Below are 57,671 nucleotides of genomic sequence, written 5' to 3'. Positions count from 1 at the left end.
CAGCCTCGTCAGCGCAGTCGTAGGCATTGCCTGCAATGTGGCTACGACGCTCCAGAACGGCAACGCGATAGCCGATAGTCTCGGCAAGACGGCGGGCACAAACGGCACCAGCGTACCCGGCACCGACAACGATCATGTCGTACGCACCGGCATTAAAGCCTTCAGGCAGGCCTGAGGTAATCTGCATCGATACTCCTTGTCAAAAGCCACACGCTTTTTAACTGGGCTTTTTCTCGAACATACGTCGAGACATATTTATCAGAGCGATTATAGCGCTAATGCGTCCTATAATGAGCTTGCCACACAAGGAAAGCTCAAGCACCGCGGCGTACATAATTGAAAGGTAAACCCGCTAGCAGCGGGTTTATTCGTGTACAGCCGAGGGCCTGGAGCTTAGCGGAACGCTTGTAAGGAGTAACATGAGCGATTTCCTAAACCGTATGAAGTCTGCCGCCAAGGCCGACCTTAAGACCATCGTCCTGCCCGAGGGCGAGGACCCGCGCACCATCGTCGCGGCGAACAAGATCATCGAGGAGGGCCTGGCCAACATCGTCATCCTGGGCAATCCCGATGACATCAACGTTCCCGGCGCCACCGTCATCGACCCGCGCAACGCCGAGAAGCACGAGGAGTACGCGCAGAAGTTTGCCGAGCTCCGCGCCAAGAAGGGCGTCACCATCGAGCAGGCTCGCGCCCAGGTGATGGACGCCACCTACTTTGGCACCATGATGGTCAAGATGGGCGATGCCGACGGCCTGGTCTCCGGCGCCTGCCACTCCACCGCCGACACCCTGCGCCCCGCGTTGCAGATCCTCAAGACCGCCCCGGGAACCAAGCTGGTCTCGGCCTTCTTCGTGATGTGCACCGACACCCCGCAGTTTGGCACCGACGGCACGCTGATCTTTGCCGACTGCGGCCTCAACATCAACCCGTCCTCTGACGAGCTCTCCGAGATCGCCATCGCCTCCGCGCACTCCTGGTCCACCTTTATGGGCAATGTTGAGCCGCACGTGGCCATGCTCTCCTACTCCACCATGGGCTCCGCCGGTGGCGAGGTCGCCAAGAAGGTCCAGGAGGCCGTGAAGTTCTGCAAGGAGAAGGCTCCCGAGCTCGCCATCGATGGCGACCTGCAGCTCGACGCCGCCATCGTCCCCACCGTCGCCCAGCTCAAGGCTCCCGGCTCCTCCGTCGCCGGTAAGGCCAACGTGCTCGTGTTCCCCGACCTCGAGGCCGGCAACATCGGCTACAAGCTGGTCCAGCGCTTCGCCGGTGCCGACGCCTACGGCCCCATCCTGCAGGGCATCGCCAAGCCGGTCAACGACCTTTCGCGCGGCTGCTCTGCCGACGACATCGTGGGTGTCGTGGCCATCACCGCCGTCCAGGCTCAGATGGCTGAGTAGCGGACATATCCCCTCGGGGCCCTACAGGGTAAACCTCTGAAAACGTCCTCGGACATGTCGGAAGCCCCCGCTGCGCACTACGTGCGGCGGGGGCTTCCTCCGTCCTGCGGAAAGTTTTCAGAGCTTTACCCTGTAGGGTCCCTGCCGCCACGTAGCAATCAGGGCATCTGGAGTGGACGGCGGCTTGGCTACGAGCTGGAGCTGAAGACCTGGATGGCTGGGTGCCTTTGTCGCTAGCGCAGGCGTTGCGGATATGGTCACTTTGGATCTGCGAGGCATGGTGCGGATCGGCGGCTGTTCAGGCGGAAAGCGTATCCCAGTTTAAAGGCGAATTGTGGGATGCAGTTTCCCCTTGGGGCCTGTTTGGGAAACTACGGGACGGAATTTTGCTTTATTGTGGGTCGCACTTTCCGCAACGTGCCTCAACCGGAAAGCGTGTCCCAGAATTTGCGCTCGAAATGGGATGAGGTTTCCGCCGTCCGCCTGCTAGTAAAAAGGCCTCCGGAGCTGTTGCTCTGGAGGCCTTTTTGTCAATTACAGACGAATACGTTAGTTGTTCTTGGTCAGACGCTCGACGTCGTGGGCGATCATGTATTCCTCGTCGGTAGGGATGACCATGACCGTGACGGCGGAGCCGGCGGCGCTGATGACCTGCGGGCCGTTGCCCACGGCCTCGCGGTTCTTGTTGTTGTCGATGCGCACGCCCAGCCACTCAAAGCAGTCGCAGAAGGCCTTGCGGATCGACCAGTCGTTCTCGCCGATGCCGGCAGTGAAGGTAATGGTATCCACGCCCGCCATGGAAGCGATCATGGAACCGGCCTGCTGCATGGCCTTGTAGGCGAACATGTCGAAGGCGAGCAGGCAGCGCTCGTCGCCCTCGGAGGCGCGCGTGCGAATGTCGCGGGCGTCGTTGGAGATGCCCGAGATGGCAAGCAGACCGGACTGCTTGTTCATCATGTCGTCGACTTCCTGATAGCTATAGCCGCCCTCGCGTTGCAGGTAGCACACGGTGGCCGGGTCGATGGAACCGCAACGGGTGCCCATCATCAGGCCGTCGAGCGGCGTGAGGCCCATCGTGGTATCGCGGCATACGCCGTCCTCGATGGCGGCGAGCGAGGCGCCGTTGCCCAGGTGGCACGACAGCAGACGGTGGCAGCGCGTACCCAAGATCTCCTTGGCCATCATCCACTCGTAACGGTGGCTCGTGCCGTGGGCGCCGTACTTGCGCACGTGATACTTGTCGCACACGTCCTTGGGCAGTGCATAGGTGTAGGCGACCTCGGGCATGGTCATATGGAACGACGTATCGAAGACGGCCACGTTGGGCAGCTCCGGATACTTCTCGCGGCAATACTCAATCGCTGCGGCCTCGCCGTAGTTGTGCAGCGGCGCGAGCGGCGCCACCTCGAGAATCTTAGCCATGACCTCATCGTCGACGACCGCGGAATCATCGAAGTACCAGCCGCCCTGAACGATGCGGTGGCCGATGCCATCGATCGTAAAGTCGGTCTTCTCGAGCTCCTCGAGCACGCGCGCAATGGCCGAGCGGTGGTCGGGGAAAGGAATCTCCTCGGTCTGCTTGGCGCCACCGTTCTCGGAATGGCCAAAGATGCCCATCTCCGAGCCGATACGCTCGCAGTTACCCTTGGCGAAGACCTCGCGGGTATCGGTATTCAAAAGCTGATATTTAAGGCTCGAGCTGCCGGCGTTGACAACAAGTACGTTCATGAGACTCCTTCGTGATTACAGTACGGTCGGCAAACCCATAAGGCGGCCGTATCCTTAATAAGAAGTTATCAGAATTCAATAAATATCTATTAAACTCTTCGCCCAAAGCGCATAAAAGGGGGCTGAACGGCACAAGGCCATCCAGTCCCCTCCCCTTGCATCAATTACTTGCCGTTGACGATGCGCTCGACGTCGGAAGCGATCATGAACTCCTCGTCCGTAGGGATGACGAAGATCTTGACCTTGGAATCCTTAGCGGACAGGCACCAGGCGCCATCGCCACGCAGAGCGTTGCGAGCGTGATCCATCTTGACGCCCATAAAGGCCAGACGGTCAGCCACACCGGCGCGAACTGCCGGAGCGTGCTCGCCGATGCCGGCGGTAAAGACGAGCGTGTCCATGCCGCACATGGAGGTTGCCATCTCGGCAGCCTTGGCGGCAATCTTGTAGACAAACATATCGAAGGCGAGCTGAGCCTCGGGGTCGCCAGCAGCGGCGAGCTCCTCGACGTTACGGCAGTCGTTGGTCTTGCCGCCGGTCACAGCCATGAGGCCGGACTTCTTGTTCATCATCTCGTCAACCTCGTCGAAGGTGTAGCCGCCCTCGCGCTGCAGGTAGCACACGGTAGCCGGGTCAATGGAACCGCAGCGGGTGCCCATCATGACGCCGTCGAGCGGGGTGAGGCCCATGGTGGTGTCCATGCACTTGCCGTCCTCGATGGCGCACAAGGAAGCGCCGGAACCGATGTGGCACACGACAACCTTGCGGGCCTCGCCGTTGGTCATCTCGGCGACCTTCTTGGAGATGTAGCGGTAGCTGGTACCGTGGGCGCCGTACTTACGAATGTGAAGCTTGTCGCAAACGTCCTTGGGCAGGGCGTAGGTCTTGGCGACCTCGGGCATGTTGAAGTGGAAGGCGGTGTCGTAGACCGTGACGTTAGGCAGGTCGGGATACTGCTCCAGGCAGAACTCGATAACGTTGGCCTCGGGGTTGTTGTGCAGCGGAGCGAGCGGGGCAACCTCGCGAATCTTGGCGAGAACGTCCTCGTCGACGAGGGAGGAATCGCCAAAATACCAACCGCCCTGAACGATGCGGTGGCCGATGCCCTCGATCTTGACGCCGTTGGCCTCGAGGTCCTTCAGGACGACCTCGATGGCGACCTTGTGGTCGGGGAACTCGATGTTCTCGGTCACCTTTTTGGAACCGTTGGCAGCGTGGGTAAAGGTACCGCCGGTAAAGCAGACGCGCTCGCAGGAGCCCTTTGCGGACACCTTGTGGGACTTGGTATCGATGACCTGATACTTAAGGGTCGAAGATCCTGCGTTGACGACCAGAACGTTCATGTGTCTCCCTACTAACAGGCGGTGTGGCGCCGCCAGGTTACATACGCTTCAATAATAAACCCAAACGCCCTCGCGCTCGGGTTTATTGCGTTGATATATAAGTTATCGATGCCTGGTCGCTCATGACCTTTGACTTGTAAGGCGAAATAGCGCGGGGACATACGCCAGAGAAGAAATCCCAAGCGCAACAAGCAGCACAACCCGAATACCCACAACGCTACTCAACACAGCATTGAGCAGATAGAAAAGAACGGCGCCCACCGCCACCATCTGGCTTTGAACCGAAATCAGTGAACAGCGCATCGATGAATCGGCAGCATTTTGAAAAACCGAGTATTTGATCGGAGCAAATAACGAGTAAGCAACCGTCTGCAGCACATAGAACACGGGCAATAAATAGGCTGGAGTAAAGGGGATCAAAAACAAAGCAGTCAAGAAAAGACGAACGATGCCGCAAATACGCGCAAAACTGCCCTTGTCGACATGAGCAATCACACTGGGCACGATAAACCCTATGGAGGCGGAGACAAGGAGCTGGACCGCAATGGTCACACCCGAAGCAACGGCGTTCATTCCGCGGTCTGCAAGCAGCAGCGAGAAAAAGTCTTCCAAAGCGACGAAAGCAAAAGCCTGAGAGCAGTCCATAACAAACGCTGAGCGAAGAATACTGTTGCTCGTAATAGCCGCCCCAATCATCCTTGGGCTAATTCCACGCTCGAACGTCGTCATAGTGCCTTCTCTTCGCTCCTCAGGGATACAGGCAACGACAGCCAGTGTCAGCACCATGGCGAAGATATCTGCCGAAAGACCGACGTAATACGCACCAACGGACGAGATGAAACCGCCTACACAAGCAGAAAGGGCATAAGACGCATAGAAGACGAATCGCTCAACCACATTAAGTCTCACGAGCTGGTCCTGAGAGACACTGTCGATGTAAATCGCTTCGATGGATCCGCTCACGCATGCGACGGCAAAACCTTTGAGAGCAAACGCGCCGATTAAAAGCAGAGGAGACCGGGCGAGAAGCAGAACGGCGTAGTACACAAGCATTCCCATGATGCCAACGAGGCCGCTCGCCTTTCGTCCAAACCTGTCTGCAATATAGCCAGTAGGAACCTCAAGAATAAACTTGCTCACTTGGTATGCAATCATCATGCCAGAAATCGCCACCATCGAGAATCCGACAAACTCAAGGTAAACCGTCAGAAAATACAAGATGGTGCTGAAGTTCGATAGGAAAACGAACGCCATATAAAGCAAAACCATACGGTTTTTCATGCTTCGCCCTCCAAGAGTCAATAATCCAAACCAAAATCTTGGAAAAGTATGAAAGCGAAGCCGTCAACCATGCGTTACGAAGCGTCAATATTCACTTGACGACGCGATGTCAAATAGTCTCACGAAGCGAGATGGCGCAATAGGTGAAGGAAAACCGTCTGGTGTCGATCAGTCCAGGAATTTTGCCGATAGCAAAAGTAGATAGGCAGAGTTACGTCACGCGATCCTTCAATGGAACACTCGCTCACTTCTGATCCATCCGATGCGAGAGGGGACCCAGACAAACTCAATATCAATCCCCCGGCTTGAAGAAACTCAACCTGAGCCCTGCTTCCGTATTCGACATCACGGAAACGGAAATTAACGAGCTGGGCTTCGGGACATTGGTTGATTGCATTGAGACAGGGTGACAAATTAATTGGAACAGCAAGCCTGCCGCCCAGTAGCTCACGAATGGTCATAGCTTCCACAGATTGATGGCCCGCCGGGCACGAAAGAACCTTGAGCTCCTTTTCGCCCAAGCATTTCGAAGAAAGGGCGCTGTCCCGTGGTTCCTCAAATGAGATGGCTGCATCCGAAATACCAAGCATGAGCGACTCAAAGCATGTGGCCGTTGGTTGATGCCACACATCGAGGTGGATCTGGGGGTGCAAGCTTTCAAACGAGTCGTACCAGTATTCGGAAAAAAGGAGCCCCCGTCCGTGAAGGCAGGGGGCATAGAGACGAAAATGGCCGTCGGGCGAAACGCCGTCGCCCATCGATTGAGCGTACTTTTTGAGATCATCGACTTGTGTCAAGACCATGCGTGCACGACGCGCAAACTCCCGGCCCGCAGGAGACAAAGCAGCCTCCCCCGTCGATCGGTCGAGCAAAGCAATCTGATACTCAGATTCCAACTTCTTAATTGCCGACGAAACGGCCTGTGGACTCACATGAACGGCGCGAGCAGCTTTACGCACGCCACCATGGTTCGCTACTGCTTGAAGGTATTCGAGTTGAGAAAGCTGCATAGATTACTCCAAAGGCAGCCAAGGCGACGGACTGCGCGCCCTCAGATGAGGTTCTCGCCCAGGTTCTTGCCGCCGAGGACGTGCATGTGGAAGTGCATGACGGTCTGGCCGGCGTTGACGCCCTTGTTGGAGATGACACGGAAACCGTCCTCCAGACCCTTGGCCTTGGCGACCTCCTGGATGGCGTGAGCCATGGCACCCATGGTCTCGGCAGGCACGTTGTCGGCGATGTCACTGTAGTGTTTCTTGGGAATCACGAGCGTATGGACCGGCGCCTGGGGATTAAGGTCGTCGAACGCGATGACCTGGTCGTCCTCATAGATAACGGTTGAGGGAATCTCGTGGTTGGCGATTTTGCAGAAGATGCAATCACACATGGTTGGTTCCTTTCTCGCAGACCAAGGTAATTATATTTGGTCGGGATGGTTAGAACGAGAGGTTGTCGTCGGTGTTGGCGGCTTCGCCGTCGGCGAGCACGTCGTTGCCGTCGACATCCTTAAGAAGCACCGAGACCTTCTGCTCGGCATCGGCCAGGCGGGTACGCAGGCTCTTGAGAAGCTCGACGCCGCGGGTGTAGCTCTCGAGCGACTCCTCGAGCTCCATGTCGCCCGACTCCAGGCTGCGGATAATGAGTTCCAGCTCCTGCGAGGCCTGCTTGTACGTAAGCTGCTCGACCGGGGTCTTCTCTGCCATATCTGTTTCCTTTCCTAAAGGTCTATCACTGTGAAACGCGGTCTATTCGACCGTATTGACGGTTGCCGACACGTTGCCGTCCGCCATGCGCACGCGGATGGCATCGCCGGGCTTAAAGGTCTGGGCGCTTGTAGCCACACCGTCTTCGCTATACGCGATGGAATAGCCGCGGGCAAGCACCTTGAGCGGCGACAGGGCGTCGAGCGAGGCTGCCGCACGGCCCAAGTCGGACGCGGGCTTGTTCAACATCGTGCGCCCCTGATGCTCCAGGCGGGAGCTCGCGAGCGTGAGTGCATGGCGCTTGCCATCGAGCCCCGAGGTGCTTGCAATCAAGCGCTCGGGCAGACGCTCGAAGTTGGAGCGGAAAGCCCCGACCGAACGCGCAATGGCGCCCGACAGGCGATCGGCCGTCAAGGCGAGCTCCGACTCGCGACGCTCGACCATAAACGTTGGATCGTTGAGGCACGGACGGCACGCGGCTGCATCGAGCGCATCGCCCAAGCGTGCCGTATAGGTATCCCAGGCACGCCGACCACGCTGGTCGAGCATCTCCAGATCGACCAGATCCGAACCGATCATCGATGCCATCGCAGCGCCCAGACGCTGATGACGCGCCTCGAGTACATCAGCCAGCTCCGTCATGGCCGGTGCCACCGATTCTGCAGCCGCCGTTGGCGTGGAGGCGCGACGGTCGCTCACCATGTCGCAGATCGAGGTATCGGGCTCATGGCCAATACCTGTCACTACAGGCACAGGACAGGCCGCCACCGCGCGGGCAAGTTCCTCGTCGTTGAAGGTCATGAGGTCCTCGAAGGAACCGCCGCCACGCACGAGCAAAATGCAATCCGGCGTAGGCGTAATCGCAGCGGCGCGATGCAAGCCGTCGATAAGCTCGGCAGACGCTCCCTCGCCCTGCACCTTGGCGCCCACGCAAACGAGCTCGACAAGTGGGTTGCGACGGCGCAGCGTACGCTTGACGTCGTCGATCACGGCGCCGGAAAGCGAGGTGACGACCGCCACACGTGAGCAAAACACCGGGATGCGACGTTTGCGGGACTCGTCCATCAAGCCCTCGCGGCGTAGCTTTTCGGCCAGTTGTGCCACCTGTTGACGCAGCAGGCCCTCCCCCGCCAGCGAGAACGAGCGAGCGACAAAGCTCATACGGCCCGTGGGCTTGTAGAGGTTAAAGCTGCCCTTAAAGCTCACCTGCATACCATCGCGCAAATCGAAGGTGCGCTTGAGATAGGCGCCCTTCCAGATAATGCAATCGACGACGGCCGAGTCGTCCTTGATCTGGAAGTAGCAGTGGCCGCTTCGGGCATTGGGGCCACGAAAGCCGGTGACCTCGCCCAGGACGCTCAGCTGCGGAATCGCATCGAGCGCACCAGCGGCGATCTCGACCGCCTGGCTCACGCTGAGCTCTTTGCGCTCCTGCTCGTCCGACCCGTCGAACTCGGCGGAAACGCTGTTGCCGGTTAGATTCCAGCCTGCCACGCAGCCTCCTTTCGTCATCGCGCACCAGGGCTCCGGCCCTGTGCAAATTCAAGTCCCACACATAGTACAGCGCCGCGGGGACACAAATCCCCGCGGCGCCCGTCAGCCCCATTTGTTATCGGTTGGAGTTTCTGTTGTAGCGAGCCATGAGGTAGAGCAGTTGAATGATCGAGGTGAGCGCCGCTGCAACATAGGTAAGCGCAGCCGCCGTCAGCACCTTCTTGGCACCGTTGACCTGCTTGGAGCTCATACCCGACTGCTCAATGTATGCCACGGCGCGGCGGCTGGCATCGATCTCGACCGGCAGCGTAACTAGCTGGAACAGAACGCTAAACGAAAAGAAGATCAACGCGAGGGTCGTGAGCCCAGCAATGTTCATGAACAGGCCCATAAGCAGCACGATCGTCCAGGTGTTCTGGGTAAAGTTGACAACCGGCACGAGGGCGCTGCGCACCTTCATCATGGCATAGCCGCTTTGGCGCTGGGCGGCATGGCCCGCCTCGTGGCAGGCGACGGCAACGCTTGCCACCGAGCCGCCCGAGCGGTTGGCGTCCGACAGATACAGGTTGTTGTCCTGCGGGTTGTAATGGTCGGTGAGCTCGCCGGCAACGCCCTTGATACCCACGGCGTTGCAACCGTTGGCGTCGAGCATGCGGCGAGCAACCGCAGCGCCCGTGTCGCCGTCCGAGCGTACCTTGGACCACGTCTTGTACGTCGAGTTGATATAGCTCTGCGCGGCAAGACCAAGCACCGTACAGACAAGAACAACCAGCAGGTACAGCGGGTCGATACCAAAGCCGTATCCATAGTAATAGGGCATGCGAATTCCTCCGAATCGAGTTACACGTTGGAGGCATTCTACCCATTCGCCCAACCAAAGAGACAGCATCAATGTTTTGGCATTGCCGCTCTCGAACGTTTGCAGTGCCTGTCAAAACCGCGTAACTATAAAAGCTCTATCTTTCCGTCCTTCACGGTGAGTCCCATATTGCCCGAAAGCAGATCGTCCAGGCGCGAGCCCACGAGCTCAAAGCGCCAGCCTTCGCGCAGGGGGCTCTGCTCGGGATGCTCAATGTAGTCGGCCAAGTCATCGCGCGAGGCAATGACCGAGGTCGCCACGCCCGAGCGCTCGGCAACCAGGCGAATGAGCGCATACATCAGATCCGTCACGCTCTCCAGCTCCGGCGAGATCTGGCGGTGTCCGCGCACCATGAGCGGCAGGCGATCGTGCGGGCAACTCGCGCCGCGCTTGATGGCCATGAGCGCGCCGTCCACGTCGCGCTCCCCCAGCTGATCGGTACCGCGGATACTGCGGAACTCCTCGACGCGCATGGGATTGCGCTTGACGAGCGCCAGCAGCGTATCGTCGGACATGACCCACTTGCGCGGGATGTTGCGGCGCTCGGCGCGGTCCTCGCGCCAGGCGGCGAGCTCGCGCGCGATGCCCAGTTGATGGCGGCTGCAGGAGTTGATGCGCTTGACCTTACGGAATGCCTCGTGACGATCAGCGCGATAGTGCGACTCGTCGGCCAGTGGGCGTAGCTCGTCGAGCACCCAGTCCACGCGGCCCAGCTCGCGCAGGCGGCTCATCATCTCGGTATAGGCGACGATCAGGTACTTGACGTCATCGATCGCGTACTCGATCTGCTTGTCGGTCAGCGGACGGCGCGACCAGTCGGTCAGTGACTCGGTCTTGGGCAGAGAGACGCCACAAAACGTCTGCACGAGCGCGCCGTACGAAATCTGCTGGCGTTCGCCCAAAAAGGCGGCAGCCACCTGCGTGTCAAAAATCGGACGCGGCAACACTCCTACGGTATGGAGCATGACCTCCATATCCTGCGAGCAGGCATGAAATACCTTGACCACGCCCTCGTCGGCCATAAGCTCGGCGAGCGGCGACAGGTCGTCGATCACCAACGGATCGACCACGACGCTCTCGGCAGGGGTGGCAATCTGGACCAGGCACAGACGAGGATGGAACGTGCGCTCGCGCAAAAACTCGGTATCGACGGCAATCGCGTCGAACTCGCTGGCGCGCTGGCAAAAGTCGAGTAGAGCCTGATGTGTGGAAATGTACATATCAACCCATCGAATAAGGTTAGGCCCGAAAAACACGGGTAGGATATCGGCATTGTCTTACAACTATACTCGGTTAGTCACAGAACGGGAACGTAAGTATGCGCTGCCTTATCATCCACAACCCGGCATCGGGCCCCAGCTCAGATGAAATCTTCGCATTCACGCACGCCCTGGCGCAGGGCGGCGACGAGGTCGTGATGCGCTTTATCGGCGATGGCATGGAGCCCGAGGACGCCGTGGCGGACGTGCGCGAGTTCGATCGCGTGGTAGTCTCGGGTGGCGACGGCACCGTCTCCAACGTGCTCGACCAGATGCGCGGATGCGGCGTCCCCACACTCGTCTTCCCCTCTGGCACGGCATGCCTGTTCTTCAACAACATAGGCAATGCCCCCGAGGCGGCGGCACTCGCCAAGGCCTGCCGCGCCGGCCGCACGGTCAAGGTCGACATGGGTGAGCTCTTTTGGCTCGACGAGGACGGCAACGAAAAGCGCCATGGTTTTATCATCATCGCCGGCTCGGGCTTCGACGCCGAGATCATGATGAAGGCAGCCCCCACCAAAAACGACATTGGCGAGATCGCCTACTTCCTGTCGGCGCTTGCTACGCCCAATCCCACAGTGGCGCACTTTACGATTGAGCATGACGGCATTGTCGAGGAGCTAGACGGCATCTGCTGCATGGCAGGCAACACCTCGGTCATCCAAAACGACATCAACCTGTTCCCAGACTGCCGCATGAACGACGGCATGGTCGACATCGCGGTCATCGAGCCCGTAAAAACCGTGCAGTTGCTGCCCACCGTGATCACCGCTGCGCTCGACCCCGCCGGCAAGGTGCTCGGTCGCCCGCAGTTCAAGATCATCCAGACCAAGGAAGCTAAGATTACCTGTACACCGTCGCTGGGCATGCAGTTCGATGGCGAGATTATCTCCAGCAACTCCGGCGTCTTTGGCGCCCGCGCGCTTCCGCAATGTCTCGACCTCATCGTCGACGAATTCTCCCCGCTCGGAAAATAGGAGGAACCCATGAACGACAATCCCCTGCTCGGTTTTATCGTCATCGTCCTGGCCATGCTCGTCGGCTATGCGATTAACGTGATCCACCGCCGGAAGAAGTAATTCCACATTGGTATGATATTCATCCGATTATCATCTCCCCCGCTGTTTATGCATTTGCCAAACAGCGGGGGATTTTTCATTTCGGTATTTCCAGACGCTTTATCCAGATGCAGTAATTGCAGGGCGTCTTTATTTGGCTAAAGCTACAGACTGAGTATAATTAACCGCTCATCGTATATTTCATTACGCTTATCGAGTAAGTATTTTTCATAGATGAATATTGTTTCCGATTCGTTACGCTAAGGGAGTGTCTTTATTGGCTGAAGCCCTCTGGCGACAGAGGGCTTTCGCACGCTGGGAGGGATTATGAGGAAAACTCACCCCGTCAACGCGCTCAAAAAGCTGGGCATAGGCCTCGCCTTTGGAGCTGCAACCATCATGTCCATGCCGACCTCTGCGCTCGCCTGCACGCAGATGTACATGGGCAAAGATCTAACGGCCGACGGCAACACGTACTATGGCCGTGCCGAGGACTTTGGCAAGCGCTATCTCAAGCACTATGGCATCGAACCCGCCCACGAAGCCGGCTTTACGTACAGCTCGAATGAGTCTGCTTTCGAATACACTTCGAATAAGCCTACATATCGCTACAGCTACGTACGTGACCATCCCTCCAATTGGGAGGGCCACACCGACGCCTACTCCGAAGCCGGTATCAACGAGAAGGGTGTCTCTTGCTCCGCTACGCTGAGCACCTCCTATAACGAGGATGCCAAAGCAGCAGACCCAATCGATGAGGCTACCGGCATCGGCGAGTACAGCTACGGCAGCGTCATCCTGGGCCAGAGCGCCAATGCCCGCGAGGGCGTCGAGCTCCTCGGCAGCCTGATCGACGAGCAGGGCACTTGCACTAACGACCAGATCATTATCGCCGACAACAACGAGACCTGGCTGTTCGCCACGCTTTCTGCCCATCAATGGATTGCCATGAAGCTGGCCGACGACGTCGCCTCACTCAACCCCAACATCGGCAGCCTCAACTACGATGTCGACCTGAACGATACTGAGAACTGCCTGCACTCCAAGGACATCGAGTCCATGCCCGTGGAGAAGGGTTTCGCCAAATACTCCGCTGACGGTAAATTCGATGTCGCCCAAACGTATGGCGAAAGCCTCGCCGATTCTGGCGTTAACCAATGGTCCCGCTATGTGCAAGGCCGCCATTATTTTGCTAGTCAGCTGACCGAAGGCACGGATTACGAAATTAAAACTATCACCGATAAGGATGGAAAACCCGTCCAAAAGGGAGCTATGGTCAGCGAAATCCAGCCTCTGTTCTTCAAGCCTGGCAAGTCTGGTTGGAGCACCTTTGAGCTGATTCGTGCCTTCGGCAACCGCGGAGAGAACGTCCCTGGTCTCAACGCGAACACTGATGGCGTTTATTGCATCGGCAGCGAGCGCAACACCGAGATCAATCTCTTCCAGATTCGTCGCGGGTATGATCCCGAAGTCGCTACCATCCAGTGGGAAATGCTCTCCCGTGCCGCGTACTCTGTCGCCATCCCGCTGTACTCCGCTCTGATAACTGAAGTTAGCCCCTACTTCAGCGATCAGACCGTCTCCTTCGACCACTGCAATGCGAAAGACGTCGTGTACAACGAGGAGCCCGAGAACTCCATTAACTACGTCCTCATGGACATCAGCTCGCTCTGCTTTGAGAACCCTGACACCCTTGGTACCAGTGTCCGCACCTACCTCGACGCGCTCCAGAACGAGCTCATCGAGCAGAACAAGGAAGTTGACGCCGCTATGCTGGCCGAGACGACCACCGAGGGTCGCACCGCTCTGGCCAACAAGGCAGGCAAGGCTGCCACCGAGAACACCTACAAGAAGTGCAAGGCCCTGCTCCAGGAGATGCGCGCTTATCAGAAGGCCGGAAACTTTGACGAGCGCTTCACCCCGAGCGACCTGAACACCGAGACCAAGGGCCTCAAGGAGTCCATCACCTACGCCAAGGACGCCCTTGCCACCGACCCGGTCACCCCGGATCAGCCCGGCACTCCCGAGCAGCCCGGTAAGCCCGAACAGCCCAGCACCCCCGAGCAGCCTGAGCAGCCCACTAAGCCCGAGCAGCCCGCTGTCAAGCCTGAGAAGCCTGGCAAGTCGGACAACACCACGACCACGGTAACCACCAACAAGACGAACACCAAGGGCGGCCTGCCCACCACTGGCGATCGTTTTGATGGCCGCATGGTGGCCGCATTCGCCATCGCTGGCGTTGCCGTCATCTCCGCAGGCGGTTATATCCTCTATCGCCGCAACAAGGAGTAATCCCTCACTGGTGCGGGCGGGATGGCACGGTTCGTCCCGCCTGCCTTTTTGACCAGTGGGAAACACCGCTGAAATCTTTTCAAAAAAGATTTCCCAGCACACACTTCGCTGTGCTATAGTGCAGCGCAACAGCAATTAGGCGCGACCGCGCCACGGCATCACGAAAGGAGCCACCAACATGAAGAACACGATGAAGTCTCTCAACAACTGGTGGTGGCGTGATGCGAATACGATCGGTCGACAGTGAGTCCCTCACGCCTGTTTTTGCGCTCTAGGTGATTGGAAGGCCTCCGGTTTCGACCGGGGGCCTTTTTCTATCTCGAGCCCGATCGCATTCGCATCACGCGCCTCCGCTTACTTTCTCTTGCACTCCCCTTCCGAAAGGATTTTCACCATGTCTCAGAACACCACCGCCACCCAGCCCCGCACCGTCCAGACCGCCGACCGCGGCAAACTCGACGTCCGTGCTCTCGTCCTGCTCGCTATTCTGCTTGCCGCCGGCTTTATCCTCAACTTCACCGTCGGTAAGGCCATCTCGGGCATCTCGGGCGGCATGATCAGCCCCGAGTTCATCATCTCGGCCTTCTGCCTCACCATCTTGGTCGTGCGCCCCAACATTGCCCAGGCACTCGTCATCGGTCTTATCTCGGCAGCCGTGATCCAGATCACCACCACTTCGCCGTTCATCGATTTTGCCGCCGAGGGCATCGCCGCCATGCTCATGGCCGCCATCGTTAACGCCGCCGGCAAGAACGGTCAAGTTAAGCCTGTCGTCGCCATTGTCGCCACCTTCGTGACCACCTTTGTCTCGGGCGTTATCTTCATGGTCATCAAGATGGCTATGCTCGGCGTGGTGGGCGAGCTCGCTGCCGCCATGCTGCCTGTCGTCGCCATGACCGCCGTCTTTAACGCCATCCTGGTCGGCGCCCTCTACCTGCCCATCCAGAAGGCCCTTAGGCTCAACTAACCTGCTCGGCTTTACGAGCCACCCCATCTTGGCGTTCATTCGTCGCTCGTGTACCCAAGTACGCTTCGCTCCTCTTTCGCGCCAACCTGGGGCCCCTCGTAAAGCCGTCTCCGTGCTCCATTATTCAAAATTAATCCCTTTTTCGATTTAACCCCTTTCGTGGGGGTCTAGGACACTCTTATCTCAAATCCCACCTTAAGGAGAACATCATGGCCACCGACACTCAGGCTCGTACTATTTCTGCCAACGCCGCTTCCGACAAAGGCATCCTCGATATCACCTCGCTCGTCCTGCTCGCCGTCCTCCTTGCCGCCGGCTTTATCCTCAACATGACCGTGGGCAACGCGCTTGCCGCAACGGGTATCAAGCCGCAGTTCATCATTGCCGCCTACGCCCTGGCCATCGCACTCACGCAGGCGAGCTTTGCCCAGGCAGCCATCTTTGGCATCCTGTCGGCAGCCGTCATCCAGATCACCACGTCAATCCCCGGCCTCAACTTTGTGACCGAGCTTGCTGGCGCGCTGACGATGGCGGCGCTCGTCAAGTCCAACATCGGCGGCAACAAGGTCAACCCCTTCATCGCCGGCCTGCTCACCACCCTGGTCTCAGGTGCCCTCTTCGCCGTCCTGGGCACCGTCATCATGGGTGCCGCGCTGCCCACCGCGCTCGCCAAGGTGCCCATCGTGCTCGGCACCGCCGTCTTCAACGCCGTCGTGGTCCAGGCTCTCTTCTTCCCCCTGCGCAAGGTGCTCAACAAATAGCCTGATATGATGGACGGGCCGCGCGTTAGCGGCCCCATCACCAAAGACTGTCCCAAACAGCTAGCATTTGGGGACGTTCTTAAACGACTCGTCATTTAAGAACGTCCCCAATGACCATGAAAGGTATCCATGAAAACGATCATCAACGTCGACGATGTCTCGTTCTCCTATGGTACGCAGACCGAGCAGGCGCTTAAGCACATCTCGCTCGACGTGAACAAGGGAGACTTTATCGGCATCATCGGGCCCTCGGGCGCCGGCAAGTCCACGCTTGCCGCCTGCCTGTCGGGCGCTGTGCCCCACCACTACACCGGCACGTTCTTTGGCTCCGTCATGGTTGACGGCCACGACACCTGCGAGGTCTCGCTCACCGACGTGTCGCAGATCGTCGGCAGCGTGCTGCAGGACATCGACACGCAGATGGTCGCCTCGGTCGTCGAGGACGAGATGCTTTTTGGCCTGGAGAACTTTGGCGTCCCTCACGACCAGATCGAGCAGCGTGTAAACGAGACGCTCGAGACCGTCGGTATCAGCGACCTTCGCGACCGCGAGATCGCCACCCTCTCGGGCGGACAGAAGCAAAAGGTGGCCATCGCTGCCATCCTCGCCATGCGCCCCCGCGTACTGGTACTCGACGAGCCCACCGCAGCACTCGACCCCGCCAGCTCCACGCTGGTCTTCGAGACCCTACGCGAGGCAAACCGCACACTTGGCATCACTATCGTGGTCGTTGAACAAAAGGTCGCCCTGCTCTCGGAGTACTGCAACCGCGTGCTCGTGCTCAACCATGGCGAAATCGCGCTACAGGGCGAGCCGCACGAGGTCTTTGCGCACACCGACGAGCTCCGCACCATCGGCGTCGACTGCCCCCGCGTCACACGCATCTTCAATAGCCTCGAGGCCGATGGCCTGGCAAGCGGCACCCCTTGCTTGAATGTCGATGAGGCCGAGCACCTGATTTCGGGCATCGTCGACCCCGCGCACGCCGCCAGCGACGCCCAAGCGCCCGCAGGCTCCCCGCATGCCCCGTCGTTGCGCCCTCATGCCAAGGACGCCGAACCCGTGCTCACCTTCGATCATGTTGAGTTTGCCTATCCCAATGGCGGCGCCGCCGTACACGACCTTAGTCTGACGCTCTACCCTGGCGAGCTCGTGGGCATTGTCGGCCAAAACGGCGCCGGCAAGACCACGCTTACCAAACTGCTCACGGGCTTGCTTAAACCCGCCTCGGGCAGCGTGCGCGTTACGGGCTTGGACACCGCCGCAGTCCCCACGAGCCGCATCGCCCGCGAGGTCGCAACGCTCTTCCAAAACCCCGACCGCCAGATCTGCAAGGATACCGTGCTCGACGAGGTCGCTTTTGGCCTGGAGCTTGCCGGCATCGACCGCGCCGAGGCCCTGCGTCGTGCCCAGCTCGTCATCGACCGCTTTGGCCTGCCCGCCGACGAGGCGCCTTTCTCGCTTTCGCGCGGCCAGCGACAAATGGTGGCGCTCGCCTCCGTCGTAGTGGTTGAGCCCAAGATTGTAGTGCTCGACGAGCCCACGAGCGGCCTTGACTACCGTGAGTGCATGACCGTCATGGAAACGGTGCGCACCATGGCAGAGCGCGGCTGCGCCGTGATCATGGTCTGCCACGATATGGAAGTCGTTTCCGACTTTGCCGAGCGCATCGTTGTGATGGCCGACGGCCGTATCCTCGACCGCGGACGCACGCACGAGCTGTTCTCGAATATTAAGCTCATGCAGCGTGCCTACGTGGAGCCGCCCCAGGTCATTGAACTCTCGCGCCGCTTGGCATCCTCCGTCTCCCCCGCTTTTGCGCAGGTGAGCGAGGTCACCGATATCGTTCGCATTACCAAGGAGATGGTCCGCCGTGGTTAACGTCATCGACTATATGCCGGGCGATACGCTGCTGCATCGCCTGAACCCGGTCGTCAAACTGGGCCTTGCCGCCGCCATCATCATCGGCATTTTTTTGTCCGACACTTATGTAGCGCTGTTGGGCTTTTTGGCGCTCACCCTTGCGCTGGGCGCCTACGCCGGCGTCGTCGATCGCCTGTTCTCGCTGCTCAAGCTGCTGATTCCGCTCGCACTTATCATGTTGTTGCTCCAGCTGGCCTTTATGCGCGATGGCAACGTGATATGGGGCTTTATCACCGACACGGGGCTCATCACCGGATCAAAGGCCTGTCTGCGCTTGCTGGGCGTGGCGTTGCCACTCATCCTCATGCTCATGGTGACCAAGCTCAACGACCTTGCCAACGCCTGCGTCGAGGTGCTGCACGTGCCGTATCGCTATGCCTTCACCTTTACCACGGCACTGCGCTTTGTGCCGGTGTTCGGCCAGGAGATGAACGCCATCATGGAGGCGCAGACCGCACGCGGTGTCGAGTACGACACCAAGAACCCCATCAAGAAGCTCAAACTCATGCTGCCGTTGTGCGTGCCGCTGCTTATCTCGAGCGTGGGCAAGACCGACGCCACCGCGCTTGCAGCCGAGCAGCGCGGCTTTTACCTGCGCACGCGTGCCAGCTCGTACAAGCGCTATCCCATCAAGGGCCTGGATATCGCCGTCCTCGTCATCAGCGTCGCCCTCATCATCCTGGGATTCCTGTTCTAGCACTCGCAGCGGCAACCGGTACATGCAAAAGGCCTCGGCTCGCGTCAAACGAGCCGAGGCCTTTTGCGTTTCTCCAGATAAAACCTACCAAAATTAACCTGTCCCTTTTTGGTAGGTATGGGACTAGAGGCGGTAGGGGGCGCCGCTGCGAATGATGGATTCACGCACCAGGACGTCCATGGCATCGAGGGTAATCTCGGGCATCTCACGATACTTCTGCAGCACCGAGAGCTCCGTGCAGGCCAGAATGACGCGATCGCAGCCGCTACGGGCAAACTCCCACATCACGCGGTCGAACTTATCCATATCGGGCTCACGTCCGGCCTTCACGTCGTCATAGATGAGCGACATCACGTCGGCCTGACGCTTCTCGCTGGGGTAGACGACCTCGACACCCGCCGCCTCACACTCGCGCCCATAGACGCCCGCGCCCACGGTGCCATCGGTACCCATGATGCCGATTTTGCGCACCGGCTCTGCCGGAATGCTTAGGTTGGGATCGAACTCGCACTCCCCCATCACCGCGCCCGCCAGGGCATAGCGCACCGACTCTCGCGGCATGTGGATAATCGGCACCTTCGTAAACGACTGGATCTGGTCGTAGAAGTAGTGTGACGTATTGCAGGGAATGGCGATGTGTGCACAGCCCAGCGTCTCGAGCGCCTGGGCGCACTCCTTCATGGTCGCCAGCAGCTCGGCATGCTCGCCGGTCTTGATGGCCAGCGTGCGGTCGGGCATGGTCGACTTGGAAAGCACCACCATGTCGATATGCTCCTGGTCGCACGTAGCCGCCGTATGGCGCACCACCTGGTCGTAGTAATACGACGTGGCCTCGGCGCCCATGCCGCCGATAACTCCCAGCTTTTCCATCGCCGCCTCCTTGGTGACGCTTGCGCAATTGCGCGTATCATACCCGCGCCCGCCCGATGTAAACCGGACGGGCGCCGCACTCATCTACTTGTAATACGTCTTGAACAGCTTAAAGTGGCGCAGCTTGGTGTGCCACATGCGCAGCCAGCGGTTAAAGACAAAGTCGCCCTTCATAAACGAGGGGTCGGCGCCCTTGCCTTCCTTATCCAGGCGATGCACCTTGGCGCGCAACTCGGGATCCTTGACGTACTTGTCGACGACACCCATGGGAACGACCATCCACAGAGCCTCGTCCTGCGCCGTCACAAACTCCGGCTCAAACGGACGGTTGAACACATACTCGTCCACCACATACTTGGCAACATTAAAGCCGCTGTTGGTGACATAGTAGTTGCTGCGGCCCTGGCGGGTGTTGAAGTCGAAGAACTTAAACGAGCCATCGCGTTCGTCATACTTGACGTCAAAGTTGGAATAGCCCACAAAGTGAAGGTCCTCGAGCAGTTTGCGCACGCCGCCCATAAGCTCGTCATTGGGCTCGGTAATGATACAGGCATGGTTGCCAACGCCATGGGGCTGATGCTCCTCGAGCAGCACGTGGCCCAGGCACATCATGCGCACTTTACCGTTGCGATCGGAATAGCTGGTGAGCACGCGCATGTACTCGTCGTTGCCGGGCACGCGATCCTGCAAGATCAGGTCGTCGGTATAGCCGCTGGCATAGGAGTCACGGATAACCTGCTCCAGCTCGGCGCGATCGGCAATCTCATAAGCCTTCTTCTGGCCCTCGAACTCATGCTGCCACCACATGATGCCGTCGGACGGCTTCAGGATCATCGGGAACGGAAAGTCGATCTGGTCGAGCACTTCGGCCGGCGCCTCGCCTTGCGCGTTGAGCATCTGCGCAGTGAAGGTAAAGGTGTGCGGATACGGCACACCATGCTTCTCGCACAGCTCGTAGAAGATCTCCTTCTTCTGGCACTGCTCGAGCATGCTGTAGGGCGCGTAGGGAGCGACGATGTTATCCGCCAGCTCATCGGCATCCTTTGCCTGAGCCACCAAGGCGACATAGTTATCGCCGCAGCCCATCAGGACGATCGTCTTATCGGCATGCGCCTGAGCGATACCGTTGACGGTCTTGAGCATCACGGGCATGGTATCGATGTCGACGTTGGGCGTGTAGTCGATAATCTGGCTGCGATACGCAGGGCCCGTCTGGTACTTGCCAAAGACCAGACTCTTGACCTGATACTCTTCGTAGAAGGCGCGCGCCACCGAATAGGCGTTGATGTCGCCACCGAGCAGCACGGGAATGAACTCGCGCTCTGTAAACTGCAATGCCATGGAAACTTCCTATCGTGAACTGCCCGCACAACGGACGGTCTTAGTGCAACCGGTTCATTCTAGCGTGCCAAACCGCCAGTACCCAAAGCTCCACCGTATCTATGGCAATCGGAGGAGCAAACTCGGCGCAAAGACAGCGCTCACCGCTGTACGACAACGGGCAATGAACCTACCGTTGTTGTAGGATTCAACATATTGTCAATCCCATAAGCGAAAGGCGCACGCGTGCCCCAAGAACATCTAGCCGACAACCCCATCCTTGACGCCGCAAAACGCGTGCTAGCGGAACGCTCACAGACAACCGCTCCCCTACGCACCGCCAGCAACGCCTACGAAGGACCCGCCCGCATCGTCTCGATTAACACGTCGGCGCACAAAGGCACACGCAAGTCTCCCGTCGCCGATGGGCACGATACCGTCATTGAGCAGTTTGGCCTCGCTTCCGATGCGCACGCCGGGCACTGGCACCGCCAAGTCTCGTTTTTGGCCGCAGAATCAATCCGGACGGCGCAGCATCGCGGGCTCGATGTACACAAAGGCGACTTTGGGGAGAACTTCACCACACAAGGCATCAACCTGCTTTCGCTCCCCTTGGGCACACAGCTCAAGATCGGCAACGACGTTCTGGTCGAGATCAGCCAGATCGGCAAGGTCTGCCACACCCGCTGCGCCATCTACTATCTCGCCGGTGATTGCATCTTTCCCCACGAGGGCATTTTCGGTGTGGTGCTTCGAGGCGGAGAGGTGCATGTCGGAGACGATATCCAAACAGTCAAGCTCGGCGACGGCACGTGTTCCTTCACCCCAGCCGAGGCGCTCGAAGAAATTGAGCAGGCACGCCGCGAGGGAGCCCTATAGGTGCAAAACCCCATGTTGGAGTAGCCCTTAAGGCGTGAATCTGCGATCAGACCGAGTTCCGTAACGTTAAAGTTGAACTCTATGGTTTCTCAACAATTCACTATAACTGCAGGTCAAAGCCAAAGCCTCAAGTTCAACTTGACCCTTTGGAACCTTTAAGGTTCAAGTTGAGGTCGAAAGCAGTAGTAGAATACCGTTCGAACCATAACCTACGATTGATTGCAGAGGGATTGGATGCAGCATTCGAATCATCGCGTCGCAGCGCTCATCGCGTCGAAGCCGGCTCGTATCATCACGAGCGCGGCACTCGCTGTCGCACTGACTGCCACGCCGATGCTCTCCCCCGTTGCGGCGTATGCCGCCTCGCAGGCAACGCAGGATCAGCTTTCCGCCGCGCAGCAAAAAATTGAAGCCGCCACGAGCGCCTACAACGATGCCCGCGCCAAACTCGACGACCTGCAAAAGCAGATCGACTCCAATGAGGCAAGCATCGAGGAAATCGAGGCCAAGCTTCCCGAGCAGCAGGCCAAGGCAAGCTCCGCTATGCGCGATCTGTACAAGTACCAGAAGGGCACCAATCCCATCGTGAGCTTCCTGGTCAACGCGCAGAGCCTGGGTGAGTTCATCACCACCTGCAAATACACCAACCAGATCACGAGCTCGAGCGTCGACGAGATCGAAGAGCTCAACAACATGCAAACCGAACTCGAGCAGAACAAGGCCGAGCTTCAGCAGGCCAAGTCCCAGCTTGAGGCAGAGCAGAAAAACGCCGAGGATGCGCTGGCACAGGCCCAGCAGCTCCGCAGCGAGGCGCAGGCAAAAGCCGAGCAGGAAAATGCCGCCGAGCTTGCCAAGCTTGAGGCCGACAAGGCCGCTGCCGCCGAGAAGCTCTCAGGCGAGGGCGTTAGCGGCAGCAATTCCAGCAGCCAGGCCACCAACACCAACACCACCATCGATACCACGGTGAACAACGCCAATACCGGTAACTCCGATTACGATTCGTTCATCAACGAGTGGACGAGCCGCATCGATAATTATCTTGCCGGCTCCCCCATGGCAGGCCAGGGCTACAACTTTGCCGTCGCCGCTTGGAATACCGGCGTCGACCCCCGTTGGTCCCCCGCCATCGCCTGCATCGAGAGCACCAAGGGCACTTATTGCGCCAATTCCTACAACGCCTGGGGCTGGAGCGCTCGTGGCGGCGGTTGGCGCAGCTTTGGCAGCTGGAGCGAGGGCATCTCCGCTCATGTTGCCTACCTGGGCGCCAACTACGGCTCCACCCTTACCCCGGCAGCGGCCAAAAAGTACTGCCCGCCCACGTGGCAGGACTGGTACAACAAGGTCGCCGCTCAGATGAACCGCATCTAAGCGCAACTGCAAAGGGCCCCAAACGGGGCCCTTTTCTTTTAGCTGGCAGAGGTGTCAACGACACCGGTCGCATTGGCAACCGCAACTATGACGATCATGCATATAAGCAGCACGCCCAGCGCCTTGAGCCAGAGTTTCGCGAGTTTCTTGCCGCGATAGCTGTCGAGCAGCGCGAATCGCCGGCGAAGTCGGCGCTTGTCGAGCACGGCGAAGTGGAAAAGCACCGTGAGACCGTCGACAAAAAAGAAGTACTCAACCGCAAGGAACCACGTCGGGTAGTTTTGGTTGGCGCCCGTTGGATGAAAGACAGCGAAATGGCTCCCGGCAAAAAAGACGAGAAGCGAGAGGCAGATAAGTATGTTCCAAGCGCGCCCCAAAGGCTCCGGAACGCGAGAAAGCAGGCTTTGACGGGCGGGCGCCGGCGATAAGATGTTCTGAGGCTGTTGCGTGGAAGGCGATGGCGATGGCGAGGCAGTCGATGCGGCTTGTGCCGCCACGGGTGGCATTGCGCCCGGTACCGAAAACGCGGGACGGCACAGCTCAAATGCCGCGCACACAGCATGTCCCAGCGCCTTCGCATTGGCAAAGCGCTTGGCCGGATCGAGCGCCATCGCCATGCAGATGGCATCGGCCAACGGAACGGGGATAGCGCCCGTCTCGCACTGCTCGCGCATGTCACGTCCCGGCTTAGGATCAGCCCCCGTCAGGCAAAAGAAGAGAAGAGCGCCAAGTGCATACACATCACTGCGCACGCTCGTCTGCCCAAACCCATATTGCTCGGGCGGCGCATAGGGCCGCGTGCCAAACTTAACGGTGTCGGCATCGGCACCGTCGCGCCATACGCGCGCGATCCCCAAATCGATAATCACCAGCGACGAAAAGCTCATACCGGCATTGGGTGCATACCGCACGCCCGACACGATGATGTTCGAAGGTTTAAGGTCGCGGTGAATCACCGGCACCGCCGGCTCCCCCGCTGTCGCAAAACCAGCATGGAGCTCTCCCACCGCATCGCAGAGAGCAGGAAATAACCCATGCGCATAATCGGGCGTCGCGCCCAAGCGCCCCACTAAGGCCTCGAGCGTCTCGCCCTCGACATACTCCATCACTACGTCGAGTTCATCGCCCGCACGGCGACAATCGACGATCCGAGGAAAGTGTTCAAAACGGCGCCCGGCACGCTGGGCCTCAAACAGGCGCTCATACGCCCCGCCAATCTGGGCCGATGCGTCAATGCGCTTACGGACGAAGGGGCCAAGCGACCCACCGCTGGAGCCTTCAAAGTACACGAGCTCGGTCGCTTCGACGCCAGAGCGCTTAAGTACGCGATCCACGCGATAGCTGTCGTCGCGATCGAGCGATGCCAGGTGCTCGGCAAGCGCGGCGGTCAGTTCGTCGTCGGAATATGTTGGGTCTTGAGTATCCATAGCGTCCATCATAGCGCAGGGCGCAGACACCTCATGGCATCCGCGCCCTGTTCGTTTACATCGTTGCCGTAGCAGTACCGCCGGCTCAGCCGTCAGCCGCTAACTCACCGTTTCCTCGCCAAAGCGATACAGCTCTTCGTTGACCTTTTGGAGACTACACCCGCGATCGATGCAAAAAATGATAATCGCGTCGCGGCGGTCTTTGCAGTTGAGGACGCTCACTCCGGCAGCCGTCAGTGCGCGGTTGGTCTCCTTCATCGACAACGCCATAGCAAAGGCAATCTGCAGCACCTTATTGCGACTTGGATGGCGCGCACCGGTAAAGATCTGATAGCCAAACGTCTCGTTGAGGTCGGCCATACGCACCACGCGAGAGCGCTCCAAACCCTTCTCTTGCAGCAACTGCTTGAGGTAGTCCGAAAGCGAAGGGGCAGCAAAGTCGTGTTCCTTGATATAGCCATCGATGCTCGGCGCATCGAGCAACTCATTGAGCAGCTCCTCCGTCAACTTTTTATCGGGCATACGGCCTCACCTCCCCCAGCATATGCAACATGCTAAAAACCGCTCACGTCCGAACGCTCCCAGCTAGCGACCTGGTCGGGCGACGCAGTTCCCGTCGCCTCAAACTTCCAAGTACCGCCGGCCTTCAGATGATTGGTGTTCGCAAAAGCAGTTCCGACCTGATTGCCATCGGCATCATACAGGACGTACTCAATCTGAATGTAGCTCTTTTCCTTGTCCGTGTTATTGGTCAGCGTACCCGTGATCTTATAGGCAAACTGATTGGACGTATCCTCGACCTCATCGGCAATCGTATAAGGCTCCTGCGGCTCTTGTTGCTCTTCGGCCTGTTGCGTAGCCTCGGCCGGTTTTGCCGTATCGCCCGCAGAGGAGTTGGAGGAGTTTCCTCCCATAGAGCCTACGGCACCGACGATAGCCAGCACCACGATGATGCCCAGGACGATCTTACCAATCGGTTTCTTTCCCTCTTTTGCCATTATGCATCCTTCCTACGATCCGGCTACCGTGCCGGCACACAGCCCATCGTAGGAAGGATTGAACTTAAATTCATTAGCTCAGAGCTAAGGCAGCGGTAAACGGCCAATGTAGTTGTCCAAGCCCCGAACAAACGCCCTTTACGCGACCGTCAGCAGGCAGGATCAGCCCACTGTGACAGATTCCCCGGTAAAGGCGCTGATCATCAACAGGACAAAGAACGCCAGGTAACTGATGCTCAGCAGATAGGCGATAACCAAAAAGACAATCCATCCCACATTGGTCTTGCCGTCGGCGCGGCGTTGTTCGCGACGGTGATAGAGCCAGATCGTTACGCCAATGGCGACAATCAGCAACACGAGCGCCGCTGCAGCCAAACCGGCAAGCGCAAACATCATGCCAATACTCAGCACAACAACCGGGAGCAGTAGCAAACCACACCCGCAACCACCCGGACTATATACGGCAGATTGCCGACGTCGCCTCATCGCCACTCCATTCTCAGCGTCTTTGGGCTCTACAATGCGATGGCCTGCTGGACAGGAACAATCTTGTCGAGCTCAGGTTTAATCCGCCTTTTCTCGGCCTCCAGATCAAACGCCATCTGCGCGCGCAGCCAATAACCATCCGTCAGGCCAAAGTAGCGGCAAAGACGAAGATCGGTGTCAGCCGTCACACGACGTCTTCCCAAGACAATCTGCCCGATACGCTGAGCCGGAATCCCGGTCTCTTTCGCAAGACGATATTGAGAAATACCCATAGGAACAAGAAATTCCTCTTTGAGAAGCTCGCCAGGAGTCACCGGTGACAGCAAATCGGCCACAGCCTCCTCATTTGTGATAATCGACGATTTCGACATTCCAAGCCATCCCCTGTCTCCACTCAAAGCAGACCCGATAGCGTTCGTTAACGCGAATACTGTATTGACCGGCGCGATCGCCCTTCAATGCTTCAAGGCGGTTGCCTGGCGGAATGCGAAGATCATCAAGCGAAGCGCAGACCTGCAGTTGGCGGATCTTCCTCAATGCGACCCGCTCAAAAGGAATGAACTTCCTGACCCGCGTACCCATGGCAAAGCGTTCGGTATCTTCATCTTTATAGGATGCAATCATAGTATCGCCTTACGTTAATAACGTCAAACGTTTCTATAGACTTACATCTCTATTATATCGTACATTTGTTCGTGTTTCCAGAGAGGACGCTCCTCTAAGAATTAGCTAAGCGAAAGCAATCGTTTGTAGACATCGAGCCCTTTGAGCAGGATTTCCTCGTCAAAGAGCATGGTGTCGGTATGCAGGGCGCTGGTGGCATAGGCGGGACAACCCTCGGCGTCACTCGGATTGTCTTGGCCCTCCGGCACGCCCGTGCCCAATAAGAAGAACACGCCCGGCAGATGGCGCTGGTAGAACGCGAAATCCTCGGCAATGAGCAGTGGCTCGTTCACAAGCTGCAGCTCGGGCAGGGCCGGCGCGACGCCGGCAAACAGCTCGGGGTCGTTATCGACTGGCGGGTAGCCCTCGGCAAAGTCGAGATCGTACGTGCAACCCGTTGCGGCGCAGGCCTCGTCCAGCACGCGGCGCACACCCTCGCGCGCACGGTCGAACATGTCGTCCGTAAACACGCGCAAGCTGCCGGCGACATGGGCCTCCCCCGCCACCGCATTGCAGACGGTGCCGGCCTGGAGCAGACCGAACTTGCCGATGCAGGGCTCGTCGGCACCCAGCTCGTCCATCAGCTCGCGTTCGGCAACAAAGAACTTGGCCGCCGCCAGCGCGGCATCGTGCGACTCCTCGACCGGAACGCCGAAGGTCTTGGCGATATGGATGCTCGCGCCATGGATATGAATGTGCGTCTCGCTCGAGCGCGCCAGCAGCGGACCGGAGCAGCTCGCCAACGTGCCGGCAGGCAAATCGGGCCACACATGGAAGCCGAAGATGTGATCGGCCCCGTAACGCTCGAACACGCCGCTCTCGCATACCGTCTTAGCGCCACCGGTCGTCTCCTCGGCAGGCTGAAACACAAAGAGCACGTTGCGCCCGATGGCGCCCGGCTGCTCACGAATCGTACGATCGACATAAGTTGCTGCCGCGAGCGCCATGGCCATGTGGCCGTCGTGGCCGCAAGCGTGCATCTGGGCGGGATGCGTCGAGGCGAAATCCACACCCGTTGCCTCCGCGATGGGCAGGGCGTCCATGTCGGCACGAATCGCCGTGGCGTGCGCAGCGCCTACACCGGCATCGAAGAAGGCGCAGACGCAGCTCGGACACGGATGGGTCACCTCGCAGGCAAGCGAATCGAGCACACCCTCGATATAGGCGATAGTTTGCGGAAGATCGAAGTCGAGCTCCGGAATGCGATGCAAGTCGCGACGATAACGACGGAGTTCTTGGAGCTCGGTCATAAAGGTTCCTTTCATAGGTGCACGTCGGTTGTTATTTATTGTGCCGCAAGATTGTCGCACCCTTATTTCCAGCATATCCCTGCATTTTTTAAACGTTATATACGAATACTCTTGTTTGGTAAAGTGCAACGTGGTAGGGTCTTTACCACTTGATAGAGGCGCGGGCACGAAGAGCCGCGGGCGAGTCGGCAGACTTTGACCCTGCGGGGAGGCGAAACCCGCCGAACTGGGTTTTTCGGGCACGAACGACCTGGTGGGCCTGCGGGAAACACCCGCAGGACTGTCTGCAGCAATGCGGGAGCGCTATCCGGACATTGGGTCCACGCTATGCGGATTCGATGCGCCGATGGCGCCGTCTGGATAGCGAGGTTTACGGGACATGGCATTGACCCCCAACGAGGCATATGCGGCAAAGCAGCCGTTTGTGGACAAGGAGACGCTAGAGCACATCGTCGAGCAGTTCCCCACGCCGTTTCATCTATACGACGAGGCGGGCATCCGCCGCAACATGCAAGAGGTGCGCGACGCCTTTGCATGGAACCCGGGGTTTAAGGAGTACTTTGCCGTCAAGGCCAACCCCAACCCAGCACTTATCTCCATTCTCAACGAATACGGCTGCGGCTGCGATTGCTCGAGCTATACCGAGCTCATGATCGCCCGCTCACTGGGCATCACGGGACACGACATCATGTTCTCGTCCAACGATACGCCAGCGGCCGACTTTGAGCTTGCCGACAAGTTGGGCGCCATCGTCAACTTCGACGACATCAGCCACATCGAGTTCTACGAGCGCGTCGCGGGCCCCATTCCCAAGACGGTCAGCTGCCGCTTTAACCCGGGCGGTCTGTTCCAGCTTTCCAATGGCATTATGGACAACCCCGGCGACTCCAAGTACGGCATGACCACCGAGCAGCTCTTCGAAGCCTTCCGCGTACTCAAGGCCAAGGGCGCCGAGAATTTTGGCATCCACGCCTTCCTTGCCAGCAACACCGTCACTAACGACTACTACCCCAAGCTCGCACGCATCCTCTTTGAGCTTGCCGTGCGCTTGGAGCGCGAGACGGGCGCTCATGTCGCCTTCATTAACCTGTCCGGTGGCGTGGGCATCCCCTATCTGCCCGAGCAGCAGGCCAACGACATCCACGCCATCGGCGAGGGCGTGCACGCAGCCTACGACGAGATTCTGGTTCCCGCCGGCATGGGCGATGTGGCGATCTGCACCGAGATGGGCCGCTTTATGATGGGCCCCTACGGATGCCTGGTCACCAAGGCCATCCACGAAAAGCAGATCTACAAGGACTATATCGGCGTGGACGCAAGTGCCGTCGACCTGATTCGTCCCGCCATGTATGGCGCTTACCACCACATCACGGTGATGGGCCAGCCGGGTGGCGCCGACAAGACCGCAGCCCCCGTCACGAACACGTACGATATCACGGGCAACCTGTGCGAGAACAACGACAAGTTCTCCATCGACCGCGAGCTGCCGCAGATCGATATGGGCGACTTGCTCGTGATCCACGATACCGGCGCGCACGGCTACTCCATGGGCTATAACTACAATGGACGCCTGCGTTCTGCCGAGGTATTGCTGCGCCCCGACGGATCCGCCGACCTCATTCGACGCGCTGAGCGCCCGGGCGACTACTTTGCCACGCTCGACGTCCTTCCGTGCGGCCGCGAGCTGCTGGCCAAGTCACGCGCCGAAAGCGCCCGCCGTCGCGCCCAGGGCGAGCGCCTGGCCGTCGCCGCCCAATGGAATAAACGCATCCAGATCGCGGAAGCGAAGGAGAAGAATATGGATGTCCGTAACCTCGAGGGCTCAATCGTCGCCCTCGTCACCCCGTTTAAGAAGGACGGCAGCGTCGACTTTGATGCTCTTGAACGCCTGGTCGATTTCCACCTGCAGAATGGCACCGACGCCATCCTCACCTTGGGCACCACCGGCGAGAGCGCCACGATGACCGATGACGAGGACAACTCCGTCGTTGCCGCCGTGGTCAAGCAGGTCGCAGGCCGCATCCCCGTCATCGCCGGCTCGGGCTCCAACTCCACGCAGACGATGCTCACCAAGTCGCTCACCTACCAGGGCCTGGGCGCCGACGGTCTGCTGCTCATCACCCCCTACTACAACAAGTCCAACGAGGAGGGCATCTACCAGCACTTTAAAACTGTGGCAGATGCCGTGGACATCCCCTGCATCCTGTACAATATCCCCGGCCGTTGCGGCTGCGGTATCAGCGAGCGCAATGTCGAGCGCCTGGCAGCACATCCCAACATCATGGGCATCAAGGAGGCCTCGGGGAATGTCGCCTATGCCGCCAAGATCGCGCACCTGCTGTCCGACGACTTCCGTATGTATTCGGGCGAAGACGCGCTTACCGTGCCGCTCATGAGCCTGGGCGCCTCGGGCACCATCAGCGTGTGGGCCGACGTGCAGCCGCAGCTCGTACACGACATGTGCCGCGCCTACCTGGACGGTGACGTGGAGCGCGCCCGCGAGATCCAGATTGCCGGTCAGCCGCTCATCAACGCCCTCTTTAGCGAAGTCAACCCCATCCCCGTTAAGGAAGCGCTCGCCCAGATGGGTATGATCGAGGCAAACTATCGCATGCCGCTGTGCCCCATGGCCGACGATACACGTGCCACACTCACCGATGCTCTGAAGGGAGCTGGTCTGCTTGATTAAGACCGTCATTATGGGAACGGGCCGCATGGGCTCGCTCATCCGCACCACCGCGGAGGGCATTGTCGATGCCGCCGGTCAGCCCGTCTTTGATATCGTCGCCCAGATCGGCTTTGATCTGACCGAGCTCGAGAGCGCCCCGGCGGCCGATGTGATCATCGACTTCTCGAACGTCGTGACCTTTGACGCCGTTGTCACCTATGTCGAGCGCACGGGCGCCGCACTCGTTTCCGGCACCACGGGATATACGCCCGAGCAGATGGACCGCCTGCGCGAGCTGGGCCAGAACGCCCGCGTCATGCACTCGGGCAACTACTCCATCGGCATCGCCGCCCTGCGTCACCTGGTGGCCCAGGCCACACGCGAGCTGCCCGGCTTTGACTGTGAGATCGTCGAGACACACCACAACCAAAAGGTCGACGCCCCCAGCGGCACCGCCAAGCTGCTGCTTGACGCCGTTGTCGAGGCCGAGCCCGAGGCTGGCTATCACCCCGTCTACGGTCGCGAGGGCATGTGTGGCGCGCGTGACCCCAAGGAAATCGGCATGCACTCGCTGCGCGGCGGTACCGTCGCCGGCGTGCACGAGGTTGGTTTCTTTGGCCAGGACGAAGAGGTCACACTCACGCACCGCGCCACGAGCCGACAAATCTTCGTCAACGGCGCCCTGGCGGCCGCCCAGAAGCTCGTCGTCCGCGACCCCGGCTTCTACACCTTCGACCAGGTCATGTTTGCCTAACCAATCATTAACCAAGCCCACGTAAAGGAGAAACAGTATATGAGCAACGCAGCCGAGATGGATGCACAGGAGATTATCAATTACATCGCCACCGCGCCCAAGAAGACGCCCGTCAAGCTATATGTCCGCGAGAAGCCCGGCATGAAGGTCCAGTGGGGCGACGCACACGTCTACGGCGGCCGCCGCGGCAAGACCGTCTTTGGCGACTGGGACGAGCTCAAGGCCATCCTCGACGCCAATGCCGATTCCATCGACTACTACGACGTCGAGAACGATTGCCGCAATTCCGCCGTCCCCATGCTCGACCTTAAGGGCATCAACGCCCGCATCGAGCCTGGCGCGATTATCCGCGACCGCGTCGAGATCGGCGACCGCGCCGTCATCATGATGGGCGCCATCATCAACATCGGCTCCGTTATCGGCGAGGGTTCCATGATCGATATGGGCGCCGTGCTGGGCGGCCGCGCCACCGTGGGCAAGAACTGCCACATCGGCGCCGGCACCGTGCTTGCGGGCGTCGTTGAGCCCGCGAGCGCCACGCCCGTCATCATCGAGGACGATGTCATGATTGGCGCCAACGCCGTGGTCCTGGAGGGCGTGCGTGTGGGCAAGGGCGCCGTTGTGGCTGCCGGCGCCGTATGCGTCGAGGACGTCCCCGCCGGCGCCGTCGTGGCCGGCGTCCCCGCCCGCGTCATCAAGATGCGCGACGAAAAAACCGACAGCAAGACGGGCCTGGAAGAAGACCTGCGCCAGCTGTAGAGACGTGTCAGTCTGCAGCGCAATTCAATCCCAAGCAAGAAGGCCGAAGCCCAATCCGGGACTTCGGCCTTTCTTTATCTCAGGGTTCCGTCGTATTCAACCATGGTGAGTTGCTTTGGCAAGGATTCCTCCGGGGTTAAAGCATCTTCAAACGGAATAAACTCATGTGGTCCGTTTTTGATTCGATCCGCCGCAATGCGATCAATCTCAAGTTCGCGAAGGTACTGTAGGGCGCCGTACATTTCCTCATAGGCGGCGTAGTCGATAATCACAGTATCGATGTCGTTATGATCGGCGATAAACTGCGGCGCGCGCTTAGCACGCTTGCGAACGGCAGATAAGGACTTGCTCGCTTCGGTAGCAGAAACTACCTGATCTTTTGTAAACACCGGCTTTTCCAGAACAAGTGGGGACATTTGTACCTCCAAAAAATAATCTGGATTATATTTCAAAGTATACTTCAAAATATAATCCAGATTTCTCTTCGGAAGAAACTATTGCCCTATCGATTCTCAATACTTCCGATGTTCTTGAGCTCGATGGAGATGAGGCCGTTGGGCTCGTTAACGAACTCGATGTACTCGGAGTTCGAGCCCATTTCGGCCGGGAAGCTGATCTCGATGCCCGTATCGGTACGAATCTTGTGATTGCGCACGGCCGCGCGTTCAACCTGCTTACGCTCCACGGGCACACGCTCAGGCACCTTCTCTTCGGTCAGCGCCGCACGCACGCTCTCCTTGATGACCGGTTCGTCCTCAAAGACCTCGTCGACGATATCCCAAGGCGGCAGTTCCTCATCGTCTTCGACCTTCTCGGCAACAGCGGCTTTGACCTTGGCGAGCGCCACAGCCGTGTTCGCGCCGTGCTCCTCGGCGACCTCCTCGACCACACGCGTCACGGTGTCGATAATCTCCTTGCCCGACACGCCCGTATCGCACTGCAGCAGCCCGTCGGGAATAAGCATACGGTCCTCGCCGGCGATCTTGCGCTTCTTGTCCACATAGCCGATCTCCATAGTGCTCGCGCGCACGATGGCGTAGCTCGGCACCTTTTGGGAAGGATTCGGCAGAATAGCATAGTGGCGCGCGATGTCGTTGCGCACCTCGCCCTCCTCGCGGCCTACCTCGTGCATAAAGGCCTGCTTGGAGCCCAACAGCATGACGGCAAACCAGCGAGCATCCTCGTCATCGTCAAAGTCCGCCACGAGCACATCGGTGGACTCGGCCTTTTCGGCCTTGGTGAGCTCGGAGGAGATGAACTCCGCAATCTGCTGCGACAGGTCCACGAACTCGCGCTCGCCAAAGAAATAGCCCTTGAGCTCGCCGCCGAATGCGGAGTTTTCGGCAAACGTGGCGCGCTTATTGTCGGCCGAAGTGCGGGCACGGCGCAGATGCGTGGTCACAAAGTTGCGCACGGTACGGCTCTCGATATCGAGCTCGCGCTGGCTCATGACGTTGACGGCCGAGTCAAAGTCCAGGATATGCAAGATCGCGTGATTGATTTTCATATACGGCATTCCGTTCTAGATCGATTTCAGCACGAATCAGTATAGCGGTCGTGCCCGCCCCAATGCACCAACATGCCCCTTTGCACCAGCGTTAGCGCAGGAGCTCGGACTGCCACGCCTCGAGCTGCTCTGCCAGGCTCTTGCCGGCAGCAGGAACGTTGAGCTCGGAACGCTTGGGCAGCAGGGCGCATTTAAGAATTGCGACGACGGTCTGCGAGATGAAACGGCGCGTATCTTTGTCGAAGCTCTGAGCAGCCTGGAGCATCACCGGCAGGCTCTCGCGCAAATTCCCTGCGATATCTGCGAACCGTTCGGCCCCTGTGGCTTCAAACACGGAGAACAACGCATCTACAAAGCGCTCGCGCTCGGCAGGCCCCACTGCAAGCAGCATCTCGCGAATAGAGCTATCGACGTATCGAGCGCCGGCAGACAGACGCTCGCAATACACAAAGTCGTAGCCGTCAACGACCCAGCTAAAGGGATTGTGCTGCAGCAGACTGAATTCGGTGCTCTCGACAATGGCGTAATCTTCCTGCGTCTCGAACATCATGCCGAAAATCGAAGACTGGGGCAGGGTCTTGTCGATGCGGCCGGAAAGACCTGCGAAGGCGTCACCGCTCAGGAACTCCTCGACAAAGCCGGGGCCATCGTGGGAGAAGGCCCGTTCGATCCGGTCGCCAGCAGCGTCAGAGCACATCGCCGCGCCATACACCGCCAAGTTTCCGCCCTTGGAATGGCCTCCGCACAAGAGCGGACCATCAATCGCGGCCACCGCCTCGTCCACATAGCGCGCCGCAGATTCCTGGGCCGGCACAGGACACCGGAAAGCCATGTTAAAGTCCTCTTTCCAGCCCACGATCGTGCTGTCGGTCCCCCGGAAGGCAAGATAGGAAAATCCTGCCGGGAATCGGAACGTCATGGCCGCAAACTGCTCCGTCGTTGCCACGTCGCTCACGGCACGATATCCGCACACGCGCACGCCGCGGTAGCGCGGACTTGCCGCAACAGCCTCCAACAAGGCGCGGCTCTCCTCCGGATCCCACAGGTCGCCAATCATGTCCCGGTAGCACTCGGCGCGCAGTAGCTCACGCACGTCCAGTCCCTGCCAGCCGGCAAGCTCCGGCATATCCCCCGGCAAGCGCAAATACGACAGCCATGCAAACACCAGGCTGTCCACCGCGCAAAACGGCCGCTCCTCAAACGAATCGAACGCCGTCTGGGCATAACTCAAAAAGTTAGGCGAATCCGACATGCCTCTCCCATCAACAATGGTGCATTGGGGTCAGGTTTGTTTGCACCAATCGCGCCCCATTTGGTGCAAACAAACCTGACCCCCTTGCACCAAAAAGGCGCCCGGGCCGTGGGGCCTGGACGCCTTCATTGTAGCTTGCTGGCAAACGAGCCGGATTTAGCAGGAGAAATCGACGCTGTCGATGATGTCCTTGAGGGCCTTGGCAGAAGCGGTGAGCTCGCTCTGCTCGGACTCGTTCAGCGGCACAGGGACGCGGCAGACGACGCCGTCGCGACCGACGACGGTCGGCATGGAGATGGCCAGATCGGACAGGCCATACTCGCCCACCATGAGCGAGGAAACGGGCAGAACGGTCTGCTCGTCACGCATAACAGCGGTGCAGATACGCTTAACGGCCATGGCAACGCCATAGTAGGTTGCGTGCTTCTTCTCGATGATGGTGTAAGCGGAGTTCTTGACGTCCTCGGCGATACGCTTCTCGGCAGCCTCGTGCTCCAGATGGCCGTGAAGCTCGCAGAAGGTGCTCAGCGGCACGCCGGCAACCTGAGCGCTGGACCAGGCGACGAACTCGGAGTCGCCGTGCTCACCCATGACGTAAGCCTGGACGTCGCGCGGGTCGACCTCGACGTGTGCGCCGAGCATCTGCTGCAGACGACCAGTGTCGAGCACGGTGCCGGAACCGATAACGTGGCCCTCGGGCAGGCCGGACATCTTGATGGCGGCATAGGTCAGAACGTCAACCGGGTTGGAGACGATCAGCAGGATGCCGTCAAAGCCGGACTTCTTAATCTCGGGGATGATGGACTTAAAGATGTTGACGTTCTTGTTGACCAGGTCCAGGCGGGTCTCACCGGGCTTCTGAGCAGCACCAGCGGTGACGACGATCATAGCGGCATCGGCGACATCGGAATAATCGCCGGCGTAGATCTTCATCGGCTCGGCAAACGTCATGCCGTGCGCGATGTCCAGGGCCTCGCCCTCGGCGCGGTTCTTGTCCACGTCGATGAGGACCATCTCGGAGAACAGACCGCTCTGCATCAGTGCGAACGCCGAAGACGAACCGACGAAACCGCAGCCGACAATAGCGACCTTCTTCTCGTTAACCATTACAAACTCCCATCTCTCTCCACAAACAAACCGCCCAGGGCGTCCCGAGCGGCTTGCCGTAATCCCAATACATCCAATCGGGACTTTGATTATGCTCCTATTACAGCCAAATATCGACCGTTTACCGAAATTGTTTGCAGAATTCGTATAATAACTGCACGAAATCGGTTTCGAGCTATTGACTCATGGAAACGAATCCCTAATACAGACCCGCTTCGCGAATAGCCTCGACAGCCAGAGCGATCTGATCGGGCGGAAGCACCAGCGCCATGCGCACGTGCCCCTCGCCCGAAGGGCCAAAGCTCGCGCCCGGCGTCACGACGACACCCGCCTTCTCCATGAGCTCCTCGCAAAACGCCATCGAGTCGGTACGACCACCGGGGAGCTTGGCCCACACGAACATGGAACCATGCGCGTTGGGGCGCTCCCAGCCCAGATCCTCAAGACCGTCGCACAGGGCATCGCGGCGCTCCTGGTACTTCAGGCGCTGCGCCTCGACCTCATCGCGCGGGCCGTTGAGGCAGGCGATGGCAGCCTTCTGGATCGGGAAGAACATGCCAAAGTCGATCTGGCTGCGCAGCTTGGCGAAGGCCGATACCACGTCCTCGCGACCGACCAAAAAGCCGATGCGGGCGCCGGTGACGTTAAACGACTTGGAGAGCGAGAAGAACTCCACGCCCACCTCGAGCGCGCCAGGATACTGCAGGAAGCTGCCGCCCGGCTCGCCGTCGAACACGATGTCCGAGTAGGCGTTGTCGTGGACGATCAACAGGTCGTGCTCGCGGGCGAAGGCGATGATCTCCTCGTAGACCTCGGGCATGCCCACCGAGCCCACCGGGTTGGCGGGCAGCGACACGATCATGTACTTGGCGCGGTCGGCGACCTCGGGGTCGATGCCTGCCACATAGGGCAGGTAGTTGTGCTCGGCGACCAGCGGGTAGTACTCGAGCTTGGCGTCGGCGATCTTGGCGCCTGCCTCAAAGACCGGGTAGCACGGATCGGGCACCAGGATGGTGTCGCCCGGGTCGAGCAGCGCCAGGCCCAAGTGGCCCACGCCCTCCTGCGTGCCGTTGCACGACTGCACCATGGACGGCGTAATGCCCGAAACCCCAAAACGGCGCTCGTAATAATCGCACACAGCCTGCTTGAGCTCGGGCAGATCGCGCAAAGCATACTTCCACATCTCCGGATCCTGCGCAGCCTGGGTCAACGCCTCGACCACGTGATCGTATGGCTTAAAGTCGGGCGTGCCCACGCTCATGTTGTAAATGGTCTTGCCCTGGGCCTTAAGCGCAAGAAGCTTGTTGTTGAGCGAGGCGAAGACCTCCGCGCCAAAGCGGTCGAGACGCTGCGATGCCTGCATGGTGCCACCTTTCGATACAAAAACGCGGCGCTCCGACAAGAGCGCCGCGCGACACGGGCCATCAGATTGCAAAAGTGTAACGCTTGCATCCCCTGTTTTGGTTCAATTTAGCCAACCTGAGCCAATCGGAGCGCGGTGCTAGTCGACTGGGCGCAGCGCGTCAATCTGCGCGAGCCACAGACGCGAGCTGGCATCGCTCGGCATGCGCCAATCGCCGCGCGGGCTGAGCGTGACCGAGCCCACCTTGGGACCGTCGGGTAGACAGCTGCGCTTAAACTGCTGAGCGAAGAAGCGACGATAGAACGTGCGCAGCCACGTGTGGATGGTGGTCTCGTCGTAGACGCCCTCAAAGCTCTTAAGCGCCATGCGGTAGATCTTGCCCGGCTCAAAGCCAAAGCGCAGCAGGTAATAGAGGAAATAGTCGTGCAGCTCGTACGGGCCCACCAGATCCTCGGTTTTCTGAGCGATCTCGCCATCGCCCGTCGGCGGCAGAAGCTCGGGCGACACCGGCGTGTCGAGGATGTCGAGCAAGACCTCGGCAATATGCCCGCCAAAGACATCGGCCGCATAGCGCACCAGATGGCGCACAAGCGTCTTGGGCACGCTCGCGTTGACGGCGTACATGCTCATGTGGTCGCCGTTATAGGTAGCCCAACCGAGCGCCAGCTCCGACAGGTCGCCCGTGCCGATGACAAAACCGCCAGCCTGGTTGGCCAGATCCATCAGAATCTGCGTGCGCTCGCGGGCCTGGCTGTTCTCGTAGGTCACGTCCTGCACGGCCGGATCGTGCTCAATGTCCTTGAAGTGCTGCTCCACGGCCGCGTGGATCGAAACCTCGCGGAAGCTCACGCCAAGGTCGCGAGCGAGCGACTCGGCATTCGACTTGGTGCGATGCGTCGTGCCAAAGCCGGGCATGGACACGGCCGTGATACCGGTGCGCGGCAGCCCCAGTGCATCGAAGGCGCGCACGGTCACAAGCAGTGCCAGCGTGGAGTCCAGGCCGCCCGAAAGACCGATGGCTGCAGCCTTGGTGCCTGTATGGGCCAGGCGGGTCTTGAGGCCGGCGGTCTGCAGGTCGAGAATGGTCTCGCAGCGCTCGGCCAGATCACCGTGGTCGGCCGGCACAAAGGGCGCGCGGGGGAAGACACGGTCGATGCCGCAGGCGTTGCGCAGGACGGGAGCCTCGGAGAGCGTGCCCTCAAAAGAGAACTCAACGGTCGTGGCCTCCGGCGCATCGTCCGCGCGGGTCCACGTCGTCGAGCGACGGCGCTCGGCAACCAGGCGGTCAAGGTCAACGTCGGCGACGGCCGTATCGCAGGTAAGCAGTTTGGTCGCGGCGAGCTTGGAGCCGTTTTCGTAGACGAGGTTCTCCCCCGCAAAGACCATGTCAGTCGTGGACTCGCCCTCACTCGCGTCCGCGTAGGCATAGGCGCAGTACAGGCGCGCGCTTTGGTTAGAGATAAGGCTGCGGCGGTAATCTGCCTTACCGATAATCTCGTCCGAGGCCGACGGGTTGAGAATCACCGTCGCACCGGCAAGCGCCATCTCGGTCGAAGGGGGCGCCGGCACCCACAGGTCCTCACAGACCTCAACGCCCAGCACCAGGTCCTCGGCGCCCTCATCACAGCAGCGGTAGACAAGCCCCGAGCCAAGCGGCACCGGACCCTGACCGGCAAATTCAACCCACACGGGATCGGCAGGCGCCGGGGCAAACCAGCGGCGCTCGTAGAACTCGCCATAGTTGGGCAGATACTTCTTAGCCGTAAGGCCCAAAAGCTCGCCCGCACAGCACACGGCCGCGCAGTTGTAGATGTTTTCGGCCACCGCAACGGGAAGGCCGACGGTAAAGACAATCGGCAGCTCGCGGGTTTCATCGAGGATATGCACCAGAGCAGCCTCGCAGGCATGCAGCAATGTACGGTTATGGAACAGATCGGCTGCGGTATAGCCAGTCAGATTAAGCTCGGGCAATACCAACGCACGAACGCCGCGCTCGGCAGCATCGCGAACAGCCGCCAGCGCAACCTCGGCATTGCCCTCGACATCGGCAACGCGAATCTGCGGCGACGCCGCCGCCACACGCAAAAAGCCATCAGACTGAGAAAGGTGAAGATTCATAAGAATGCTCCCGTGCGTAGACGCCATTCACAACAATTAGCAAGCCCTATTGTAGTTCAACCGCCGGGTGTAACCGCATCCCACCAACTTGGTGAGCTATTGATGAGTTGATGGTATCTGTTAAATGTCATGTACGATTCACATCTGGTGGGTACCCTGATGGCTAAACGAAACGAAGCAGATTTACACCGGGAGGACCCCGTATGACAACCAAGTACACCGACGCGCCGCGCACGCGCGTCATGACACCGGCCGCGCTCAACAACGGCGTGCACGAGAACCATTCCATCGGACAAACCATGGCCATCGCGCCCAAAAAGGGCCTGTTCGACGACATTTCCATTCCCCAAATCATCGCCGGCGCCGCAGCTGCCGCCACGAGCGTCGCGCTTGCTTCAAAGATCGGCATTGCCGGCTCGGTGATTGGTGCCGCTGTGAGCTCAGTCATCACTGTTGTGTCCTCGCAGGTCTATCGCCACTTTATCTCCGCCAGCGCCGAAGCAATCAAGGGCACGCATGCCGCTGTCGACTACCCTGCCGGCGTCTACGAGCCCGTTGAGCCCAATGTCGAGGAGCGCCTGGGTGGCGCCGCGACCACGCAGGAGATGCGCCAGATTGCGGGGCGCGCGACCACGGCGCGCGTCGCCCCCAACAGCCTGCGCGCCAAGGCGGCGGCAGAGCGCAGCCAGACGCAAAAGAAGGTCATCATCTTCTCGATCGCCATCGCCATCGTCGCGGTCATCGCCTGCGCCGGTGCCATCCTTATCACCACTGCCGGTGAGGGTCTGGGCGAGCGTCCCGAGCCAATCCTGTCGTCGCGCACGACCGAGAGCGATGCAAATGGCAACACCCAGTCGCAGGATCAGCAGGCACAGACGGACGACACGCAAGACAGCTCTGCCTCTGCCAATTCGTCCTCGAACACCCAAAACCAATCGCAGGGCACCGATTCCTCTACGGCCAACAGTAGCTCGCCGTCCGGCACGACCGACTCAAGCCAAACGACTGACGGCTCTCAACCGAGCACGGGCGACCAGACGAGCGACACCACGTCGGGAACGGGCACAGCAAACAGCAGCAACAGCAATTCGAGTGGCACCACATCGGGCACGACATCTGACAGTTCAAGCCAAGGCACGACATCGGGCAACTAGGCACATTTGCCTCTCATAGATAACCGACCTGTACAACGGGCGCGAATCGATAGCGGTTCGCGCCCGTTTGCCTTGGGCGACGAGATGGCAAGCCCTGTGCGATGGTAAGATGCTTTGGTGTGTAAAGAGGAGATTTGCCATGAGCAAGACAATAGTTAAGCCCACGCTATCGCTGGGCAACCACATCTATCTGTATCGCCTGCTGCGCGACGCGATTGGGTGCGGTAAGCAAACGTTTATGACGCAGGTCGAGGAGGCGCTCGCCGCCGGCGACATGGCCGCTTATGACCTGGGCTTCGAGTCCACGCGCGAGTTGCTCGAGGAACTCGACGACTGCATTAAGCTGACTGTCTTTAAGGGCGGTCGCCTGTATGCCACGGTCATCGCCAACGAGGCATGGGATGCCGCACTTGCCAAGGGCGAGGACAAGCCCAAGGCCACCAAGGGCGCCAAGCAGTCCTACAAAAAGAAAAAGCGCGGCGAGAAGGACCTGAAGGCCGTGCGTCCCAAGCACGTTAAGCTTCCCGAGCCCGAGTCCGTGGCCGAAGTCGCTCCGGAGCCCGAGCCCGAGCCCGAGACAGAGATCGAAGTCGCTATTGAGGTAGCAGCAGAAGCCGAAACCGAAATCGCCGCCACGACCGATCCCAAAGCCATGTCAAAGCAGGAAGCCGCTGCGGAGCTCAACGAGACCCCCAAGTCGACAACCGAAGAAGCCGCCAACCAACCCGAGACGCCTGCGTTCCAAAACAGCGATGTCTTTGGCAACGAGGCCGAGGACGATCAGTCCGACGAGCCCGCCGATCAAGGCGCTACCGAATCGGCACCGGAGCCCGAGACGCCGCTGCCCGCCATCTCGCTCACGGTCGTCTATGACCCCGAGAACGCCAACGCCGGCATCACCACCATGGCCTCCACACCGATCGAGGCAAAGCCGTCTGTCGAGGCAGAGGACGCCCCGCAAGCCGACGCCAAAACCGAGACTGAAGACACATCCGTCTCCGTGGAACCGACAGATTCCGCAGTTAAGCCAGAACCGGCGCCCGAGTCTGCACCCGTCATCGAGTCCGCATCCGCACCTGTCTATGACCAAATTCCCGCACCGGTACCGGCTTCGGTACCCGCAGCAGCACCGGCCCCCGCACCCACAGCACCGACCATCCCCGAGGACTTCCCCGTCGATTTCGCAACCGAGGTCTTCTGCCCCGGCCCGTTGCTACACCAGCTGTCGACCTATCTCCCCTACGGCGCCGACACGCTCGGCATCGTCGGCGAGTACTACTGGATCGCCCGCGAACGCGGCACCATCGAGGCCGCGCGAAACCGCGCAATCTTCCCCCTGCGCTACACGCAGGCCGGCGAGCGCCACGAAGTCACCGTGCGCATCCGCCGCAACACCACCGGAGGCCTCGGAGCCACCTGGACCGTCGACAAGGTTGAAGAATCCAACGAATAGCAAAATGCGGCGAACGTCACAAAAACGTTCGCCGCATTTTTTTATTTTCCCAGGTTGAGCATAAGTTCGTGTGACAAAGGGGCTGTCCCTTTGCCACATCAAACTAGTCCCTGGTAAGTTTCCTGTGGATACGATGCGGCTGGGCTGCGTCCTCGCCCAGGCGCTCGATACGGTTGGCCTGATAGGCCTCAAAGTTGCCCTCAAACCAATACCAGTTGCCCGGGTTCTCGTCGGTGCCTTCCCACGCCAGGATGTGCGTGGCGACGCGGTCCAAGAACATACGGTCGTGGCTAATGACCACCGAGCAGCCCGGGAACTCGAGCAGCGCCGCCTCGAGCGAGGACAGCGTCTCGACGTCGAGGTCGTTCGTGGGCTCGTCGAGGAGCAGCAGGTTGCCGCCCTGCTTGAGCGTAAGCGCCAAGTTCAGACGGTTGCGCTCGCCACCGGAGAGCACGCCAGCGCGCTTCTGCTGGTCCTGGCCCTTAAAGCCAAAGCTCGCCACGTACGCGCGGCTCGGAACCTCGGTCTCGCCGACCATCATGTGGTCCAGGCCGTCCGAGACGACCTCCCACAGGTTCTTATCGGGGTCGATGCCGGAACGGTTCTGGTCGACGTAAGAAATCTTGACGGTCTCGCCCACCTCGAGCTCGCCCGAAGTCAGCGGCTCCAGGCCCACAATCGTCTTGAACAGCGTGGTCTTACCGACACCGTTGGGGCCGATAACGCCCACGATGCCGTTGCGCGGCAGGGTGAACGAAAGGTCATCGATGAGCACGCGGCCATCGAACTCCTTGTGCAGATGATGGGCCTCGAGCACCTTGTTGCCCAGACGCGGGCCCACAGGGATGCGGATGTCGGTCCAGTCGAGTTTCTGGCTGGCGCGGGCCTCGGCCTCCATCTCCTCGTAGCGAGCCAGACGGGCCTTGTTCTTGGCCTGGCGAGCCTTGGGCGAGCTGCGTACCCACTCGAGCTCGGCCTCCATGCGCTTGGCGAGCTTGGCGTCGCGGTTGCCCTGAGCCTCGATACGGGCGGCCTTGGTCTCCAGATACGTGGAGTAGTTGCCCTTGTAGGGATAAAGGTGGCCGCGGTCGACCTCGCAGATCCACTCGGCAACGTTATCCAGGAAGTAGCGATCATGCGTGACGGCAAGCACCGCGCCCTGATAGTTGTGCAGGAAGTGCTCGAGCCACAGGATCGATTCGGCGTCCAGGTGGTTCGTGGGCTCGTCGAGCAGCAGCAGGTCGGGAGCCTCGAGCAGCAGCTTGCACAGGGCCACGCGACGGCGCTCGCCGCCGGAAAGCACGTTGACCGGCATGTCGGAATCGGGCAGCTGCAGGGCGTCCATGGCCTGACCGAGCTTGGAATCGATATCCCAGCCGTCGGCGGCGTCGATCTCGTCCTGGAGCTTGCCCATCTCGGCCATGAGGGCGTCCATATCGCAATCCGGGTCGCACATCTCCTCGCCGATCTTGTTGAAGCGATCGACCTTGGCAATCATATCGCCAAACGCCATGCGCACGTTCTCGATGACGGTCTTGTCGTCATCGAGCGGCGGCTCCTGCTGCAGGATGCCCACGGTGTAGCCGGGGGTAAGCCTGGCATCGCCGTTGGAGACTTCCTCGATACCGGCCATGATCTTGAGCAGGGTCGACTTACCCATGCCGTTGGGGCCCACGACGCCGATCTTGGCACCGGGGTAGAAGCTCAGGGTCACGTCGTCAAGGATTACCTTGTCGCCATGGGCCTTACGAGCCTGATACATCTGGTAGATAAACTCCGCCATTTGCCTGTTTTATCCTTTCTACCTTCTGTTTCCCTATTCTTGATTCGCTTTAGTGGAAACGAAATGAGGAAACCAGCTCTGAAACTAAACGAAAAAGGGGCATGGTTGCCCACACCCCCTAATACTACCTGGGAATAATCCCCCGGAACATACTATGAACTGCGTACGCTAGTTTTCCGCAACCTTAACGAGCGGCTCGCTGCGATTTGCGCCACAGCAGATACGAATAGACGTAGGCAGCTCCAGCTGAACCAAACGCCAGAACCGCAATCACCGCGGCGACGACTTCACTCGAAAGCACGCTACCCGCCACGCCCATCACAATCAGGCCAACGCCCAGCACCATAAAGCAGGCACCGCCAAAACGCTGCGTACGGCGCCAGTTCTCGGGATCGGCAAGCGCCCAGGGCGTCTTGATACCGAGCGTGTAGTTCTGCTTTACGCGCGGTAAGTAGTTGCCCATACCAATAAAGAGCAAGCCGATAGCGCCTGATACCAGCAAATTGACCGTTCCTACCACCGGCACGATGCCCCACACCGTTAGCTCCCCCAGCCAGCTTATGGCACACATGAGCAGCGTGAAGGCGATTACGAAGCCCTGATAGAACTTACCCGAGGTCCGATACGCCTCGCCCTTGGGGTCAATGCGTGGTACGACGTAGAACATCGCGAGAAGTGCCAGAGGCAACACGCCGAGCGCGGAGGCCATCCAGCTAGGGCCCCAACCGTCGACGGCGCCATTCGCGCCCCAGTGCGTGGGAATCTGCGCCGGCAGGCTCGGCATCACTATCAGATGCGCCGCGACATTGGCAACGCACAGAGCGACCAGTGCAATCCACACGCGCGACGATACCCCCGTGGCGTGAATGCCCTTGTTTTCGTTATTCATCCTTATCACCTTCAGTGTTTGTAAAGCCCATAAACCAGCCAATCAAGTCCTGCATGACGGTGGTATTTAAGCTGTAAACGATGTTTTGGCCATGGCGCTCATCGGTCACCAGCCCGGCGTTTTTAAGCGTTGCCAGATGATGGCTGAGCGACGGTTTGCTTATGTCGAAATGCTCGGCGAGCTCCCCCGCCGTGCAATTGCCCTCGCGCAGCAGTTCTAAAATGCGCCGCCGCGTTGGATCCGCCAGCGCCTTAAAACCTTCTCCCGGCATAGAACCTCCTCTCGCTATCTCTCGCGACGTGCACACTATACTCGATATTTAGATGTTTGTCTAATTATCTAATAGCAATGTTATGTATAGAACATTCGTTCGTTTTTAGATACAATGGGTCCAGAAGCAGATGGGCCAGCTCCCTCTTCCCAAGAAGGAGATGGACTATGAGTATTAACGATGTCCTGACGTTGTTGTTGCTTGTAATCGCGGCTGTGGAGCTCGGCATCCACATTGGAGGTCGAATGAAATAGCCGCCCCCGCGTAATGCGAAGACGGCCACTTCTCACGCTACAAACGTGTTTGGGAGTTGGCCAACCCGCTGCAACGGGTGCCATCTGCTTCATCTTATGCGAATCCCTGCCTCATTTCAACAAACGCCGAGGGCTCAAATGGAATCGCGATAATACCTATAATGGCGATAGTTAAAACATGAATCGCTTCCCCATCGGAGGATATCTATGGCCGAAACTGCTGCACTCGTCGAGACGCGCGATACCAAGCTCGAGATCATCATGGGCCGCGAGGCACTCGACAAGCTCGCCGATGCCACGGTGCTGGTACTCGGCTGCGGAGGTGTGGGCTCCAACTGCTGCGAGGCACTCGCCCGCGGCGGCATTGGTCATTTTGTAATTCTGGACAAGGACATCATCGCGCCCAGCAATATCAATCGCCAGGCCATCGCCTTTCACAGCACCGTCGGCAAGCGCAAGGTCGATGTTATGGAAGCCATGATCCACGACATCAATCCCGCCACCACCGTCATCAAGCGAACTGAATATCTGCTGAGCGACAATATCGACGAGTTCTTTACGAGCGTTTTTGAGCAGACGGGCGGCAAGCTCGACTACGTCGTCGACGCCATCGACACCATTTCGGCAAAGCTTACCATTGCCAAATATGCTCAGGACCACGGCATTCGTTTGGTTAGCTCCATGGGCGGGGCCAACAAGCTCCATCCCGAGTGCCTCCGCTTTGCCGACATCTTCGATACGGTACGTGACCCCATGAGCCGCATTATGCGCAAAGAATGTAAGAAGCGCGGAATCAAGAGCCTACATGTACTGTTTAGCTGCGAGGAATCGGTTAAGACGCAGCCCCGCGACCCTTCCAACATCCACGAGCGCACCGAGCTGGGAACCGCCAGCTTTATGCCGCCCATCATGGGCCAGATGATCGCCGGCGAGGTTATCCGCCAGATCAGTGGGCGCGGCACCGAGCACGTGCGCTCCGATGGCCAGCGCCTAGACTAGCGGAGCGCGCCGAGATGGAGCCCCGGTTATTTGATGCACACTGCCATCTTGATTTAATGGCTCACCCGGACGCCGTTGCCGATGAGGCAATGGCGCTGGGCCTGATTCTATTTGACTGCGGCGTCGATCCGCACGACTTTGCACGCGCCAAGAAGCGCGCCTGCGGCCGTTCAAATATCTTTGCCGGCATCGGCCTCCATCCCTGGTGGCTCGCCGACGGACGATGTGACAACGCTGAAATCAATCTGCTTTGCGAAGTCGCTGCACAAGAACGCTTGATCGGCGAGGTCGGGCTCGACTTTTCCGCTCGTTTTGCCGGAAGCGAGCCGCTACAAGTACAGGCATTTGACCGGCTCTGCGATACACTCGTGCAGCACCCTCTTGCCGGGCGCGTGATATCAATTCACGTCGTTCGTTCGACAGGAACCGTGCTGGACGTCCTCGGGTCACATGAATTGCTCGCCCCAAGCCCCGACTCCCCCGCCATCATCTTCCACTGGTTTAGCGGTACCTCGAACGAGTTCGTCCGCGCGCGAAACGCAGGCTGCTATTTTTCCGTGAACGAGCGGATGCTCGCATCTAAACGAGGACGCGAATACGCACGACAGATTCCACTCGACCGTCTACTGCTCGAGACCGATGCGCCGGCCGAGCCAAACACAGAAACAAGCGCGCAATCGCTCATCAGATCGCTCACAAGGACCTCAGAACGCATCGCCTCGCTCAAAAAATGTGACATAAAGCGCATCGAATCGGCAGTTTTAGCAAATGCGCGCTCTGTTTTTGACCTTCGCTAACCCCTGTGGGCAAAAATGCCAAGGGACATGCGAATCGCACAACGCAGTCCCTATTGGAAGGCGGTACAGTTCGGCGGCATTACACCAATTCGTGCATGAGACCACGGTTGCGTGTATACAATTCGTCAAAGATATGACGGCGCGACGCATATAGCTCGTGGGCAGTCATATCGGGCACGATTGTTTGCGCAACGCCAAGGACTCGGGCGAGTTCATCCCATGATGCATAGGCGCCACCTGCGAGAGCTGCCATAATGGCATCACCGAAGCATGCGCCCACCGTAACCTTGGCAACCGAGACCTCGCGCCCGCATACGTCGGCGATAGCTTGCATCCAAATTGGATTCTTGGTTCCACCTCCGACAAGCATAATGCGCCCAATTGGCAGTCCATGCTCTCGCTCGATAATGTCGACATGGGATGCAACGGTATACGCGACGCCTTCCAAGGCGGCGCGAACCATATGGGCTCGCGTATGCCTTCCGGTCAGGCCAAAGAAGACGCCACGCGCCTCGGAATCGTTGAGCGGAGTACGCTCCCCCGCAAAGTACGGCAGACACAGGAGCCCATCGGCACCCGGCGCCACATCGGCGGCATCATGCGCCATAACCGAATATGCATCGGGGCCACCGTGGCCCTCGGCCTCTACGGCGTCGCGATACAGCTCTTGGCGCAGCCACGATGTGAGTGCACCCGCTGTATTGGTCCCCGCGCAGATCCCGTAAGTTCCGGGAATGATAAACGTCCCTGGCCACAGGCGAGCATCATCGACCATATGATCAGCTAAGTAGATGAAATACGCCGTGCTCCCCAACTGAACCATCATATCGCCGGGACGGAATACACCCGTCGAAATGGCCTCGGCACCAGAGTCGCCCGTTCCCACCAAGACAGGTGTCCCTGCCACGAGCCCCGTCGCCTCAGCCGCACGCTGCGTAATCACCCCGGCAATATCGGTAGCCGACATTACCTCCGCCATCTGGTCAGGCCGGCAGAAACGATCACATTCCCGAGCATCAACCTTCCAAGTGTAGCGATCGTATAGGGGAAGAAAATCCTCCGCCAAATAACGGTCCACCGTAAAACGCCCCGTCAACTTCGCGCACAGAAACGATGATGCCGTCAGGAACTTCGCGGCACGTTCGTGCACCTCGGGCATATTCTCCTTAAACCACAAGATCTTTGGAGCAATATCTGACGAACAGGGATCGTGCCCGAAAAGCTCGCGTGCGCGATCTGGCCCATATTCGGAAAGAAGCTCATCAATCTGCGGCTTCGAACGTGCATCGACTCCATATAAGATCGCGGGCGCCAGCGCGTTGCACTCGGTATCGACCGGTACGCAGTCGCAACCCAATGCGGAAAGGCCCACGCATCCAATCTGCGCCGCATTAACCCCCGATCGCACCACCAGCTCGCGCGACAAGCGGCAAAAATCTCCCCACCAAACTGCCTCCGCATCATGCTGGTACCATCCATCACGCGGGTTGTCCGTCTCGTGTCCACAAGAGGCCTGGCAAACGATGTTGCATCGATTATCGATTAAAACGCCTTTAGAGGCGCTTGTCCCAATATCAATACCCAGATAGAACGCCATAGGTGCCTACTCCCCTCGCGCCGTACGAGCGGCAGCCATAAAACGAACTACCCGCTCAACATCAACCGGGGCATCCAGCTTTCCGTCGCGCTTTAAGCAGGTGCCGACAAACGCGCCATCGTAGTGAGCAAATACGTCAGCCACGGTATTTTCGCGACAACCGGTGCCACATACCACAGGCACTTCGCCAACACGCTCGCGGACCTCATCGGCAAGCTCGCCCGAAGCACCACGACCGGCAGCCGAACCGCCGATGACCATCGCATCTGGAAGGCAATTAAAGAGAAGTGAATCGGCAATGTCCGCAGTCGTGCGGTCGTTGAGATAAACCTCCCCCTCGCTCGTGATGAAGTGAAAAAGCTTGAGGTCGTCCAGGCGCAGCGCCGTCTTGCGACGCATGGTGTGAGCGAAATCTCGGTTAATCAGCCCGAGATCACCGGCCCAGACACCGCAAAAATTGCAGCGCGTGAACTGCGCATCGACGGCAGCGCACAGCTCGATTGTGGCATCACCATCGTAAATAGCTTCAGCTCCCCAAGGGGTCGACAAATCATGGGACAGAGCCCCGATTACATAGCCCATCGATGCAAGGGTTGAGGGAGAAACGTGCTGCTCATAGGGCATCGAGAGCTCATTGGTAATCAAAATGCCATCGACACCGCCCCGTTGCAACGCTTCGAGATCGCGCTTGGCGGCTTCCACGACCTGCGACACGCTTCCGCCCGGGTAATACAGTGGATCACCCGGCAGAGGACGCAGGTGCAGCATTCCGATAACCGGCTTTTCGGTCTTGAACATCGAAGTTAGAAACGACATGAAGTGCTCCTTCATAGGGTTATCGCGGGGACGTTACTCCCCCAGCACCTCGACGTACACTTTTCGCTTCTGCGGACCGTCAAACTCCGCAAGATAGATGTTCTGGGCACCTCCACACACGATGTGGCCATCTTGGACGGGAAAGAAGCAGCTGTTTCCACAAATCATGCTCTTGATATGCCCACAGGAGTTGTTGCCGGTGGCTCCATAGCTCGGCAGGAAGTGTGCATGCGCATAGGGGGCATCTAGCGGGGCGATGCGATCAAGCGTCTCCATAAGATCCGTCTCCACGCAGGGCAGCCCCTCGTTTACCACGATTCCACAGGTCGTATGCGACAAAATAATCGCTGCCAAGCCATTCGTCACCGAGCTGCGTTCAATGGCAGCGTGCACGTCTTCGGTAATATCGATGAACTGGTCCGGAGCAGTCGATAGATAGCTCAATGTCTCGAGCGCCACCATGTTCACTCATCCCCTTCAAGAAAACGCAGGGCATTACCCCAGTAGAGCCTTTCTCGCGCATCATCGCGCATGGACACGGTATCGAGCGCCCGTTTGAGTTTGAACGCACGGAAGCGCGGCGTATTGCTGGCGAACATCACTTGATGCGATAGCGCGCGCTCATACCACAGCGGCCCCATATCGACCGTGAAAAGACGCTGCATCATCTCCTCGGGCGAATCGATGTAAGTGATAGAGGTGTCCGTGTAGCAGTTGGGATACTTGAGCAGCATCGCCACGGTCTCGCGCACCCAGGGCCAGCCAAAGTGGGTCAAACTAAAACGCACATTTGGATGCGTTGCGATTGTGTGCTCAAATTCAAGCGGATTACTGCGCGAGAGCTCTGCGCCCGGCTCCCAAGACATACCGGCATGGAAAACCACCGGCTTGTTATAGCGCTCGCACAGCTCGTAAAGCGGCTCGGCCACGGCATCATCGGGAGCAAAACCCTGCTTTGCCGGATGCAGGCAAAGCCCCTTTGCCCCCAACTCGGTAAAGGCGCGCCCCAATTCGTCTGCGGCACCGCTCACCTGCGGATCTACGCTCGCAAATCCCCACAGACGATCGGGATGCGCGGCAACCAGCATGGCAATCTGGTCATTGGTGCCAAAATGCCCTCCGCATGCCGTGGTTACATCGAGCGGCATGAGCACGCTCTTCTGCACATCGCAGACGTCCATCTCGACTTGAAGCTCATCCCAATCCATGGGGCCCATATGCCCCATACCAAATTCTCGTGACCAAAAACCGAATCCATCAGGCTCATCACCCGGCGTATAGATCTCGCCGTAGAGCATGGGCTGGACCAACATGTCGATAACCATTTCGCACTCCTTTCCAAGCATTTGACCCTAGTACGGCTCAAAAGAGCCGATGACGCGGGACGAAAGCTCGGCGCCCGCCTTCATACACGCCGGAATATCAAGGCCATCAATCACGCCCTTGGTAAACCCGGCGATATACGAGTCACCGGCGCCCACGGTGTTAACGACCTTCTCTGCCGGTACGATCCCGCACTCATAGAAGCGTTCGCCGTCAAAGGCAATGCTTCCCTTCTCGCCAAGCGTGGCAACTGCCACCCGCGGCCCCAACTTCTGTACGTGACGTACCCAATCACGCAGCTCCGGAGTGTCCTCTTCAAACGACATAAACGCATAGTCTACGTAAGGAAAATGAGCCTCGCAGGCATATTCGGGATCCTGGCTGAACACCGAGAAGTCCATAACCACCGTCTTGCCCGCATCATGCCATTCGGGCAGGAGGTCCAAACAATTGCCAAACAGGTCGGTATGAATGATGTCATGCTCTAGGATAAACGCCCGGTCATCTTCATTCGGTCGATATGTCTCCATAACACCATCGATTGCCTCGAGATGCACGCGATCGACGCCGTCTTTCAATGCCATGAGCATCACCGAGGTGTCGCCATCCTCCACCCGCAGATGTGAGATATCGAACCCCTCAGCGGCCAGCGCCTCTCTCATCTTGTCTCCGTACTCGTCCTTGCCGACAACCGACACGGCGGATACCGAAACTCCCATTCGTGCAAGATGGATACCCCAGTCAATGCCATTACCAGTCGGATAGAACACGCCGATGTTTTGATAGACGTCCGCACAGCAAAAACCAGCCGCGCACGCTTTAATACCCATGGTCTTCTCCAATGTTCAAAAGGGGACCCACCACATGGCGAGCCCCCTTTTCGCGTTTCGCTTATTGTTTTGCATCGGCCGTCCAAAGCCTCATAGCCAGACCGCCGTACGCTTTCTTAAGCTATTCGACGATTGGTGCTCCGTGGCCCCAAGAACCTTCCATGCCGCACACGGTCGAGGCAAACCCGGCAGCAAAGTCGAGCGCACGCTCGATGGCCTCGGCGCCATCTTCACCACGCTTGGCGGAATCGAGATAGCACATCAAAAACGAGGTGAGGAACGAGTCGCCCGCCCCCATGGTGTCCTTCATGTCCGTTACCGGTTTAGCCAGCTGGCGGTAATAACGCTCGCCGTCGTAAGCAATGCAGCCCTCGGCGCCCGCCGTAGCCGACACAAAACGCGGACCCAAGCCCTTCACCCATGCCAGACGCTCGCGAATCTCGTCCTCACTCGCGGCATCCGCCGCACTAAAGAAAGCGAAATCGACGTAGGGCGCAATCTGCTCGTAGTACTCGTCGGTGGAGTCGTCCGAAAAGTCAAAAGAGACCGTGACGCCCGCAGCCTTCAGCTTGGGCAGCTCGCGCTCGGTAAAGCAATAGTTGCCCGAATGAACCACATCGAACTGCTTCATGTACGAAAGGTCAAAGCGATCGAGGACATAGCGCGCATCGCCACGGATACCGCCCTCGTTGGAGCCAAGGAAGACACGGTCACCGTCAACGACGGTGACGCGAGCCGCTCCGTTCTCGCCAATCATCTGCTCGCACTTGTCAAGCTCGATACCCTCATCCTCGAGGCTTGCAATGACATGCTCGGCAGCGGCGTCATTGCCAAAAATGCCCATGTATGCGGAGCGTGCGGCACCGCATTTCTTGGCATAAACGGCGAAGTTCACCGCATTGCCGCCAGGATACATGGTATGGATATGCTCGTAGCGATCGACGACGTTGTCGCCAAATCCGAGCGCGTTAACGTTAAATGCCATGGCCTTTGTCCCTTCTAGTACTCGACAACACCCATATAGCGACGGAAATCGGGATCGTGATCAAACACCTTGCCGCGTGCAGCACGCAGCTCGCAGTTCATGGCATAGAACAGCACCGGGTCCAGATAGGCACGGACGCTCGCCGGCACGGCTTCCATACCGTACTCCTTGGCATCGAGCACCATCAGCGTATCGGTATGCGTCTTAAGGAACGCCAGGGCGCGCTCGTCCATAGCACGGCACTCGCTGGAGCCCATCTGCAGGAAGTAAAAAACGCCATCCTGAGTAGCCTCGAAGGGGCCATGGAAGTACTCGGCAGAGTGGATGTAGCTGCAGTGCTGCCACTGCATCTCCATAAGAGAGCAGATAGCGAAACCGTAGGTCTGGCTAAAGTTGGGACCGCTGCCCAGAATATAGAAGAACTCGTGCTCCTGGCAAAGCTTGGCAAAGCGATCGCCCAGCTCGGCATTTACCTTCTCGCGTGCCGGGGGAAGAATCTTATCCATCTCGGCGATACCGGCATACATATCGGCAAGATCGGCGTAGCCCTCCTGCTGATCGAGCAGCTCTGCCGCAAGCGACAGCGAAATACCAGCGGGGACCTCGGCCTGCGGCACACCCTCGCCCCACGGGTAGACCCACGTGGTCCACTTGCCGGAGTCGATCTTAGATCCAGCATTGTCGGTCTGGGCGATCACCGTAGCGCCGGCAGCAAGGGCAATCTCGCAGCCCTCGACGACCTCGGGGGTGTTGCCACTGTGGCTACAAGCGATGACCAGGGACTTCTCGCCCAGACGACGCGGACGCATAATGTCGAATTCACGCGCGGTATAGATATACGAAGTGAAGGTGGTTGCCTCGCGCTGCAGAAGCTCATGAGCCGGGATCAAATCGATCATGGAGCCACCGCAAGCAATCCAGTAGACGCTGTCGAACTTGCCCTTCTCGGCAATTGCCTCTTTGATCAGATCGTGTGCGTTCATATCCAGTTCCTTTCTTGTTTGGTCCGCAATCAATGAGATTGGCTGCGTGGCCGATAGTTGTTTTAGTCAATCAGATATTTCTCGAATGCGGCCATGTTCTTGGCATCTGCCGCCGCCGGGTCATCGTAGTAACGACCGTCCGTGATTTCCTGGCCCAGCATGCCGTCAAAACCATGGGCGTTGAGCGTGGCGACGAAGGCGTCCATATCGTGCTTGCCATCGCCCCACACCAGATGGCCATACGGGTCACCGTCGATAAAGTGCATCTCGTGAATTGCCCCATCACCAAAGGCGGCAAACCAGTCCTCGAGCGTCTCGCCTGCAACGCCCATCGCGGTTGTATCAACCATGGGCTGTAAGTACGGGCTCGCGACCTCGTCAATCATGCGCTTCGCATCGGAAACCGTCGTCACAAGGTTGCTCTCCTCGGGACGCAGGCTTTCCATCGTAAGCACCAGACCGTGCTCGCCGGCATACTCCGCCAGAATGGACAAGTGCTCGCGGCTGCGCTTCCAGGCTTCCTCGCGATCCTCGTCCCAGTCGCCCCAGCCCGAGTTGACGGACATACGGTCGCACCCAAGTACCTCAGCAAGCTCAATGCCGTGCTTAAAGTACGCCAGGCTGCGCTGTTCATGCAGCGGCTTGCGTGCGCAGTATTGCCAAGGATAGACAACATTCTCGGGGCACAGAGTACGATACCTAAGCCCACGGTCTGCAGCCTTTTTCGCCAGGACCTCAGCCTCAAAGTAGCCCGTGTGGTCGAGCGTCACATGCGGCTCCGCACACCACAGCTCAATGGACTCAAAGCCCAAACGCTGCTGCGCGTCAAGGAAGTAATCGAGCGACCACATGATGTAGTGGATATTCATGCCCGCAATCTGTTCGCGGCGCAGCGTCGGTTTGGATTCAGACACCTTATGCCTCCTTATTTCGATCGAACACGATTTGTCCGTCCGACATCGTCATATCAACCGCAAGATCGCGTGCGTCGCGATAATCGAGGTCGAACACATCCCGATCGAGCACGCAGATATCGGCAAGCTTGCCAACCTCAAGCGTACCCAGCTCGTCTTCGCGCATCAGATCGTACGCGCCCCCGGCAGTCCAAGCGCGCAAGAGCTCGACAAGCGTCAGCACGTTGGCCTCATTCACGGGCAGTCCATCGTCGAAGTATCCGCCGCACGCGCTGTAGATTGACTCGCCCAGGCTCGGAATCAGCAGCGGCAAATCCGTACCACAGCACACCGTGCATCCGGAATCTTCCATGCCGCGGCGATTCCAGCTGTGTAAAAGTCGCGTCTCGCCAATTTGTCGACGCATCATCGATAGGCAATCCTCGCGCCGGTCCAGCGTCAGAATCTGCGGATAGACCTCGCAAATTCCACCTAACTTGCCAAACTCGATAAGATCGGTCGGGTCAGAGTTCTCGAGATCGGTAATCGCATGGCGGCGAAGCATCCGTCCATGTTCGTCTCGAGGCAGCGAGGCATAGAGCGCCACGGTGCGACGAACGGCGCCATCTCCCTGGCAATGCAAGGAATATCGGAAGCCGTCAGCATCAATTGCACGTAGCTCGTTCTCAATCAGATCCCACTCGGGCTCCTCGACGACCGTCTTGCCGGCGGCTCCCGCATCGGCCGTGTCCTCATAGGGGTCAATCATCTCGGCAAGCCCCGCCCATACGCCGCGATCGGTCATACGGTTGAAGCCAGAAAAACGAACGAACGGTCCCCGGAAGCGCTCTCGTGCCTCGCGGGCATATGCCAGATTTGCACCAGCGCCCACCGGCTGCGACATCATAGAGACGCGAACCGTCAGCTCACCAGATTCCTCACGGCGAGCCATTTCGTCGGCAAAGCCGTAGTAGTCATCAAACGCCATCTCCTTGATGGCGGTAACGCCGCGCTCGTTAAGCATGCTCATGTAGTCCGAATACCCCGCACGTACCTCGGGCAGCGCGAGGAAATCGCTCATCATGCGCCAGATCTTCTCGGCATAGCACGCCTGCGGTGTAAAGCCGTATCGCGCACTGGCGGCAGCATTGAGAACGCAGGTCTCCGCACCCGGTGTAAAGCAGACGACAGGGATATCGCCAAAACAATCGTCAAACACAGCCGCCGTATTTGCGTTCTCGGCATCCGATGCCAGCGTTTCGGGTAGGTTGTGGCCAAAAGCCGCCGCGCAATCCGGATGATCTTCTTTCCATGCACGCAAGAGCGACACGGCCTCTTTGGCATCGGCGACGCCGGACAGATCAGACCCCAACGTCCGCAGCGCCCAGCCCGTATAGAAGGTATGCACATCGATCAGGCCAGGCATGACGGTGCGGTCGCCCAGGTCAACTACCTCGTCCGCTTGGGTCAAATACGAAGCTACCTCACACTTGGTGCCAACAGCCTCAATTCGATTGCCACGGACCGCTACGAAACCTTCAAACGGCAGGTCCCCCGTACCGGTAAAGACGCTCTTAGACGTCAGGACCGTCAAACGATCAGACATCACAACCACCTACACCGGAAGCATGCCAGAGATTGCCGTTACGATCAGGCCAAAGACGACCATGAAAATGAAGAACTTCCAAATGGTCTTCCACCATTGGCCAAACGAGATCTTTGCCACGGCAAGGCCGGCGACCGTCATGCCCGCCACGGGACTGATGGTGTTGATGGTCTGATTAGCAAACTGGAGCGCGGTAACGGCTGCCTCGGGATTGAGGCCCATAAGCTCGGTCAGGGGGCCCATAACAGGCATGGTGAGCGCCGCCAGGCCAGAACTCGAGGGAACCAGCAAAGAGAGCAGGCCAAGGACGATATACATAAACGTGGTGTAGACGGCGGCGGGTGCACCGGCGAGCGCAGTAGCGAGCGCCTGGAGAATGGTGTCGATGATCATGCCGCCCTCGGCGATGACCAGAATACCGCGAGCGATACCAATAACGATGGCGGCGTACGCAAAGTCGGCGAGACCTTTAACGAACTCCTCAGCAATCGTCTGCTGGTCAAGACCGCCCAGGATACCGGCAAGCAAGCCCATGCCAAGGAACACGGCGGAAATCTCATTCATGTACCAACCCTGGGTAACAAGACCCCAGACGATAATGCCCATACCGCAAGCAAAATCGATAAGCACGAGCTTCTGACGGATAGTGAACTCTTCCTCGATGGAGGCATCGGTCACGGAAAACTCGATACGCTTGAGCTTATCGTCCTCGTACGTAATGGACGACTCGGGGTTTTTCTTGACGCGCATGGCGTAGCGCATGGCCCATGCGATACCGACGGCAGTGAAGATGACCCAAGAAACGGCGCGCAGCCACAGTTGCGGATTGCCCTCGATGCCGATAATGCCCTGTGCGATCAAGACGTTAAACGGGTCGATGGTCGAAGCACAATATCCCAGGTTAGGACCAAGGAAGCAGATGATGAATGCCGTCATCGAGTCATAACCGATACCCATCATGATGGGAATGAAGATGGCATAGAACGGCAGGGCTTCCTCAGACATACCAAACGTAGTGCCGCAAATGGACAGCAACGTCATCGTGATGGGAATGATGAGGATGTCCTTGTTCTTGAGCTTTTTAATCACACGGCTCATGCCGGCATTCAAAGCGTTGGTCTTGGTGATGATTGCGAACGATCCGCCAATCAATAAGACGAACGCAACGACGTCGGCAGCCTCTTGGATGCCCTTAGTGGGCGCTTGCAGGACCGCGAAGATATCCTGACCCAGATTGATGGTCTCGCCGGTCTCGGAATCGGTGTAGTTCTTATCGACCTGTTCATAGGTTCCAGCAACGGCGACTTCACGCTCGCCCGCCGCTGTCGAAATCGTCTTGCGCTGATACTGACCAGAGGGAACGATCCAAGTCAGGACCGCAAAGACAACGATCAGCAAGAACATGATCGTATAGACATGCGGTAATTTGAAGGTTGATTTCCGATCTCAGCCGAACACATTGAGCGGATAGGCCGTTCCCGCAG

The 57,671-nt window shown here is 58.9% G+C and carries 53 protein-coding genes, 2 pseudogenes and 1 riboswitch (1 of these 56 running past the window's edge); of the genes and pseudogenes, 17 read left to right on the top strand and 38 right to left on the bottom strand.

From position 1 onward, the window contains the following. Positions 1-187, bottom strand: partial view of a UDP-galactopyranose mutase gene (glf, locus tag I2G43_RS08900; RefSeq protein ID WP_195535876.1) — the 5' end (the start) only. Its footprint begins 1,016 nt before the window's first position; 187 of the gene's 1,203 nt are visible here — the first part of the coding sequence; it begins with the start codon at positions 185-187; its stop codon lies off the left edge, out of view. Between the two features lie 232 nt (positions 188-419). Between glf and pta the strand changes: the two genes are divergently transcribed. Further along, complete coding sequence (gene pta, locus I2G43_RS08895) at positions 420-1,400, top strand: phosphate acetyltransferase (RefSeq protein WP_195535875.1); 981 nt, start codon at positions 420-422, stop codon at positions 1,398-1,400. Positions 1,401-1,949: 549 nt separating this feature from the next. Here the strand turns inward: pta and I2G43_RS08890 are convergent. From I2G43_RS08890 to rnd, 9 genes are all read right to left on the bottom strand, one after another. Further along, positions 1,950-3,128 carry an acetate/propionate family kinase gene (locus tag I2G43_RS08890; protein ID WP_195535874.1) on the bottom strand — a complete coding sequence of 393 codons (1,179 nt, stop codon included), beginning with the start codon at positions 3,126-3,128 and terminating at the stop codon, positions 1,950-1,952. Positions 3,129-3,292: 164 nt separating this feature from the next. Next, positions 3,293-4,471 carry an acetate/propionate family kinase gene (locus tag I2G43_RS08885; RefSeq protein WP_195535873.1) on the bottom strand — a complete coding sequence of 393 codons (1,179 nt, stop codon included), beginning with the start codon at positions 4,469-4,471 and terminating at the stop codon, positions 3,293-3,295. A 120-nt stretch (positions 4,472-4,591) separates the two neighbouring features. Beyond that, complete coding sequence (locus I2G43_RS08880; RefSeq protein WP_195535872.1) at positions 4,592-5,752, bottom strand: MFS transporter; 1,161 nt, start codon at positions 5,750-5,752, stop codon at positions 4,592-4,594. A 119-nt stretch (positions 5,753-5,871) separates the two neighbouring features. Further along, entirely contained in the window at positions 5,872-6,762 is an 891-nt protein-coding gene (locus tag I2G43_RS08875) for a LysR family transcriptional regulator (protein WP_195535871.1), read from the bottom strand. A 41-nt stretch (positions 6,763-6,803) separates the two neighbouring features. Continuing rightward, positions 6,804-7,139 carry a histidine triad nucleotide-binding protein gene (locus tag I2G43_RS08870; protein ID WP_195535870.1) on the bottom strand — a complete coding sequence of 112 codons (336 nt, stop codon included), beginning with the start codon at positions 7,137-7,139 and terminating at the stop codon, positions 6,804-6,806. A 49-nt stretch (positions 7,140-7,188) separates the two neighbouring features. Then, entirely contained in the window at positions 7,189-7,455 is a 267-nt protein-coding gene (gene xseB, locus I2G43_RS08865; protein WP_161144749.1) for an exodeoxyribonuclease VII small subunit, read from the bottom strand. Positions 7,456-7,497: 42 nt separating this feature from the next. After that, complete coding sequence (gene xseA / locus I2G43_RS08860) at positions 7,498-8,949, bottom strand: exodeoxyribonuclease VII large subunit (protein ID WP_324249532.1); 1,452 nt, start codon at positions 8,947-8,949, stop codon at positions 7,498-7,500. Positions 8,950-9,064: 115 nt separating this feature from the next. Continuing rightward, positions 9,065-9,769, bottom strand: coding sequence for a zinc metallopeptidase (locus I2G43_RS08855; protein WP_195535869.1), 705 nt, complete (start codon positions 9,767-9,769; stop codon positions 9,065-9,067). A gap of 125 nt (positions 9,770-9,894) precedes the next feature. Next, positions 9,895-11,028, bottom strand: a complete 1,134-nt coding sequence (gene rnd / locus I2G43_RS08850; RefSeq protein WP_195535868.1) for a ribonuclease D — start codon at positions 11,026-11,028, stop codon at positions 9,895-9,897. Between the two features lie 98 nt (positions 11,029-11,126). On the opposite strand from rnd, the gene I2G43_RS08845 reads away from it, so the two are divergent. From I2G43_RS08845 to I2G43_RS08820, 6 genes are all read left to right on the top strand, one after another. Then, on the top strand, positions 11,127-12,044 hold the full coding sequence (locus I2G43_RS08845; protein ID WP_195535867.1) for a diacylglycerol/lipid kinase family protein: 918 nt from the start codon (positions 11,127-11,129) through the stop codon (positions 12,042-12,044). Between the two features lie 408 nt (positions 12,045-12,452). Continuing rightward, entirely contained in the window at positions 12,453-14,417 is a 1,965-nt protein-coding gene (locus I2G43_RS08840; RefSeq protein ID WP_148345576.1) for a C69 family dipeptidase, read from the top strand. A 394-nt stretch (positions 14,418-14,811) separates the two neighbouring features. After that, on the top strand, positions 14,812-15,384 hold the full coding sequence (locus tag I2G43_RS08835; RefSeq protein WP_195535866.1) for a hypothetical protein: 573 nt from the start codon (positions 14,812-14,814) through the stop codon (positions 15,382-15,384). A 209-nt stretch (positions 15,385-15,593) separates the two neighbouring features. Further along, the gene (locus I2G43_RS08830) at positions 15,594-16,145 is read left to right on the top strand and encodes a hypothetical protein (RefSeq protein WP_195535865.1); all 552 of its coding nucleotides are present in this window, start codon (positions 15,594-15,596) and stop codon (positions 16,143-16,145) included. Positions 16,146-16,274: 129 nt separating this feature from the next. Continuing rightward, entirely contained in the window at positions 16,275-18,026 is a 1,752-nt protein-coding gene (locus I2G43_RS08825; protein WP_195535864.1) for an ABC transporter ATP-binding protein, read from the top strand. Then, a complete protein-coding gene (locus I2G43_RS08820) occupies positions 18,019-18,765 on the top strand; it encodes an energy-coupling factor transporter transmembrane component T family protein (protein ID WP_195535863.1) in 747 nt (248 codons plus the stop codon). The genes I2G43_RS08825 and I2G43_RS08820 overlap by 8 nt, the downstream gene beginning before the upstream one ends. A 123-nt stretch (positions 18,766-18,888) precedes the next feature. Here I2G43_RS08820 and I2G43_RS08815 read toward each other — a convergent pair whose 3' ends face one another. Together I2G43_RS08815 and I2G43_RS08810 are read right to left on the bottom strand one after the other, a co-directional pair. Then, positions 18,889-19,635, bottom strand: coding sequence for an aspartate/glutamate racemase family protein (locus tag I2G43_RS08815; RefSeq protein WP_229071741.1), 747 nt, complete (start codon positions 19,633-19,635; stop codon positions 18,889-18,891). 84 nt (positions 19,636-19,719) lie between these two features. Further along, positions 19,720-20,976: an ATP-grasp domain-containing protein gene (locus I2G43_RS08810; protein WP_195535861.1), complete on the bottom strand. Its 1,257-nt coding sequence runs from the start codon at positions 20,974-20,976 to the stop codon at positions 19,720-19,722. A gap of 225 nt (positions 20,977-21,201) precedes the next feature. Between I2G43_RS08810 and I2G43_RS08805 the strand changes: the two genes are divergently transcribed. Together I2G43_RS08805 and I2G43_RS08800 are read left to right on the top strand one after the other, a co-directional pair. Continuing rightward, entirely contained in the window at positions 21,202-21,834 is a 633-nt protein-coding gene (locus tag I2G43_RS08805; protein ID WP_229071739.1) for an MOSC domain-containing protein, read from the top strand. A 234-nt stretch (positions 21,835-22,068) separates the two neighbouring features. Continuing rightward, on the top strand, positions 22,069-23,202 hold the full coding sequence (locus I2G43_RS08800; RefSeq protein ID WP_195535860.1) for a coiled-coil domain-containing protein: 1,134 nt from the start codon (positions 22,069-22,071) through the stop codon (positions 23,200-23,202). Positions 23,203-23,240: 38 nt separating this feature from the next. Here I2G43_RS08800 and I2G43_RS08795 read toward each other — a convergent pair whose 3' ends face one another. From I2G43_RS08795 to I2G43_RS08765, 7 genes are all read right to left on the bottom strand, one after another. Next, positions 23,241-24,629, bottom strand: a complete 1,389-nt coding sequence (locus tag I2G43_RS08795) for a serine/threonine protein kinase (protein WP_195535859.1) — start codon at positions 24,627-24,629, stop codon at positions 23,241-23,243. Positions 24,630-24,728: 99 nt separating this feature from the next. Beyond that, positions 24,729-25,151 (bottom strand): XRE family transcriptional regulator, encoded by a 423-nt coding sequence (locus tag I2G43_RS08790; RefSeq protein WP_195535858.1) that lies wholly within the window; start codon positions 25,149-25,151, stop codon positions 24,729-24,731. A gap of 32 nt (positions 25,152-25,183) precedes the next feature. Then, the gene (locus I2G43_RS08785; protein WP_195535857.1) at positions 25,184-25,627 is read right to left on the bottom strand and encodes an FxLYD domain-containing protein; all 444 of its coding nucleotides are present in this window, start codon (positions 25,625-25,627) and stop codon (positions 25,184-25,186) included. 162 nt (positions 25,628-25,789) lie between these two features. Continuing rightward, the gene (locus I2G43_RS08780; protein ID WP_195535856.1) at positions 25,790-26,023 is read right to left on the bottom strand and encodes a hypothetical protein; all 234 of its coding nucleotides are present in this window, start codon (positions 26,021-26,023) and stop codon (positions 25,790-25,792) included. A 119-nt stretch (positions 26,024-26,142) separates the two neighbouring features. Next, on the bottom strand, positions 26,143-26,448 hold the full coding sequence (locus I2G43_RS08775) for a HigA family addiction module antitoxin (RefSeq protein WP_324249531.1): 306 nt from the start codon (positions 26,446-26,448) through the stop codon (positions 26,143-26,145). Positions 26,449-26,455: 7 nt separating this feature from the next. Beyond that, entirely contained in the window at positions 26,456-26,737 is a 282-nt protein-coding gene (locus I2G43_RS08770; RefSeq protein WP_195535854.1) for a type II toxin-antitoxin system RelE/ParE family toxin, read from the bottom strand. Between the two features lie 101 nt (positions 26,738-26,838). Then, positions 26,839-28,026 (bottom strand): N-acetyldiaminopimelate deacetylase, encoded by a 1,188-nt coding sequence (locus I2G43_RS08765; RefSeq protein ID WP_195535853.1) that lies wholly within the window; start codon positions 28,024-28,026, stop codon positions 26,839-26,841. A 145-nt stretch (positions 28,027-28,171) separates the two neighbouring features. Continuing rightward, positions 28,172-28,340: riboswitch (Lysine riboswitch) on the top strand. Between the two features lie 65 nt (positions 28,341-28,405). Between I2G43_RS08765 and I2G43_RS10740 the strand changes: the two are divergent. From I2G43_RS10740 to dapD, 4 genes and pseudogenes are all read left to right on the top strand, one after another. After that, positions 28,406-29,545 (top strand): annotated as a pseudogene (locus I2G43_RS10740) (diaminopimelate decarboxylase); the annotation flags it as partial. Positions 29,546-29,824: 279 nt separating this feature from the next. After that, positions 29,825-30,715, top strand: a complete 891-nt coding sequence (gene dapA, locus I2G43_RS10735) for a 4-hydroxy-tetrahydrodipicolinate synthase (RefSeq protein WP_346973778.1) — start codon at positions 29,825-29,827, stop codon at positions 30,713-30,715. Beyond that, positions 30,708-31,448, top strand: a complete 741-nt coding sequence (gene dapB, locus I2G43_RS08755) for a 4-hydroxy-tetrahydrodipicolinate reductase (RefSeq protein WP_229071737.1) — start codon at positions 30,708-30,710, stop codon at positions 31,446-31,448. The genes dapA and dapB overlap by 8 nt, the downstream gene beginning before the upstream one ends. A 39-nt stretch (positions 31,449-31,487) precedes the next feature. Further along, a complete protein-coding gene (gene dapD / locus I2G43_RS08750; RefSeq protein ID WP_324249530.1) occupies positions 31,488-32,207 on the top strand; it encodes a 2,3,4,5-tetrahydropyridine-2,6-dicarboxylate N-acetyltransferase in 720 nt (239 codons plus the stop codon). Positions 32,208-32,281: 74 nt separating this feature from the next. Here the strand turns inward: dapD and I2G43_RS08745 are convergent, their stop codons facing one another. The 6 genes from I2G43_RS08745 to I2G43_RS08720 form a co-directional block, all read right to left on the bottom strand. Continuing rightward, positions 32,282-32,623, bottom strand: a complete 342-nt coding sequence (locus tag I2G43_RS08745) for a hypothetical protein (protein WP_195535851.1) — start codon at positions 32,621-32,623, stop codon at positions 32,282-32,284. 86 nt (positions 32,624-32,709) lie between these two features. Next, on the bottom strand, positions 32,710-33,714 hold the full coding sequence (locus tag I2G43_RS08740) for a nucleoid-associated protein (RefSeq protein WP_195535850.1): 1,005 nt from the start codon (positions 33,712-33,714) through the stop codon (positions 32,710-32,712). A 91-nt stretch (positions 33,715-33,805) separates the two neighbouring features. Then, the gene (locus I2G43_RS08735; RefSeq protein WP_195535849.1) at positions 33,806-34,966 is read right to left on the bottom strand and encodes a DUF2974 domain-containing protein; all 1,161 of its coding nucleotides are present in this window, start codon (positions 34,964-34,966) and stop codon (positions 33,806-33,808) included. 156 nt (positions 34,967-35,122) lie between these two features. Next, positions 35,123-36,073 carry an L-lactate dehydrogenase gene (locus tag I2G43_RS08730; protein WP_195535848.1) on the bottom strand — a complete coding sequence of 317 codons (951 nt, stop codon included), beginning with the start codon at positions 36,071-36,073 and terminating at the stop codon, positions 35,123-35,125. Positions 36,074-36,272: 199 nt separating this feature from the next. Next, entirely contained in the window at positions 36,273-37,436 is a 1,164-nt protein-coding gene (locus tag I2G43_RS08725) for a pyridoxal phosphate-dependent aminotransferase (RefSeq protein WP_195535847.1), read from the bottom strand. A gap of 138 nt (positions 37,437-37,574) precedes the next feature. Continuing rightward, a complete protein-coding gene (locus I2G43_RS08720; RefSeq protein ID WP_229071735.1) occupies positions 37,575-39,554 on the bottom strand; it encodes an NAD(+) synthase in 1,980 nt (659 codons plus the stop codon). A 203-nt stretch (positions 39,555-39,757) separates the two neighbouring features. Here I2G43_RS08720 and I2G43_RS08715 point away from each other — a divergent pair, with 203 nt between their 5' ends. Both I2G43_RS08715 and I2G43_RS08710 read left to right on the top strand, forming a co-directional pair. Further along, positions 39,758-40,708 carry a hypothetical protein gene (locus I2G43_RS08715; RefSeq protein WP_195535845.1) on the top strand — a complete coding sequence of 317 codons (951 nt, stop codon included), beginning with the start codon at positions 39,758-39,760 and terminating at the stop codon, positions 40,706-40,708. 139 nt (positions 40,709-40,847) lie between these two features. Next, entirely contained in the window at positions 40,848-42,161 is a 1,314-nt protein-coding gene (locus I2G43_RS08710) for a hypothetical protein (RefSeq protein ID WP_195535844.1), read from the top strand. Positions 42,162-42,264: 103 nt separating this feature from the next. On the opposite strand, the gene ettA is transcribed toward I2G43_RS08710, so the two are convergent. The 3 genes from ettA to I2G43_RS08695 form a co-directional block, all read right to left on the bottom strand. Next, positions 42,265-43,944, bottom strand: coding sequence for an energy-dependent translational throttle protein EttA (ettA, locus tag I2G43_RS08705; RefSeq protein ID WP_055251458.1), 1,680 nt, complete (start codon positions 43,942-43,944; stop codon positions 42,265-42,267). Between the two features lie 184 nt (positions 43,945-44,128). Further along, the gene (locus tag I2G43_RS08700) at positions 44,129-44,833 is read right to left on the bottom strand and encodes an SdpI family protein (RefSeq protein ID WP_117655297.1); all 705 of its coding nucleotides are present in this window, start codon (positions 44,831-44,833) and stop codon (positions 44,129-44,131) included. Beyond that, positions 44,826-45,104 carry an autorepressor SdpR family transcription factor gene (locus tag I2G43_RS08695; RefSeq protein WP_022094448.1) on the bottom strand — a complete coding sequence of 93 codons (279 nt, stop codon included), beginning with the start codon at positions 45,102-45,104 and terminating at the stop codon, positions 44,826-44,828. Before I2G43_RS08695 ends, I2G43_RS08700 begins: the two co-directional genes overlap by 8 nt. A 461-nt stretch (positions 45,105-45,565) precedes the next feature. On the opposite strand from I2G43_RS08695, the gene I2G43_RS08690 reads away from it, so the two are divergent. Both I2G43_RS08690 and I2G43_RS08685 read left to right on the top strand, forming a co-directional pair. Then, complete coding sequence (locus I2G43_RS08690) at positions 45,566-46,357, top strand: ThiF family adenylyltransferase (RefSeq protein ID WP_195535843.1); 792 nt, start codon at positions 45,566-45,568, stop codon at positions 46,355-46,357. 14 nt (positions 46,358-46,371) lie between these two features. Then, positions 46,372-47,154 (top strand): TatD family hydrolase, encoded by a 783-nt coding sequence (locus I2G43_RS08685; protein ID WP_195535842.1) that lies wholly within the window; start codon positions 46,372-46,374, stop codon positions 47,152-47,154. A gap of 79 nt (positions 47,155-47,233) precedes the next feature. Here I2G43_RS08685 and I2G43_RS08680 read toward each other — a convergent pair whose 3' ends face one another. The 10 genes and pseudogenes from I2G43_RS08680 to I2G43_RS08635 form a co-directional block, all read right to left on the bottom strand. Continuing rightward, a complete protein-coding gene (locus I2G43_RS08680) occupies positions 47,234-48,751 on the bottom strand; it encodes an FGGY-family carbohydrate kinase (protein WP_195535841.1) in 1,518 nt (505 codons plus the stop codon). 6 nt (positions 48,752-48,757) lie between these two features. After that, on the bottom strand, positions 48,758-49,567 hold the full coding sequence (locus tag I2G43_RS08675; RefSeq protein WP_229071733.1) for a BtpA/SgcQ family protein: 810 nt from the start codon (positions 49,565-49,567) through the stop codon (positions 48,758-48,760). A 33-nt stretch (positions 49,568-49,600) separates the two neighbouring features. After that, complete coding sequence (locus I2G43_RS08670; protein ID WP_195535839.1) at positions 49,601-50,029, bottom strand: secondary thiamine-phosphate synthase enzyme YjbQ; 429 nt, start codon at positions 50,027-50,029, stop codon at positions 49,601-49,603. Between the two features lie 2 nt (positions 50,030-50,031). Further along, entirely contained in the window at positions 50,032-50,892 is an 861-nt protein-coding gene (locus I2G43_RS08665) for an amidohydrolase family protein (protein ID WP_229071731.1), read from the bottom strand. Positions 50,893-50,919: 27 nt separating this feature from the next. Beyond that, positions 50,920-51,720, bottom strand: coding sequence for a fructoselysine 6-kinase (gene frlD / locus I2G43_RS08660; protein ID WP_195535837.1), 801 nt, complete (start codon positions 51,718-51,720; stop codon positions 50,920-50,922). A 121-nt stretch (positions 51,721-51,841) separates the two neighbouring features. After that, positions 51,842-52,705: a PfkB family carbohydrate kinase gene (locus tag I2G43_RS08655; protein ID WP_035138847.1), complete on the bottom strand. Its 864-nt coding sequence runs from the start codon at positions 52,703-52,705 to the stop codon at positions 51,842-51,844. 14 nt (positions 52,706-52,719) lie between these two features. Continuing rightward, positions 52,720-53,688 (bottom strand): SIS domain-containing protein, encoded by a 969-nt coding sequence (locus tag I2G43_RS08650; RefSeq protein WP_022094440.1) that lies wholly within the window; start codon positions 53,686-53,688, stop codon positions 52,720-52,722. A gap of 62 nt (positions 53,689-53,750) precedes the next feature. After that, positions 53,751-54,602, bottom strand: a complete 852-nt coding sequence (locus tag I2G43_RS08645) for a sugar phosphate isomerase/epimerase family protein (RefSeq protein WP_195535836.1) — start codon at positions 54,600-54,602, stop codon at positions 53,751-53,753. 1 nt (position 54,603) lies between these two features. Beyond that, positions 54,604-56,187, bottom strand: a complete 1,584-nt coding sequence (locus tag I2G43_RS08640; protein WP_195535835.1) for an amidohydrolase — start codon at positions 56,185-56,187, stop codon at positions 54,604-54,606. A gap of 9 nt (positions 56,188-56,196) precedes the next feature. Then, positions 56,197-57,600: pseudogene (locus tag I2G43_RS08635) on the bottom strand (YfcC family protein); the annotation flags it as partial. Positions 57,601-57,671: the final 71 nt, after the last annotated feature.

The organism is Collinsella aerofaciens (assembly GCF_015557435.1).
In the GTDB taxonomy this organism is placed as follows: domain Bacteria; phylum Actinomycetota; class Coriobacteriia; order Coriobacteriales; family Coriobacteriaceae; genus Collinsella; species Collinsella aerofaciens_Z.
The sequence above is the reverse complement of the archived record's forward strand: the minus strand, read 5'-3'. Positions and strand labels throughout refer to the sequence as shown.

Excerpts from the sequence above, each read along its gene's own strand:
- I2G43_RS08845 (WP_195535867.1), top strand. The coding sequence starts at position 11,127 with ATGCGCTGCCTTATCATCCACAACCCGGCATCGGGCCCCAGCTCAGAT.
- I2G43_RS08890 (WP_195535874.1), bottom strand. The coding sequence starts at position 3,128 with ATGAACGTACTTGTTGTCAACGCCGGCAGCTCGAGCCTTAAATATCAG.
- I2G43_RS08665 (WP_229071731.1), bottom strand. The coding sequence starts at position 50,892 with ATGGTTATCGACATGTTGGTCCAGCCCATGCTCTACGGCGAGATCTAT.
- I2G43_RS08735 (WP_195535849.1), bottom strand. The coding sequence starts at position 34,966 with ATGTCGGATTCGCCTAACTTTTTGAGTTATGCCCAGACGGCGTTCGAT.
- I2G43_RS08690 (WP_195535843.1), top strand. The coding sequence starts at position 45,566 with ATGGCCGAAACTGCTGCACTCGTCGAGACGCGCGATACCAAGCTCGAG.
- I2G43_RS08840 (WP_148345576.1), top strand. The coding sequence starts at position 12,453 with ATGAGGAAAACTCACCCCGTCAACGCGCTCAAAAAGCTGGGCATAGGC.
- I2G43_RS08770 (WP_195535854.1), bottom strand. The coding sequence starts at position 26,737 with ATGATTGCATCCTATAAAGATGAAGATACCGAACGCTTTGCCATGGGT.
- I2G43_RS08875 (WP_195535871.1), bottom strand. The coding sequence starts at position 6,762 with ATGCAGCTTTCTCAACTCGAATACCTTCAAGCAGTAGCGAACCATGGT.
- I2G43_RS08745 (WP_195535851.1), bottom strand. The coding sequence starts at position 32,623 with ATGTCCCCACTTGTTCTGGAAAAGCCGGTGTTTACAAAAGATCAGGTA.
- I2G43_RS08785 (WP_195535857.1), bottom strand. The coding sequence starts at position 25,627 with ATGGCAAAAGAGGGAAAGAAACCGATTGGTAAGATCGTCCTGGGCATC.
- I2G43_RS08800 (WP_195535860.1), top strand. The coding sequence starts at position 22,069 with ATGCAGCATTCGAATCATCGCGTCGCAGCGCTCATCGCGTCGAAGCCG.
- I2G43_RS08830 (WP_195535865.1), top strand. The coding sequence starts at position 15,594 with ATGGCCACCGACACTCAGGCTCGTACTATTTCTGCCAACGCCGCTTCC.
- I2G43_RS08795 (WP_195535859.1), bottom strand. The coding sequence starts at position 24,629 with ATGGATACTCAAGACCCAACATATTCCGACGACGAACTGACCGCCGCG.
- I2G43_RS08670 (WP_195535839.1), bottom strand. The coding sequence starts at position 50,029 with ATGGTGGCGCTCGAGACATTGAGCTATCTATCGACTGCTCCGGACCAG.
- I2G43_RS08810 (WP_195535861.1), bottom strand. The coding sequence starts at position 20,976 with ATGGCATTGCAGTTTACAGAGCGCGAGTTCATTCCCGTGCTGCTCGGT.
- I2G43_RS08725 (WP_195535847.1), bottom strand. The coding sequence starts at position 37,436 with ATGCAGGCATCGCAGCGTCTCGACCGCTTTGGCGCGGAGGTCTTCGCC.
- I2G43_RS08730 (WP_195535848.1), bottom strand. The coding sequence starts at position 36,073 with ATGGTTAACGAGAAGAAGGTCGCTATTGTCGGCTGCGGTTTCGTCGGT.
- I2G43_RS08650 (WP_022094440.1), bottom strand. The coding sequence starts at position 53,688 with ATGAACGCACACGATCTGATCAAAGAGGCAATTGCCGAGAAGGGCAAG.
- I2G43_RS08720 (WP_229071735.1), bottom strand. The coding sequence starts at position 39,554 with ATGAATCTTCACCTTTCTCAGTCTGATGGCTTTTTGCGTGTGGCGGCG.
- I2G43_RS08740 (WP_195535850.1), bottom strand. The coding sequence starts at position 33,714 with ATGAAAATCAATCACGCGATCTTGCATATCCTGGACTTTGACTCGGCC.
- I2G43_RS08870 (WP_195535870.1), bottom strand. The coding sequence starts at position 7,139 with ATGTGTGATTGCATCTTCTGCAAAATCGCCAACCACGAGATTCCCTCA.
- I2G43_RS08790 (WP_195535858.1), bottom strand. The coding sequence starts at position 25,151 with ATGCCCGATAAAAAGTTGACGGAGGAGCTGCTCAATGAGTTGCTCGAT.
- dapA (WP_346973778.1), top strand. The coding sequence starts at position 29,825 with ATGGATGTCCGTAACCTCGAGGGCTCAATCGTCGCCCTCGTCACCCCG.
- I2G43_RS08685 (WP_195535842.1), top strand. The coding sequence starts at position 46,372 with ATGGAGCCCCGGTTATTTGATGCACACTGCCATCTTGATTTAATGGCT.
- I2G43_RS08710 (WP_195535844.1), top strand. The coding sequence starts at position 40,848 with ATGAGCAAGACAATAGTTAAGCCCACGCTATCGCTGGGCAACCACATC.
- I2G43_RS08695 (WP_022094448.1), bottom strand. The coding sequence starts at position 45,104 with ATGCCGGGAGAAGGTTTTAAGGCGCTGGCGGATCCAACGCGGCGGCGC.
- I2G43_RS08815 (WP_229071741.1), bottom strand. The coding sequence starts at position 19,635 with ATGGAAAAGCTGGGAGTTATCGGCGGCATGGGCGCCGAGGCCACGTCG.
- I2G43_RS08675 (WP_229071733.1), bottom strand. The coding sequence starts at position 49,567 with ATGTCGTTTCTAACTTCGATGTTCAAGACCGAAAAGCCGGTTATCGGA.
- I2G43_RS08780 (WP_195535856.1), bottom strand. The coding sequence starts at position 26,023 with ATGATGTTTGCGCTTGCCGGTTTGGCTGCAGCGGCGCTCGTGTTGCTG.
- I2G43_RS08835 (WP_195535866.1), top strand. The coding sequence starts at position 14,812 with ATGTCTCAGAACACCACCGCCACCCAGCCCCGCACCGTCCAGACCGCC.
- I2G43_RS08765 (WP_195535853.1), bottom strand. The coding sequence starts at position 28,026 with ATGACCGAGCTCCAAGAACTCCGTCGTTATCGTCGCGACTTGCATCGC.
- pta (WP_195535875.1), top strand. The coding sequence starts at position 420 with ATGAGCGATTTCCTAAACCGTATGAAGTCTGCCGCCAAGGCCGACCTT.
- I2G43_RS08700 (WP_117655297.1), bottom strand. The coding sequence starts at position 44,833 with ATGAATAACGAAAACAAGGGCATTCACGCCACGGGGGTATCGTCGCGC.
- I2G43_RS08640 (WP_195535835.1), bottom strand. The coding sequence starts at position 56,187 with ATGTCTGATCGTTTGACGGTCCTGACGTCTAAGAGCGTCTTTACCGGT.
- I2G43_RS08680 (WP_195535841.1), bottom strand. The coding sequence starts at position 48,751 with ATGGCGTTCTATCTGGGTATTGATATTGGGACAAGCGCCTCTAAAGGC.
- I2G43_RS08880 (WP_195535872.1), bottom strand. The coding sequence starts at position 5,752 with ATGAAAAACCGTATGGTTTTGCTTTATATGGCGTTCGTTTTCCTATCG.
- I2G43_RS08855 (WP_195535869.1), bottom strand. The coding sequence starts at position 9,769 with ATGCCCTATTACTATGGATACGGCTTTGGTATCGACCCGCTGTACCTG.
- ettA (WP_055251458.1), bottom strand. The coding sequence starts at position 43,944 with ATGGCGGAGTTTATCTACCAGATGTATCAGGCTCGTAAGGCCCATGGC.
- I2G43_RS08655 (WP_035138847.1), bottom strand. The coding sequence starts at position 52,705 with ATGGCATTTAACGTTAACGCGCTCGGATTTGGCGACAACGTCGTCGAT.
- xseB (WP_161144749.1), bottom strand. The coding sequence starts at position 7,455 with ATGGCAGAGAAGACCCCGGTCGAGCAGCTTACGTACAAGCAGGCCTCG.
- I2G43_RS08885 (WP_195535873.1), bottom strand. The coding sequence starts at position 4,471 with ATGAACGTTCTGGTCGTCAACGCAGGATCTTCGACCCTTAAGTATCAG.
- I2G43_RS08825 (WP_195535864.1), top strand. The coding sequence starts at position 16,275 with ATGAAAACGATCATCAACGTCGACGATGTCTCGTTCTCCTATGGTACG.
- I2G43_RS08715 (WP_195535845.1), top strand. The coding sequence starts at position 39,758 with ATGACAACCAAGTACACCGACGCGCCGCGCACGCGCGTCATGACACCG.
- dapD (WP_324249530.1), top strand. The coding sequence starts at position 31,488 with ATGAGCAACGCAGCCGAGATGGATGCACAGGAGATTATCAATTACATC.
- frlD (WP_195535837.1), bottom strand. The coding sequence starts at position 51,720 with ATGGGTATTAAAGCGTGCGCGGCTGGTTTTTGCTGTGCGGACGTCTAT.
- rnd (WP_195535868.1), bottom strand. The coding sequence starts at position 11,028 with ATGTACATTTCCACACATCAGGCTCTACTCGACTTTTGCCAGCGCGCC.